This window comes from Streptomyces sp. NPDC034111, from assembly GCF_055575375.1.
On sequence record NZ_JBVIST010000018.1, the window covers coordinates 1 to 55,793 of the forward strand.

Here is a 55,793-nt window from a genome sequence, read left to right on the forward strand (position 1 = left end):
CCTCGTAGTGGGTCTACGTGGACGATCCCGACAACGCAGCGAGGCGCCGTGCCAGGCGTCGCGGGCCAGACGGGACTTTGCGGACACCCCCTAGGTCCTGACCCATCGGAAAGGCCCTAAAGCGGCCGGCGTACGGGCCGGCCGCCGCCGAAGAGCGGGGCGAGCACCAGTTCCGCCGCGCCGTCGGCGACCGCCCGTGCACCGCCGCGGGCGAGCGCCACCGACACCGCGGGCCGGGCCCCGGCCCGGCCGCTGCCGCGGGTGCGGGCCCGGTCGGCCAGCGCATGGGCCACACCGCTCAGGAACGCCTCGGGGTGGTCCAGCACGGTGCGCCCGCCGAGCAGCACCTGGTCGATGTCCAGCAGCTCCACGAGGTTGGCGGCGCCCACGCCCAGCGTCCGGGCCGCGCCCGGCAGATCGCCGCCGGCCACCGCCGCCAGACACAGCGCCTCTATGCAGCCGCGCTGACCACAGCCGCAGCGTGGACCGTCCAACTGGACGATCTGGTGGCCGAATTCCCCGGCGCCGGTGCGTGGCCCCCGGTAGAGGCCGCCGTCCAGCACGAGCCCGGCGCCGAGCCCGGTGCCCAGATGCAGATAGCCGAACGAGCCGGCGCCCGCGGGCCGTGCCTGCGCCAGGCCGAGCGCCGCGGCGTTGGTGTCCTTGTCGAGGACCACGGGCACGCCGAGCCGTCTCGCGAGCGCGTCCCGCAGCGGGAAGCCGTCCCACTGCGGGGCTCCGGTGACGCGGTGCAGCACCCCGGTGGTGTGGTCCAGCGGGCCCGGGCAGGCGACCCCGGCTCCCAGGACCGGCGGTCCCCCGGCGTCCGCGAGCAGCGCCGCGACCTCGCGTTCGACGGTGGTGAGCACCTGGTACGCGTCCGCCTCGAAGGCGAGCGGGGCGCGCCGGACGGCGACCGCACGGCCGGCCAGGTCGGCGAGCACGGCGATGAGCTCATCGCGGTCCAGGTGCAGCCCTATCGCATGACGGGCGCCCGGGACCAGCCGCAGGACGGTGGCCGGCTTACCGCCCGTCGAGGCCCGGCGGCCCGCCTCGGCGGCCAGCCCGTCGTCCCGCAGCCGTGCGGTGATCTTGCTGACGGCCTGCGGGGTCAGCCCCGTCTGCGCGGCGAGCTCCAGCCGGCTGACCCCCTCTTCCCCGGCCGTGCGCAGCAGCCCGAGCACCAGCGCGGCGTTATGGCCGCGCAGCGCGGGGAGGTTGGCGCCGGGACTGCCGGCGAAGCCGCCGAGGGAGGAGAGGTCGTTGCTGCTCACCCAGCCATTGTCGGCAGGGGCTTGCACTTTGGCAACAGCGTTGCTTAAGTGGACCCATGAGCGAGACGAGCGAGAACAGCCGGGCGGACCGGACGAGCGGCGACTCCAGCGGCGGCCCCGCCCCTGACGGCCCGCTCCGCGTCGGCCTGCTCGGCTACGGCCTGGCCGGCTCGGTCTTCCACGCCCCGCTGATCGCGGCCACCGACGGCCTGCTGCTCGACACCGTCTCCACCGCCCAACCCGAGCGGCAGGCGCAGGCTCGCGCCGAGCATCCGCAGGTCCGTACGGTCAGCACCGCGGAGGCGGTGCTCGACCGCGCCGCGGAGCTGGATCTGATCGTGCTGGCGACGCCCAACAAGACCCATGTACCGCTCGCCACCGCCGCTTTGGAGGCCGGCCTGCCGGTGGTCGTCGACAAGCCGCTGGCCGCGACCGCCGCCGAGGCCGAGAAGCTGGCCGCGCTCGCCGCGGACCGCGGGCTGCTGCTCTCCGTCTTCCAGAACCGCCGCTGGGACAACGACTTCCGCACGGTCCGCAAGCTCATCGAGGACGGCGCACTCGGCGAGGTGCAGCGCTTCGAGTCCCGCTTCGAGCGCTGGCGGCCGCAGCCCAAGGGCGGCTGGCGCGAGTCCGGTGACCCGCTGGAGGTCGGCGGGCTGCTCTACGACCTCGGCAGCCACCTCGTCGATCAGGCGCTGTCCCTCTTCGGCCCGGCCGCCTCCGTCTACGCCGAGTCCGACATCCGCCGCCCCGGCGCCGAGGCCGACGACGACACCTTTATCGCCCTCACGCACACCAACGGCGTCCGCTCACATCTGTGGGTGAGCGCCACCGCCCCCATGCTGGGACCGCGCTTCCGGGTACTGGGCAACAAGGCAGGCTATGTGAAGCACGGCCTGGACCCACAGGAGGCCGCCCTGCGCGAGGGCCGCCGCCCGGGCGACGAGGGCACGGAGTGGGGCGTCGAACCGAAGTCCTGCTGGGGCCGGCTGGGCGCCGGCGCCTCCCCCCGGGCCGGCGGCGGCGAGCCCGTGCCGACCCTGCCGGGCGACTACGCCGCGTACTACGCCGCGATCGCACGGGCCCTGCACGAGGGCGGCGCTCCCCCGGTAACGGCCGCCGAGGCGGCGGCGGCCCTGCGGGTGCTGGAGGCCGCGAAGACTTCGGCGGCGGAGGGTCGGTCCGTGGCGCTTGCCTAACGTTCCGCTGCGCTTGGCTGGCCTCCCACGTTTTCGGCTTTCCCGCCGTGTGGGTTTGTCGCCGTTGCTCCCCCACTGCCTGAAGGGCGTGGGAGGTACCCCCACGCGGCGGGCGGTGCCGCTGCGCGGGGCTGTCGGGTGCGGTGACGGACCTCCGGGGCCTTGTTGGTGGACTGCTTCGCTTTACGTCCACCAACAAGGCCCCTCCGGCCCGTCCCCTCCCGTTGAGGGGAGAGAAAAGGCCGGTGGGGGTGCCCGTAAGTGGGCCGGTGCACGCTATGGGGACCCAGTAACCGGCCACCGGACACGCAACGCCCGCCCCCACTCAGGTTCTCCCACCCACCACGGGAGGGGCCGCGCCGCAGGACGAAGTCCGGAGGAGCGGCACCGCACCCGACAAACCCACGCCCGCCGCCAGGCGCAACGGCGAGAAACCACCACGGCGGGAAAGCCAAGTACGTGGGGGTCAAGCCAAGCGCAGCGCCTGGCGCTGGCGCCCCAGCCCGTCGATCTCCAGCTCAACCACATCCCCGGCCCGCAGATACGGTTTGGGTTCCGGCCGGCCCATGGCGACGCCGGCCGGGGTGCCGGTGTTGATGACGTCGCCCGGGTAGAGGGTCATGAACTGGCTTACGTAGCGGACCACTTCGGCGACCGGGAAGATCTGCTCGGCGGTGGTGCCGTTCTGCTTGAGCTCGCCGTTGACCCACAGCCGTATGCCGAGGGACTGCGGGTCGGGGACCTCGTCGGCGGTCACCAGCCAGGGGCCCAGTGGGTTGAAGGTCTCGCAGTTCTTGCCCTTGTCCCACTGGCCGCCGCGTTCTGTCTGGAAGGCACGCTCGGAGACGTCGTGCGCCACCGCGTAGCCGGCCACCGCCGCCAGCGCCTGCGCATCGGTCTCCAGGTAGCGGGCGGTCCGGCCGATGACGACGGCGAGTTCCACCTCCCAGTCGGTCTTCACACTGCCCCGCGGCACCAGCACGGGGTCCTCGGGGCCGACGACGGTGTCCGGCGCCTTCATGAAGATGATCGGCTCGTCGGGGGTTGCGACCCCGGTCTCCCGGGCGTGGTCGTGGTAGTTCAGCCCGATACACACGATCTTTCCGATCCGGGCCACCGGCGGTCCGGTGCGCAGTCCGGCGGCGTCGAGCCGGGGCAGCTCACCGGACGCGGCGGCGGCGCGGAGTCCGGCCAGCTTCCCGTCGTCCGCCAGCAGCGCTCCGTCGATGTCCGGTACCAGGCCCGACAGGTCGCGCAGCACGCCCGACTCGTCGAGCAGCGCCGGGCGTTCGGCCCCCACCGTTCCGACACGCAGCAGCTTCATCGGTTCAACTCCCGTGGTCGAAGGGTCGGCCCGGAAGAGGTCTTCCGGGCCGGCCGATGGGGGACGGCCATCGAGCGATTTGGCTGATCCTCCAAGAAGGGGGTCCAGTCTGCAAGACCCCGTTCACAGGCTGGACCGTTACCGCGAGGTAGGAGCGGTCTCTTCGACGACGGGACCGGTGGCGGTCGCGCGAGGCGGCCTCTCGCCGGCCCGTGCGTTGTCCTGCGCGGTTGTCTGCGCGGTGGCCTGCGCGGTGGCCCTGGACCGGGCCGCCCGCTGCCGGGCCGCGCGGCTCTTCGGCGCGCGCCGCTGCGGGGTGCGCTGCCGCGGTGCGGAGCCGCCGGCCGTACCGTCGGCCGGGACGGTCGCCGAGGCCGTGCCGGGAGCCGATGCGTTCCCGGGGACGGGCTTCTTCCCGGCTGCCTGCTGCTTCCCGGACGCTGATTCCGTGCCGGCCGCCGGCTTCTTCTTGTCCCGCTGCAACAGCGCCCGTTCGCACGCCGTCCACGTCGTCGTCGTCACCATGTACAGCCCGGCGGCCAGCGGCACCACGGCCACCGTGATCAGCGTGGCGAAGGACAGCAGCGGCAGCACCTTGCCCATGGAGGCCATCCCGGGCAGCGCGGTGGCGCCCGCGGCCGGCGCCGGAGCCTTGGCCGTCGCGGCCCTGGCACGCCGGTAGTTCCAGGTCGCGACCGCCGCGATCAGTACGAACAGCGCGAGGTAGACCCGGCCCTGGGGGCCGAACACCCCGCCGTCGGCGAGCGCCTGGCTCCAGTGACCGCCGAGCGGCGCGCCGAGCAGCGTGTGGTCCAGCAGGCCGCCGCCCCCGGTGGAGAAGAGGTGGTACATCAGGAAGAAGACAGGCAGTTGGAGGAGCGTCGGCAGACAGCCCGCCAGCGGAGAGGAGCCGGTCTTCGCATAGAGATCGGCCACCGCCTTCTGGAGCCGCTCGGGGTTGCCCTTGTGTTTGCGCTGCAGCGCGGCGAGTTGCGGAGCGAGCGCGGTGCGGGCCTTCTCGCCCCGGGCCGCGGCGCGGGCGAGGGGGTGCAGCGCGGCGCGTACCGCGAGGGTGCACAGGACGATGGCGGCAGCCATGGCCGCGGTGCCGAAGAGCGGTTCGATCGCGTCGGCGCCGTGCGCCAGCGCATCGCCGAGGAATCCGAAAATGGACATGAGTGGGTGAGCCCTCCACGGGTCTCGTCGTGCCGGAACGGGAATTCGGCGTGACGAGCCGCGCGGACGCGGCGGAGAAACGGCAGTGAGCTGCCCGGGCGTCTACGCGGCCGTCGGGAGGGAACGGCCAGGTGCCCGGGGTCGCGGCCGCCCGGCCGCGTCGGGGTCGCGCTGTGGCAGGAATGCCGTACGCCGCTCGCGGTCGCGGATCGCCGTACGGATCCGGCCCGGTGGGACGGGCGGCGCAGCGGCGGCGACCAGGAAGGCACTGCACAGCAGCAGCACCGCGGCCGTGGTCGCGGCGGCGGTCAGAGCCGTGGTCAGCCCGCTCTGGGCGAGCAGCAGCCCGGCGAGGAGGAAGAAGAGTGCGGAGGTGTAGAGGCGCCATGCGTCGACGAGGCGATACATCCAGCGCCCTCCTCACGTACGGCCCGGTCCCAAGACTTGTCGTCTTCCGCTCAAGAGTAGCCATAGATCTGGGCAGCCGGGGGACCGGCCGGTAACTTGCCCTCCCTGCCGTCGGGACGGCGGGACCAGGGGGGATCAAAAAGGGGGAACACCTAGGAGGTGCTGTGCGCGACATCAGCGTTCCGGCCGTGGCGGCTCCACTGCGGACCGGCGGTCTCGCCGACTCCGTCTTCGACACCGCCGCTCACCAGCCGGACTTCGCTCAGCTCGCCCGCCGCGACGACCGGGCCGCCGGCGAATGGCAGGAGGTGTCCGCGAAGGAATTCCGCGACGAGGTCATGGCCCTGGCCAGGGGGCTGCTGGCCGACGGGGTACGGCCCGGCGCCCGGGTCGCGCTGATGTCCCGTACGCGCTACGAGTGGACGCTGTTCAGCTATGCGCTGTGGGCGATCGGCGGGCAGCTCGTACCGGTCTATCCGACCGCGTCGGCCGAGCAGCTGCGCGCCCTGCTCAACGGGGCGAAGATCACCGCGATCGTCGTGGAGAACGAGGCCCACGCCATGACCGTGGCGGAGGCCTGCGACGCGCACACCCGGCTGCGCCGGCTGTGGCAGCTGGACCTGGACTGCATACAGCGGCTGATGGAAGAGGGCACCCGGATACCCGAGGCGGATGTGCACCGGCTGCGGCATGCGGTGACCCCGGACGCCCCCGCCGCGATCGTCTACACCTCGGGCACCGTCGGGCGTCCGCGCGGCTGTGTGATCACCCATGCCAATCTCGCCGCCGAATGCGACACCCTCTACGCGGGCTGGGGCGGGCTGCTGGCCGCGCCCGGCGAACGCCCCTCGCTGCTGGCCTTTCTGCCGTTCGCGCACATCTACGGGCTGATGGTGCAGGTGGCGTGTCTGCGCGGTGGGGTGAAGCTGGCGCATCAGCCCGACGCGTCCTCGGACCGGCTGCTGCCGGCGCTCGCCTCGTTCCGCCCGACGTTCCTGTTCGCGGTGCCGTACGTCTTCGAGAAGATCTGCGCCCGGGCCCGGATGGCCGCCGAACAGGCGGGGCGGCGGCGGCAGTTCGATGCCGCGATGACGGTCGCGGTGCGCTACGCGGAGGCGCTGGCCGAGGAGGAGGCGGGCACCGGGCGCGGCCCCGACCCCTTCCTGCGGGCCCGCCATGCGCTCTACGACCGGCTGGTGTACTCCCGCATCCGGGAGCTGCTGGGCGGCCGGGTGCGCACCGCGGTCTCCGGCGGCTCGCCGCTCTTCCGGGAGCTGGGGCTGCTCTTCGCCGGCATGGGCCTCACCATCTACGACGGTTACGGGATGACCGAGACCAGCGGCGCGATCACCGCACAGCCGCCCGGCAAGGTGCGCTTCGGGACGGTGGGCCTCCCACTGCCGGGCTGCGCGATCCATCTGGCGCTGGACGGCGAGGTGTGGGTACGCGGTCCGGTGGTCTTCGCCGGCTACCTCGATGCCGAGGACGGTGCTGACAACGCCCGGGGCCGCGGGCTCTACGACGGCTGGCTGCCGACCGGTGACCTCGGGCACCTGGACGAGCAGGGCTATCTGGTCATCACCGGCCGCAAGAAGGACGTCATCATCACCAGCAGCGGCAAGAGCGTCGCCCCTCAGGTGTTGGAGGCGCGGCTGTGCGCCCACCCGCTGATCTCGCAGTGCGTGGTCGTCGGTGACAACCGGCCGTATGTGACCGCGCTGATCACCCTGGATCCGGAGGCCCTGGAGCAGTGGCGGCAACTGCGCGGTGAACCGGCCGAGGCCGGCGAGGGGCCGACGCCGGAGGAGCAGTTGCAGGCGGAGGTGCGGCGGGCGGTGGCGCGGGCGAACGCAACGGTGTCCCGGGCCGAGTCGATCCGCGCGTTCCGGGTGCTGCCGGGCGAGTTCAGCCAGGCGTCCGGGCTGCTGACGCCGTCACGGAAGCTGCGCAGAGCGGTCATCGTGCGGGCGTACGCGGCGGAGATCGACGCCCTGTACGCGCAGGGCGAGCGTGAGGCGCCCGACACCCGGAGCGAGCGCCGCCGGTGGGCGGCGGCCGGGCTGTACGCACGCTGAGCGGCGTCCGCACGCCGTACGCACGACAGCCGGACAGCGGACAGGCATGCTCGGCGCACGGGCAGCCGGCAGCAGACTCCTACGCAGGCGCAACCGACGGCGGACGGCGGACAGCCTCGTGTGAGCGCCGGGCAGCCGACAGCGCTCAGGGCACGGCGCACCCGTCGTACCCGCCCGCACCGGGCCCGCCCGCGGCACCGTAGCAGTGTCGCGGCGGGCCCGGCCGTTATTTGTCCAGGGGTGAGAACCCGCGTCCGAAGGCCCGGTACGACGCCTAGCGTCCGGAGGCATTCCAGTAGGGACGAACCGGGAGGCCGTGTGCGGTCGATCCTCAGCAACTCCGCAGCATCCGGGCGGACCATCGCCACCGGACTGGTCGTCGCCGCGCTCGTTGCCACGCTCGCGGCACTGCTGCTGCCCGTACAGCTCTTCGGTGAGACCGCATCCGCGGCGACCAACACCGTCTCGTACGAAGACGACGGCGGCGGCACGGTGGACACCCGCTACGGACCGCTGACCGCGATGGACCGGGACTTCGTACGCAAGGTCAGACTGGCCGGGCTGTGGGAGATGCCGGCGGGCCGGCAGGCCCAGGCGCGCGGCAAGACCGCCGAGGTGCGTACCGCGGGAGACCATCTCGTGGCCGGGCACGCCGAGCTGGACCGGCGGTCGGTGGAGGCCGGACGGGCCCTGGGCATCGGCCTGTCCAACCAGCCCACCCCCGAACAGCAGGGCTGGCTCGGGCAGTTGAACTCCGCCTCGGACGCCGAGTACCCCCGCCTCTTCGCCGAGCTGCTGCGCCGGGCGCACGGCAAGGTCTTCGGGCTCGTGGCGATGGTCCGCGACCAGACCCGTAACTCGATGGTGCGCGCCCTGGCGAACAAGGCCAACGACACGGTGCTGGACCACATCACCGTTCTGGAGAAGACCGGCCAGGTCGACTTCAACACGCTGCACAGCAGCTGAGCCGGCGGGCGGACGCGGAGCACCGCGCCGGCGACCGGCACCCCCCACCCCTCACCTCTCTCATCGAAGCGAAGTGATCTCATGAGGCAACGGCAACGCCAGCAAGGCCATAAACGCTCGCGCTTGACCAACAGAATGCTGATCGGCGCGACCGCGCTCCTGCTGGGCGGCGGAGGTCTGGCGGCGGTGGCCACCACGGCCCTGGCCGGCAACAACTCAGACCCCACGCCGTCCGACGGCCACCAGCACACCGTCATGGCCAACACCATCTCGTGCCCCGATGTCGGTGAACGGCTGCGGCAGGTGCCGCGCGGTGCGCAGCTCACGGTCTCCAAGGGCCTCGCCACGCTCGACCGCCAGGTGCACGACGCGTACCACACGATGATGGGCGGCAGCGGCAGCAGCACCGTCCTGGTCAAGCTCAAGCGGCAGCGCTCCCACACCATCAGCGTCATGGTCTCCGCCATCGCCAAGCAGACCAAACGGCCCGACTACCTGACGAAGATGAGCGGCTGCACCACCAAGCCCGTCAACGAGGGCGCCGGGACCGGTGGTTTCGACTCCACGAAGTCCACGACGGACGGCTGGTACCAGGGCCAGACCCCGCAACAGGACCAGCAGCAGAACCAGCAGCAGGATCAACAGCAGGACCAGCAACAGGACCAGCTGCCCGGGCAGGACCAGAACGGCGGCCAGCAGGGCCAGGCCGGTGGTCCCTCGCCGGACGACTTCGTCGACATCAACAACGTCCAGCCGAACGCGGACGCGCCGCCGTTCGCCGCTCCCAGGGGCGGCAACGCCACGACCGGCACCTTCACCACCGAGTGCGGCCGCAACGAGGAAGGCCACTTCAACCCCGACAACGTCATCGTCACCCCGGGCGTCAGCAACGGCGCCCACCACACCCACGACTACGTCGGCAACAAGACCACCGACGGCAACTCCACCAACGAGTCGCTGGCCGCGTCCGACACCACCTGCAACAACGGCGATCAGTCCACGTACTACTGGCCGGTGCTGCGCAAGCTGGACGGCAACGCGGAGCAGAAGCCGGGCGCCGCACAGGACGCCAACGTCGGCTCGGTGCTGACCCCGGCCACCGTAACCCTCACCTACCGCGGCAGCCAGGCCGGCCAGGTTGAGGCCATGCCGCGCTTCCTGCGCATCATCACCGGCGATGCCAAGGCGTTCACCAACGGCACGAAGAACGCCAACGCCTCCTGGAGCTGCACCGGCTTCGAGGACCGCCAGCTGAAGGACAAGTACCCGATCTGCCCGAACGGTTCGCAGGTCGTGCGCACCTTCGCCTTCCAGAACTGCTGGGACGGCCGGGACATCGACAGCGGCAACCACCGTGATCACGTGGCCTTCTCCGACCAGAACGGCAACTGCCCCAACAACTTCCGGCCCATCCCGCAGCTGGTCGAGCGGGTCACCTACGACGTACCGCAGGGCGCCAGCTTCGCGGTCGACAGCTTCCCCGAGCAGCTCCACAAGCCGGTCACCGACCACGGCGACTTCATCAATGTGATGTCCGACGACCTGATGAGGAAGGCGGTCGACTGCATCAACAACGGACAGGAGTGCAGGTGACGGCTCCCTAGCCCCAGCCCCACTCCCATGACGACTGCGACGCCGGCGCCCCTGCGCCGGCGTCGTGCTGTCCGGCCCCGGCCACCAGATCTCGACAGAAGCAAGATCTCGCCACCGAGGACCCACCCCCGCTCCCCTCCCTCCCGCCCAACGACCGCCGACCCGGACCCCATGGGTCACACTGCGCCACACCATGACCACAATGAGCAACATCGCACCCATCCTGATCCACAAAAACTGCTCACCGACCGACACGGATCACCGGCGGTGCGTCAGCGTCCGCTCAGCGGGTTGCTCAGACCGAATAACGATTCAGTCACCACGGCCGATAATTGCCCGACTGTGAGGCATTTTGGCAGGTTTGCGCGGTGACCTGCGCCACGCTGGCTGAAATTCGCCCGTGGTACACCTTCACGACCACCTGACGGACGTCACCCATGTCCGCATAGGGGGCGCTTGAGCCGGCTGATCGCCGGCATGCAACTCCATCAGCATCCGGGGGGATCGAAACCCGATCCGTCGCCAAGCGAGGCGCGGATCGGCATGGAGCGGAAAGGCGCACCACACCATGACCTCAACGCAGGTCGGCACGAACCACGGCGACAGCAATGGGGCCTCAGGAGCCACACCGGAAGAGGGCTACGAGCGGGGTCTCGGCAGCCGTCAAGTCCAGATGATCGCCATCGGCGGCGCCATCGGCGTCGGCCTCTTCCTGGGCGCGGGCGCGAACATCGCGAAGGCCGGGCCCAGCCTCATCCTCATGTACGCCCTCGCCGGCGTGATCGTCTTCTTCATCATGCGAGCGCTCGGCGAGCTGCTCCTGTACCGCCCCGTGTCGGGTTCGTTCGCGGAGTACGCCCGCGAGTTCCTCGGCCCGTTCTTCGGGTTCGTAACGGGCTGGACGTACTGGCTCATGTGGGTCGTCACCGGCATGGCCGAGCTGACGGCCGCCGCGATCTATGTGAACTTCTGGTTCCCGCAGATACCCCAATGGGTCACCGCGCTGGTCTTCCTGGTCGTGCTGTACGTGGCGAACCTGATCTCGGTGAAGATCTTCGGTGAGATCGAGTTCTGGTTCTCGATGGTCAAGGTCACCGCGCTCGTCGGCATGATCGTGATCGGTCTCGGTGTCGTCACCCTCGGCTTCAGCCAGGCGGGAGACACCGCCGCGGTCGCCAACATCTGGGCCCACGACGGGATCTTCCCCAAGGGCGTCGGCTCCAGCCTCATGACCCTCCAGGGCGTCATGTTCGCCTACCTCGCCGTCGAGCTCGTCGGTGTCACCGCGGGTGAGTCCGAGAACCCGGAGAAGACCCTGCCCAAGGCCATCAACACGCTGCCGTGGCGCATCATCGTCTTCTACGTCGGTGCGCTGAGCGTGATCCTGATGGTCGTCAAGTGGACGGAGTTCGAGCCCGGCGTCAGCCCGTTCGTGGCCGCCTTCGCGAAGATCGGCATCCCGGCCGGTGCGGCGATCGTCAACTTCGTCGTCCTGACCGCCGCGCTGTCGTCCTGCAACTCGGGTATGTACTCCACCGGGCGCATGCTCCGCGACCTCGCCGCCAACAGCGAGGCCCCGAAGGCGCTCGGCAAGCTGAGCTCCACCAAGACCCCGGCCATCGGCATCACCCTCTCCGCCGCCCTGATGGGCATCGGCGTGGTCCTCAACTACGTCGTGCCGGAGAAGGCATTCGGCTACGTCACCTCGGTGGCCACCGCGGCCGGTATCTGGACCTGGCTGATGATCCTCGTCAGCCACATCCTCTACCGCCGCGCGGTCGTCGCGGGCCGCCTGCCCGCCTCGTCCTTCCCGGCGCCCGGCGGCACGGTGTGCAGCTGGATCTCGGTGGCGTTCCTGCTCCTGGTGACCGGGCTGATCGCCCTCGACCCGGACAGCCGCGTATCGCTGTACGTGGGTGCCGGCTGGGCCGCGTGCCTGGCGATCGGCTGGGCCGTCCTCAAGGCCCGCAACCCGCACATCGCGGCGAAGGTGACCTCCGAGGACAAGCAGCTGGAGACCGCCGGCCAGCCCCGCGGCTGACCGCAACGGACCCCCGCGGTCCCACCGGACGGCCCTTGCCGCCGTCACTTCCCTACGGGGCGCCCAGGTGTCAGACACCTGGGCGCCTCGTCGTCTTTCGTTCCGCCCTCGTCTGCTTCGGCCTCGTCAGCCGTGAGAAGCCCCGGATACGCCAGACCTTGCCCATGCCCTGTCGTCGGCCGTAGATGACGGATGTGAGCTGTTCCGGGCCCACGGGCTCCCGTACGAGTGGAAGGCGGTCAAGGAATGGGCGAGTTCCCTTGTTGCCCCGCGGCGGCCCGCGTCGCCGCCGAAGCAGCCTGCGGTGCGCCGGTCGAGTGGAAGGAGATCACCGACCGGCGTGGGGCGGCGGTGTGGAAGGTGACCGGACCGCGCGGGGCGGTCGCCGTCAAGGCCGGCAGCGGCGAGGGCGCGGCCGTCACCCGGCGCGAGGGGGCGGTCCTCGAAGCGATGGGCCGGCCTGACTATCTGCTGGCTGCCGGCGAGGACGCGAACGCTGTATGGCTGGTGACCCGTTGGTTCACGGGCCCCTCGACGTGGCAGGCCTTCGCCTCCGTCAGAGGTGGCGCCGGAGCCGAAAGAGGCACCGCAGTAGCGGCGGCCGTGGAGCTGTGCCGAGCCGTGGCCGAGCTGCACGCCTCCGGCTGGGTCCACTCCGACCTCCAGCCGTCCCACGGCATCCACACCGACCATGGCGTACGGCTCATCGACTGCTCGTGGTCCTGGCGTGCAGGTACGGAGCCGCCCAGCGCATTCCGCGGCGGCCTCACGCACCTCGTTGCGCCGGAGCTGGCCGCGGCCGTCAACGCCGGCATCCCTCCGGCCACGCCCACCACGACAGCGGACGTGTACGCACTCGCCGGAAGCCTCTGGACCTGCATCACCGGCCGCTGGCCCCTGGACTACGCAGCGGCGGGCATCGATCCGCGGCAGCTCACGCCCCCTGAGATCCGTGCCTGGATCGCCGGTCGCGCTGTCCCCCTCGACACGGCCGCTCCCTGGCCGGAGTTGCAGGACGTCCTGCGCGCGGGTCTCCAGGACGCGCCGGACGCGCGACCCACAGCGACCGAACTTGCCACATCGATTGCGCAGTTGGCCAGGTGAGAGAGCGAGCTGTGCGAACTCGAAAGCCCACAACCCCGCAGCACGACGGCCCCGGTCCGGGATCTCCCGGGCTCGGGGCCGCCGTGTGCCGATGGCCGGTGGCTGACATTGGGGTGGCGAACGTCAGAGCAGCCGGCGCATCGATTCGGTTGGCGCGTCGTTTCGGGCGGCCGTGGTCAGCAGCCTGCTCGTGGGCAGCAGGACTGACCCTGGCTCATAGGCCGTTGACCCGGGCCTCCCGTGCCACCCCCAGCGGCCGGATCGATGACGCCACGGCGCGCGCCCGGCGGCCGGCCCTGGCGCGGTAGGAGCGGACGTGGGCCATGAGGCGGCGGCTGCGGAGGGCCATTTCCAGTTCGAAGCGGGCACGGGGGTCGCGGAGGACGGGGCCGAAGAGTTTCTCTATCTGGCGTAGGCGGTAGCGCACCGTCTGCGGATGGACATGCAGGAGTTTGGCGGCTTCGGGGGCGCCGCCGCCCTCCAGCCAGGCGAGCAGGGTCACTTCCAGACGTTCGCTCTGGCGGGGGGTCAGCTCTTCCAGCGGGCCGAGCCAACGGGACGTCAGGGCGTCGGCGAGGGACTCGTCCTGGAGGAGAAGCAGGGCGGACAGATGGTCGTCGACGAAGGCCGGGCGCGACTCGGGGCCGACCCGGCCCGGGGCCAGCGTGAGCAGGTAGCGGGCCCAGCGGAGGGAGGAGGCGGTGTCCGTTGCGGGGACGACGTGGCCGACGGCTGCGGGTCGGCCCTTGAGGGCGGCCTCCAGGCGGGCCCGGGTCTGGGTGGCCGGGTCGGGCACGAAGAGGCAGGTGTAGCCGTCGACGGTGCCGATGAGGGCGTGGCCCAGGGCTGCGGCGAGTTGGGGTGCCTCGGCGGGGGTGGCGAGGACGACGGCCTGGAGCGTGTCGGGGATCGGCCAGCCGGCCGCGCGGGCCAGATCGTCCAACCCGCCGTCCGGTGCCTCGCGTTGGCCGGCGAGCACCTCGAACAGGTCCTGCCGGGCCCGTGCGACGGGCATCGGTGTGACGACGGACGACACGGCCGGACGTTTACTTTCCGACTCTTTTTGGTAACCCAGTACTGTCAGCAGGGCCTGTTCCAGTGCCCATTCTGCCTCTTCTACGGGGGTATCACCGAGAAGCGCAGCCAATGCGGGAAATCCGCGTTGCAACTCCGCTACCACCTTCTCGGCGAGGGACGGGAGTTCATTTCTCACTACCCGGGTCCACTCGCCTCGGGGACGCGACCAGATGCGGTTCAGGAGATCACACATCGCTAACCTCGATCCTGGCGGGGATGCGGCTTGGACAGGGGATCGGCGCCCCCGTGCACCTGAGTCGGCATCATCCGGAGTCCTCCCGCGCGATCGCGACGCCGGTGCAGGAATTTGTCACAGCGCGATAAAGCTTACGAAAGCTTGAACGCGTTCGTAGATGCTTTTGCACATCCGGATTACGGCCCTGCGTATCCACCCGGTTACGGAATGTTCAGTGTTACCGGGGGTCACCCGCACAAAAGCCCCGGGCAAATAACGCCGCCGGGAAATTTCACCGAAATTCGCATCCCGCACCCGTGCTCCGACACCGGAGGTCCGATGTCCGCACCACGTTTGCAGAGCCGCCAGAGTCGCCGCGCGGCGCACCGCGCCCGGCCCTCGCCGCTCCTGCCGCGGCCCCGCCGCCCGCCGAACGAACCCGGGTCGCCGGGCCGCGGAGCGGCCGGCGGCTTCACCGGAACTGCCGTACTGCGCCCGGCACTTCCGGCCGCACTGCTGCTCTTCATCGCCGTCACCCTGCACTCCGGCGCGATGGACACCCTGATGCGCTTTCTGGACTACGGCGCCGGGGTGCTCGCACTGGTCTCGCTGTCGGTGACCGTGCTGTGGGGCCTGGCCGCCACCGACCGGATGGTGCTGCACTCGGGCCACCGGCTGCTCGCCCAGGCCGTGCACCGCGGAACCGGCGTCGCCGGACTCGGCTTTCTGGGCCTGCACATCTGGGTGAAGGTCGCCGAGGGCCATGCCACGACGGTGTCCATGGCGGTGCCGTTCACCGACGGCGCGCGTCCCGTGCTCATCGGCCTGGGCACGCTGGCCGCCTATGTGTTCATCGCCGTCGCGGTGACCGGCGCGGTGCGCGGTGCCTTCACCGGCACCACCGGCGCCCGCTGGTGGCGGGCGCTGCACATGAGCGCGTATCTCGCCTGGGGCTTCGCCCTGGTCCACGGCCTGAAGTCGGGCCGCGCCGCGGCCGGTTGGGCCATCGCCGGATACGCCGTATGCCTTGCCGCGGTCGCCGTACGGCTGGCGCTGCGGCTGCGCGACGCACGCAGGAACTCAGGAGAACTCCCATGACCGCCCCCGCCCCCACCCAACTGCTGCCGGCCCTGTCCGTGCCGGAGCCGGTACCGACGCTGGCGTCCTACGGGCCGCCGAGACTGCTGGCCGGGCTCGACGAGGTGCCGCGCATGGACCGGGTGGCCCATCTGGCCCGGCACGGCAGCCTGCCCAAGCTCTCGCTCCAGGAGCTGGTGGCGCTCGCCGAGGACACCGATCTGCGCGGCCGCGGCGGCGCCGGGTTCCCCTTCGCACGGAAGCTGACCGCCGTCCGGGACGGGATGAAGCGGTCCGACGGCAAGGGCGCGGTGGTCGTCAACGGCAGTGAGGGTGAGCCCAGTTGCCTCAAGGACACCGCGCTGCTGCTGCATGCGCCGCATCTGGTGCTGGACGGCGCGCTGCTGGCCGCCGAGGCGCTCGGTGCACAGGAGGTCGCCCTCGGGGTGACCCGTAAGGACGTCGAGGACTCGGTGCGGCGCGCCATCGGTGAACGCGGCCCGGTCCGGCCGGCCTTACGGGTCACCCTGCTCACCGAACGGTTCGTCACCGGCGAGGGCACCGCGATGACGAACGGGCTGGGCGGCGGCCCCGGGCTGCCGTCGGGCCGTAAGGTCCGCTCCAGCGAGCGCGGGCTGAACGGGGTGCCGACACTGCTGTCGAACACCGAGACCTACGCCCAACTCGCCGTCGCCGCCCGGCTCGGCGCGCTCGGCTACCGGAACGCGGGGCTGCCCACGGAGCCCGGCACCCTGCTGCTGACCGTCGGCGGCAGCCGGGTCGTGGAAGTCCCCTACGGGGTGCAGCTCACCCGGGTGCTGGCCCTGTGCGGGTCCGATCCGGGGCTGGGCGTGCTCCTCGGCGGCTACCACGGCACGTTCATCTCCCCGGCCGACGCCCAGCACGCGACCCTCTCCCGGGACGACCTGGCGACGTACGGGGCGGTGCTCGGCGCCGGGGCGGTACTGCCGATGCCGTACGACACCTGTCCGGCGGGGGAGACGGTACGGGTCGCGCAGTGGATGGCCGCCGAGTCGGCCGGCCAGTGCGGTCCCTGCGTGCTGGGGCTGCCCGCCCTCGCCGATGAACTCGCCCGCGCCGTACGGGGCGGCGGCGCGGGCGCCCTGGACGCCGTGCGGGCCCGGATGCGGGCCGTGGAGAAGCGCGGCGCATGCAGCCACCCGGACGGCACCGCGCGCTTTGTCGCCTCGGCCCTCGCCGCCTTCCCCGAGGAGTTCGAGCGCCATGCGCAGGGGTTCGGGTGCGGCCGCCCGGTGACCGGAGCGCTGCCGGTCACCGGGCACCAGCCGCCACCGCCCACCGACCCCGCTCCCACGGCGGCGCCCGCTCCGCCGCAGGAGCGGCTGCTGGTCGACTGGACGCTGTGCCGCGGCCACGGCCTGTGCGCGGATGTGGTGCCGGGCATCGTCAAACTCGGCCCGGACGGCTACCCGGAGCGGGCCAGCATGCCGCTGCCGGCCCGGATGCGGCGCCGCGCGCAGCTCGCGGTGCGCCGCTGCCCGGCGCTGGCGCTGCGGGTGCAGGGCGGCAACTGACCGGTGCCGCACGGCTTTTGGCCGCCGGAGAAAAATTTCCGCGCGCCCTGAACGCCCGGCCCCCCGTACGCCGTATCCCCGGGCGACGGCACACCGACCGGCACAGCGACGGCAGCCCGGCCGACAACCGACAGGCACACAACGGCACCACCCATCGACATCGCCCACTGACACTGCCCATCGACATTGGAGACACCATGATCACTCGACGTCGTGCGGGACTCGCGGCCGCGGCGGTCGCGACCCTGGCGCTCACCGCCGCCTGCGGCAACAGCGCCACCCAGGGAGCCGGCACCCCGACCACCGACACCGTCCAGCCGGCCGGCCAGGGCACCAGTGACTACGGCTACGGCTCCTCCGGCTCCGGCCAGGGCGACGGCGGCCAGGCCGGTGGCGACAGCGGCAAGTCCGCACAGACCGGCCCGCGGGCCGGGACGCTGGCGCTGCATCAGGACGCCAAGCTCGGGCCCATCGTCGCCGACTCCAAGGGCATGACCCTCTACCGCTTCGACAAGGACACCGCCAAGCCCCCCAAGTCCAACTGCTCGGGCTCCTGCGCCACCGCCTGGCCGCCGGTGCCGGCCGACGGCGCCTCGGCCCCCGCGGGCATCCCCAAGAGCGCACTGGGCTCGGTCACCCGCGCCGACGGCACCGAGCAGCTGACCATCGGTGGCTGGCCCGCCTACCGCTACGCCAAGGACACCAAGGCCGGGGACACCAAGGGCCAGGGCGTCGGCGGCACATGGGCCGCGCTGACCGCCGAGGGCAAGAAGGCGACCGCCCAGGAGCCGGCCGACGTCTCGGTGGCCAACCAGCCCGAGCTCGGTGAGATCCTCGTCGACGGCAACGGTATGACCCTCTACCGCTTCAACAAGGACAGCGCCTGGCCGATGAAGTTCGGCTGCAACGACGCCTGCCTGGACACCTGGAAGCCCGCCAAGCCCGCCGACCGCTCGAAGCTGAAGGGCATCCCCGCCAAGCTCATCTCCACCGTCACCCGCCCCGACGGCCTGCGTCAGCTCGCCGTCGACTGCTGGCCGGTCTACACCTTCACCGGCGACAAGCAGCCCGGTGACATCAACGGCCAGGGCAAGATGGGCCTGTGGTTCGCGGTCTCCAAGGACGGCAAGAAGATCACGTCGACGCCGACGGGCTGACCGGCGCTTCCGCCGCCGGGGCCTCCCCCCGGGGGAACTCGTCGTCCAGCGCCAGCACTTCGGCGTCCGGCCGCTCGTCCGCCTCCCGCGGCCCGAGCCAGGTGACCGCCAGCGCCACCGCCACATTCACGGCCAGCGCGACGAGCCCCGCGTTCATCCCCCACAGCGGGTCGTGTCCCCCGAAGACCAGGACACAGACCAGAGCGAAGCCCGCCACGAGGCCGCTCACCGCGGCGCACCACGTCAGCCGCCGCCACACCAGCCCCAGCAGCAGCATCGGCACCAGCTGCGCCATGCCCTCGTACGAAATCAAGGACAGCCGCACGAGGGTGTCGGGAACGGTGTAGGTCAGCAGCAGCGCCACCGTCCCGGCCACCACCACGACCAGTTGCGACCACAACTTCTGACGGCCGGCCAGCCGCGGGATCGCGCCCAGTACGCTCCTCCCCCACATCGTGCCGATGACCAGCATGAACACGGCCATCGGCACGATGGAGGAGAGGGCGGCGGCCGCCCCGATCACGGCCACGGCCCAGGCCGGGAGGGAGTCCACCACCAGCTTGAACAGCGCGAGATTGGAGTCCGCGCCGGTCAGCCCCGGCACCACGAACAGCGCCGCCAGGCCCAGCAGCATCGGCACGAACAACAGCACGTTGTAGAACGGGAGGTACAGGGCGTTGCGGCGCAGCACCTCGGCGTTGCGGGCCCCGAGGTAGCCCGCCACGGTCGTCGGAAAGATCACCACCGTGAGGGAGTTGACGACGGTGGTGGTGACGAACCAGACCTGGCCCAGACCGCCCGAGGCATGTCCGGGGAAAGTCAGCCACTGCGACTTCTCGGCGACGAGCCGGTGCAGGAAGGGCCCGTAACCATCGAAGTAGTGCAGCGGCACGTAGATGACGAGGAAGCCGAGGGTGGCGATGACGAGGAGGTCCTTGAGGACGGAGACCCAGGCGCTGCCGCGCAGTCCGCTGATGACGACGAAGGCGGTGGTGACCGCGAAGGCTATGAAGTAGGCCCAGTTCAGGCTGATCGCGCCGTAGGAGACGGTGGAGACGACGACGCCCATACCGGTGATCTGCAACTGGATGTACGGCAGCAGACAGACGGTGGCGAGCAGCGCGACGGCAGCGCCCAGCCAGGGCCGGCGGTAGCGGTGGGCGACGATGTCGGTGATGCCCACCAGGCCGTGCCGGCGGGCGTAGGCCCACAGCATCGGCCCGACGACGTACCCGAGCGCACAGCCGCAGGACATATAGGCCAGCACATAGAGCACCGGGGCGCCGAAGTTGTAGCCCCAGCCGGCCGCGCCGAGGTAGCTGAAGCTCGTATAGCTCTCGCCGGCCATCAGCACCCAGATGAAGACGGTGCCCAGACTCCGGCCGCCCACCGACCACTCGGTGAGGCCTCTGGCGCCTCCCCTCCCCCGCACCGCGAGCAGGCCGAGGACGACGGTGAGCACCATGAAGCCGCCGAAGATCGCGGTGGCGACGGTGGCGTTCACGACCGCTCCCCCGGCAGGTCCCCCGCCAGGCCACGCCTGCGGTCGGCGCGGCGCGCCAGCCACACCGACAGCGGGGTGGCCAGCGTCGCCACCAGCATCCAGAAGACCAGGAAGGGCAGGCCCAGCACGGTCGGGGTCACCCGGTTCACCAGCGGCAGCACCGCCAGGAACAGCACATACGGCAGCAGCAGCCACAGCAGCGCGGGGCGCTTTCGGGAGCCCGGGGACCGGCCCCCGGGAGACTGAATTCGCACGTGGCGAGAGCCTAGACGAACCATGCCGGGGAGGGGCCCGGTCTCACCTCGCCTGCGTCGACCGCAGCACGCCCCAGACCACCAGCCGGTAGGTGGAGGTGTATTCAGGCGTACACGTCGTCAGCGTCAGATAGGCGGCGGGCGCGGTGAACCGGTAGGAGGGGTGCACGCTGCTGTAGGGGACGGCGGCGAGGACGGTGCCGTCCCCCGGGGTGGTCCGCGGCAGGGTGCGGCGGACGACGTAGGTGTAGCGGGCCCCGGCGGTGTCGATGAGGACGGTGTCGCCGGGGCGCAGCCGGTCGAGGTGGCGGAACCGGCTCGCCGTGGGTGTTGCGGTGCCCGGCCAGTGCCGCATTGCCGGCCTCACCGGGCTGTGCGCTGCGCGGATAGTGCCCGACATAGCCCTTGTTGAGGACCGCGGCCCGGCCGGTGCCCTCGGCGACGGGGGCGATGACGCCGAGGCGGGGGATGCGGAGGACGGCATAGGCCAGATCCGGCGCGGGCGGGGCGGCCGTACGCCCTCCCGGCCGGCGGGGACCGCCGTTGCCCCGGCCCGTACCGTCCTCGGGCGCCGGGGACACGACGGAGGACGGCGACGGCGCGCCCTCGCTGTCCTCCCCGCTCTCCGTGTTCTCCGGGTTCTCCCCGTGCTCCCCGTGCTGCCACTGCCGCTCCAGCTGCGCCACTTCGTCCCGGGCCGCGTACTGCGCCTGACGGTTCGTCCACCACAACTGGTGGACGACGAGCAGCAGCAGAACCGCGCCGAGCGTCACGGCCAGCTCCGCGCCCGTCCACAGCGCCCGCGCGGCGGCGGAGCGACGGGTGTGCCGCCGCCCCTGTACGACCACCGGTATCCGCTTCCGCACGGGCCGCACCGTAGGCGCCGGGGGCGGCAACCACCAGAGGCAGTGCGGGATCAGCCGCCCAGGACGTGCGAAACGGTGTAGATGGCCAGCCCGGCCAGCGCGCCGACGACCGTGCCGTTGATACGGATGAACTGGAGGTCACGGCCGATGTGCGCCTCGATCTTCTTCGAGGTGTGCTCGGCGTCCCAGCCGGCGACGGTCTCGGTGATCAGGGCGGTGATCTCGCTCTGGTACGTCGTCACCACATAGACGGCCGCGCCCTCCAGCCAGCCGTCCACCTTGCCCTGCAACCGCTCCTCGGCGGACAGCCGCCGGCCCAGGGACAGCAGCGCCGCCCGCACCCGCAGCCGCAGTTCGCTGCGCTCGTCCTCGGCGGCGGCGACGATCATCGCGCGGACCGCACCCCAGGCCGAGGCGATCAGATCCTGCACCTCGGCGCGGCCCAGCACCTCCGACTTCAGCCGCTCGACCCTGGCCCGGGTGTCCGGGTCGGACTGGAGATCTGCCGCGAAGTCCTTCAGGAAGCGGTCGACGGCGCCGCGCGCCGGATGCTCGGGCATGTCCCGCATCTCGGTGACGAAGCGCAGCAGCTCCTTGTAGACCCGGTCGCCCACCTTGCGGTCGACGAACCGCGGGGTCCATCCGGGGGCGCCGCCGGAGACCGCCGCCATCACGGAGTCGCCGTGCTCGACCAGCCAGTCGTGGGCACGGTGGACGACCAGGTCCACCACCCGCCGGTGGCCGCCCTCGGCGACGACCTTCGCCAGCAGCGTGCCGAGACCGGGCGCGATCTCCTGGGCGTCCGCGCGGCGGGTGATCGCCTCACCGACCACCGCCTGCACATCGGAGTCGCGCAGTACGGTCAGCGCGCCGCGCAGCGCGGTGGACGCCTCGGCGGTGACCCGGTCGGCGTTCTTCGGCTCGGCGAGCCAGCCGCCGAGCCGCCGGCCGATGCCCACCGAACGCAGCCGGCGCCGTACGACCTCGCCGGACAGGAAGTTCTCCCCGACGAAATCGCCCAGGCTCTGCCCCAGTTGGTCCTTCTTCGTCGGAATGATCGCGGTGTGCGGGATCGGCAGCCCCATCGGCCGCTTGAACAGCGCGGTGACCGCGAACCAGTCGGCCAGCGCACCGACCATCCCGGCCTCCGCCGCCGCCGCGACGAACCCCGTCCAGCCGCCCGCCCCGGCATGACCGGCCCAGGTCGCCAGCGCGTAGACCAGCGCGACGGCCAGCAGCAGGCCGGTGGCCAGCGTCTTCATCCGGCGTACCCCGCGCCTGCGCTCCTCGTCGGTCACGCCGTACGCGAAGCCGCCGCCCGGCGCGGCCATCCCCACCATCGGGGTCATTCCGCCCTTCGGCACCATGTCCGCTCTTGTGCGTTCCATCCGCTCCACCGCTCCCACCGTGCCCCCGTCAGCCGTACGGACGAATCCGCGCCGCACGTCCGGCCACCGGTCCGGCCGTAGTCCCACTGTGACCTACTCCCGGAACGAACCACGAGTTCCCCGCGTACCGGCCATGGCGGGATCGAGCGGGGCGCCGGGCGGCGCTCCCGAGGTCCGTGGGATCATGAGGGACCGATCGGACCGCAACGGTGCCGCTGATCATCCGCTGCCCTTTGCCCGCCCGGAGCGTGCAGCTCCGCCTTCCTCAGGAGACGCCCCCCGCATGAAGAAAAGTGTGGGTTTCGCGCTGCTCGCCGGCCTGGCGGCAGTGGTGGTGCTGATCTCGACCGCCATATTCGTCGGCTTCGGCGGCGAGGACGCCGGTCCGGGCAGCTCCCCGCACAAGCAGCGCGACCCGGCGGCGCCCGCGGTCTCCGGGCAGTGGGTCGGCACCTGGTCGGCGGCCGCGGCGGCGGCCGAACCCGGAACCCTCCAGGGGTATGCCGGGATGTCGATCCGCAACGTCGTACACACCAGCGTCGGTGGCTCCGGGGCCCGGATCCAGCTCTCCAACCTCTACGGCACCCGCCCGCTGGTGGTCAGCCATGCCTCGGTGGCGCTGGCCGCGGCGCCCAGCAACCCCACCGCGGCCGAAGGGACGATGCGCCGGCTGAGCTTCGGCGGGCGGCCCGCGGTGACCATCCCGGCGGGCGGCGCGGTCACCAGCGACCCGGCCCGGCTCACGGTCCCCGACGACGCGGACCTCCTGGTCACCACGTACTCCCCCTCCCCGTCGGGCCCGGCCACCTACCACCCGTACGCCCGGCAGACCTCCTACCTGGCGCGCGGCGACCGCACCGAGGACGCCACGGGCGCCGCCTACACCGAGCAGAGCCCGTACTGGCGCTATCTGACCGGCGTGGACGTCTGGAGCACCCGGGCGCGCGGCACGGTCGTCGCGATCGGCGACTCGATCACCGACGGCATCACCTCCACCGCCGGCGCCAACCACCGCTGGACGGACTTCCTCGCGGCACGGCTGCGCAACGAGCCCGGCGCGCCCCGCTACGGCGTCCTCAACCAGGGCATCAGCGGCAACCGCCTGCTGGTCAACGGCAGCCGGTTCTCCCCCAACAACGGCCCCAGCGTCCTGTCCCGCCTGGACCGCGACGCCCTCTCCCGTACGGGCGTGAAGGCGGTCGTCGTCGAGATCGGCCTCAACGACCTCTTCAAGACGCCGCGCCAGCTCGACCCGGAGAAGATCGTCGCGGGCATGCGGCAGATCGTCCGCGAGGCCCACGCCCGCGGTCTGCGCGTCACCGGCTCCACGCTGACGCCGTTCGGCGGACACCGCGGCTACTCCACGCTGCTGAATTCGGTCCGCGAACGGGTCAACCGCATCATCCGCTCCGGCACCGTCTACGACGAGGTCGTCGACTTCGACATGGCCCTCCGCGACCCCGCCGCCCCGGTCCGGCTGCGCCCCGTCTACGACTCCGGTGACCACCTCCACCCCAGCGACGAGGGCTACCGCGCCATGGCCAACGCGCTCAACCTCGACCACCTCAGGCAGTCGGCACCGGCGTCGCTGTAGAGCGCGGCGTCCGGTGCACTGCTCCACGCAGGTGGTTACGTGAAGTGAGCCCCGCTGCGGGCGCGTTCCGCCCCGGGTGACCGGACCGGCCCTGATATTCGAGGGCCATGGTGGAGAAACAGCAGCAGCGGGGTGACCGATCGGCCGGGTCCTGGCTCGCCGTACGTCTGCGCGACGTGCGGTGGGTGACGACGGCGCTGGCGGTTCTGGTGACGGTCGTGGGGTCGCTGCTGTCGGTTCCGTTGCTCGTACTGTCCTCTCCCGAGCCGTCCGAGGAGTACACCGAGTCGACTTCGGTGAGTGGACTGAATCCCTTCGAGCCGAGCAAACCCTCACCGCCCCGCGACAGCCCGACACCCACTCCGACGCCCAGCCCCTCGCTTGCCGTCGGTCCGATCAACATCGCCGTGGATCTGGGGCAGAAGGGCGGCCCCCCGGACTGGATCACCGCGCTGGGTGCGGTGATGACCCCGGCCGTCGCCGGGGCCACCTTTCTGCTCGGGAAGCGCCGAGGGGAGGCCGGCGGGACGACGGAGTCCGGGGAACCGCCTGCCGGGAAACCGGCCGGCTAGCGGAGATGCCGCTCCGCCGTCCCCTCAGCCCAGTTCCTTGCGCTGGTCGCGCTGTTCCTCCCTCAGGGCGCGGCGCTCCGCCTCGGGGAGTTTGCGTTCGACGCTGACGCCGCCCATCAGGGCCAGGCCCTTGACGATCACGCGCGGGGCGCCGGGCTCGCCGGGGGTGCCGTCCTCGCGGGAGTCGAAGCCGCCCATGATGCCCAGGCCGCGGACGTCGACCTCGACGCCCGGCGGGACCACGATGCTCACCCCGCCCATGAGCGCCCAGCAGGTGACCGTGATCTCGGGCCCGGCGAAGTTCGCCTCGCGCAGGTCGATCTCGCCGCCGCCCATGACGCCGACGGCCGTGAAGCGCCGCCCGATGGTCCACCGGCCCTTGCGCTGGAAGCCGCCCATGATGCCGACGCCTACCGAGGAGCCCGCCACACCGCTGACGATCCGCTCGGACCAGGCCGCCACCGCGCCGCTGTCCTTGCGCAGCGACAGCCGCGAGGACGCCGCCGGCGCCGTCGCGGCCGTCGGCAGATCGGCGGTCAGTGGCTCCAACTCCCCGTACGTACGCGCCTTGTAGGCCGCTTCGAGGCGCTCCTCGAACTCCTCCATCACCAGCCGCCCCTCCGCGAGGGCGTCCCGCAGGACCTCCGCGACCCGCTCACGGTCGGCGTCGGAGGCCCGCAATTCAGGGAGGTCTTCAGTCATGCGGACAGACTAAAGGGCTTTCTCGCCGCCCGGCCCGGCTGTACCCGGCCGGCCTCCGCCCGCGTACAGCCGGGCGATCACGCCCTCGATGTCCGGCTCGCGTACCGACAGGTCCACCAGCGGATAGCGTTCGGCGACCGCGGTGACCAGCGGTGCCGCGCTCTGCGCCGCCGGGAAGGCCAGCCACTGGCGGGGGCCTTCGACCTTGACCGTACGGGCGCCGGGGATCCCCTCGATGGGCGGGAGTTCGCGTTCCAGGTCCACCACCAGCGTCCGCTCACCGTCGCCGGCCGCCCGCAGGCCGGCGAGGCCGCCGTCGTAGACCATGTGCCCGTGGTCGATGACCATCACCCGGCGGCACAGCTGCTCGATGTCGGTCAGGTCGTGGGTGGTCAGCAGGACCGTGGTGCCGCGCTCGGCGTTCACCTCGCTCAGGAACTGCCGGACCTTCGCCTTGCTGATGACGTCGAGCCCGATGGTCGGCTCGTCGAGGTAGAGCACCTCGGGGTCGTGCAGCAGCGCCGCCGCGATATCGCCGCGCATCCGCTGCCCGAGGGAGAGCTGGCGTACGGGTACGGCCATCAGCGGGGCCAGGTCCAGCAGTTCCACGCAGCGGTCGAGGTTGGTGCGGTAGACGGCGTCGGGGACCCGGTACATCCGGCGCACCAGCTCGTAGGAGTCCCGCAGCGGCAGGTCCCACCACAGCGTGGTGCGCTGGCCGAAGACCACCCCGATCCGGCGGGCGAGCCGGGTCCGCTCCCGTGCGGGGTCGGCCCCGGCGACCCGCAGCCGGCCGCCGCTGGGCGTGAGGATGCCGGTGAGCATCTTGATGGTGGTGGACTTCCCGGCGCCGTTCGGGCCGATGTAGCCGACCATCTCGCCGCGCGGCACCTGGAAGGTGAGGCCGTCCACGGCCCGCACCTCCTGGCGGATCCGCCGCAGCCGGCCCGCCTTGCGCCGTACCGAGAAGACCTTCTCGACGCCGTCCACCTCGATCAGCGGCTCCGCCCCGGTCAGTGGCTCCGCCCCGGTCCAAGGCTCCCTCCCGGTCCGGGGTTCCACCTCGGTCCGCTGCGCCGTCCCGCTCCGCGGCTCCGTCGCGGCACCGTCACCGTTCACCATGCGCTTCCCCTTCCACCTTCCACCCTCCACCCGCCTCGATCGATGCCCCGTCAGCTGCCCGTGCTCCGGTACGCCCGCAGTCCCAGGCGCCAGGCCAGCGCGGCCCCGGCACACATCAGCGCGGCCACCGCGGGCCCCAGGAAGTCCGCCCACCCCGGCAGCCCCAGCGGATCCTCGCGGCCCAACAGGCGCAGTGCGGGCATCCAGTTGACGAAGGCGAGCGGGACGAGGAAGGTCACCCCGCGCACCAGGTCCCTGGCGAACACCGTCGGCGGGTACTGGAGCAGCGCATTGCCGCCGTACGTGAAGGAGTTCTGCACCTCGGCCGCGTCCTGCGCCCAGAACTGGAAGGCGGCGCCGAGGGCGAACACCGCCGCGAAGATGGCCGTACCGCACAGCACCATCAGCGGCACCATCAGCACCCGGCCCGGCGTCCAGTCCACGTCGAGCCGGGGCAGCGACCAGCCCAGGACCAGCAGCGCCTGGGTGATCCGGCCCAGCCGGCGCAGCGCGAAACGGTCCGCGGCAACCTGCGCGAAGACCGGTACGGGGCGCAGCAGCAGGGTGTCGAGGGTGCCGTCGCGGACCCGCCGGCCCAGCCGCTCCATGCTGCCCAGCAGCAGATCCGCCAGGCCCAGCGCGGTCCCCGACGTGGCGTAGAGAAAGGCCACTTCGGGCAGCGAGAAGCCGCCGAGGGCGTCGATCTGCGAGAACATCAGCATGATCGTGACGAAGTCCAGCAGGCAGGCGGCGAAGTTGCCGGCCGTCAGCATCACGAACGACGCCCGGTAGGCGAGCGTGGAACGCACCCACATCCGGACGATCAGCCCGTACGCAAACAGCCCCACGGCCAGCCGGCTTTCACCGGTCCCGGCCCTGGAGTACGCCTTCCCTCTAACCACCCTGCACCACCACCTTGCGGGTCGCCGCCGACTGCACCAGCCGGCCCAGCGCCAGCAGCGCCGCGCCCCACGCCGCCTGGAACACCAGCCCGCGCACCAGCGCACCCCCGCCGCGCACCCCCACCAGCACATCGGCCGGCACCTGGAGGATCGCCGCCCACGGCAGCAGCTGGGCGATCTCCCCGAAACCGCCGGGGAAGGCCCGCAGCGGCAGCAGCATCCCCGAGAAGAACAGACAGGCCAGGCCGGTGACCAGGGCCAGCCCCGAGCCGTCCAGCAGCCAGAACGAGGCCAGCGCGACCAGATACCGCAGGGCGAAGCTCACCACCACCCCGAGCAGCACCGACAGCAGGAACCAGCCCCAGGTCAGCGGATCGCCGGGCAGCGCCAGCGGGAAGCACAGCGCGCCCACCGCCATCGGCGCCACCCCTCGGCCGATCAGTTGCAGCACCGCCCGCCCCAGATCCGCGGAGAGCCACCACACCTGGAGATCCGCGGGCCGGTAGAGGTCGACCGCGATATCGCCGGTGCGGATCCGCTCCTGGAGCTCGTCGATGCCCCCGCCGACCATCAGCGACGAGGCCGCCAACAGCGCCTGCGTGGTCCAGACGAACGTCAGCGCCTGCGCCTGGTCGTAGCCGCCCAGATGCGGCCGCGCGTCCCACAGGGCGCGATAGGTGTAGGCGACGATGAAACCGAAGACGGTGTTGGTGAACACGCCCGCCACCGTGGCCACTCGATAGGTGGCGTACCGCCGGAAGCTGCCGGCCGCCACCGCCACGTACCACACACGCTCACCCGGCCTGTTCCCGTCCGACGGCAAAGCACCGGAGCCTAAGTCGCGGAGGCCGCGGGCACCATCGATTTATCACCGCTTCGGGTGAGCCATGGGCGCCATTCAGCCGGTCGGGCCGCGGTCCTGGGTGCGCGCCACCCCGTCCGACCGGGGCGGATGATGCGAAAGTTACCCAACGGGCGACAGTAGCTTTTCCCGGCGTACGGCGCGAACCCCCCAACACGACACCAATCCCCCGCCGTGGTACAACCTTCGGCGGCGGCCGAGGAGTCCATACAGACATGAGCGGACCACGCACAGGCTGGCGCCGGGCCCTCCCCAGCTGGCGCACGGTGCTCGGCACCGTGCTGCTGTTTCTGCTGCTCGTCATCGGCGCACTGATCGCCGGCTACCTCCTCGTGGACATCCCGCCGGCCAACAGCGCCGCCAGGGCCCAGAGCAACGTCTACCTCTACTCCGACGGGTCCGAGCTGGCCCGCGACGGCGAGGTCAACCGGCAGAACGTGCGGCTCAGCCAGATCCCCAAGGACGTCCAGCAGGCCGTACTCGCCGCCGAGGACCGCGACTTCTACTCGGAGTCCGCGGTCGACCCCGCCGCGATGCTGCGGGCCGCCTGGAACACCGTCACCGGCAAGGGCAAGCAGTCCGGCTCCACCATCACCCAGCAGTACGTGAAGAACTACTACCTCGGCCAGGAACAGACCCTCACCCGCAAGGCCAAGGAGTTCTTCATCGCCATCAAACTGGACCGCGAGGTGAGCAAGGACAACATCCTGCTCGGCTACCTCAACTCCAGCTACTACGGCCGCAACGCCTACGGCATCCAGGCCGCCGCCCAGGCCTACTACGGCTGCGACTCCGAGCAGCTGACCACCGCTCAGGGCGCCTACCTCGCCGCCCTCCTCAACGCCCCCAGCGCCTACGACCTCACCGCACACCCCGGGAACCGGCCGCGGGTACTGGCCCGTTGGAACTACGTACTGGACGGCATGGTCAAGCAGAAGTGGCTCAGCCCCGGCGAGCGGGCCGCCATGCAGTTCCCCGCCCCCAGGCCCGCCAGGACCTCCCCCGGCCTCACCGGCCAGCGCGGCTACCTCGTCGAGGCCGTCAAGGACTACCTCACCGACCACAAGGTCCTCGACGAGAACACCCTGCGGACCGGCGGCTACCGCATCACCACAACGATCAGCAAGCGACGCCAGAAAGCCTTCGTCACCGCGGTCAACACCCGCCTGATGGACCGGCTCGACGACTCCCGCACCGTCGACGGCTACGTCCGGGCCGGCGGCGCCTCCATCGACCCCGGAAGCGGCCGGGTGGTCGCCCTCTACGGCGGCATCGACTACGCCCGGCAGTACGTCAACGGCGCCACCCGCAGCGACTACCAGGTCGGCTCCACCTTCAAGCCGATCGTCTTCGCCGCCGCCGTGACGCACCACTCCACCACCCAGGACGGCACCCCGATCACCCCCAACACCCTCTACGACGGCACCAACAAGCGGATGACGGTCAGCCACGGCCACGCCACCGGCTTCGCGCCCGCCAACGAGGACGACCGCTCCTACGGGCCGATCACCGTCACCGAGGCCACCGACAAGTCCGTCAACGCCGTCTACGCCCAGATGGGCATCGACGTCGGCCCCGACAAGGTCAAGGAAACCGCCGTCGACCTGGGCATCCCCGCCGGCACCCCCAGCCTCGCCGCCTCCCGGGGCGCGGTCTCCCTGGGCACCGCCACCCCCAGCGTCCTGGACATGACGCAGGTCTACGCCACCCTCGCCCAGCACGGCACCCGGCGCCCGTACACCCTCGTCGACAAGGTCACCAAGAGCGACGAGGAGATCGAGCTGCCCGAGCGCGAACGCACCCGCGCCGTCCCGCGCGAGGCCGCCGACACCACCACCGCGATCCTGCGCAGCGTCGTCGACGGCGGGACCGGCACCGCCGCCCAGGGCGCCGGACGGCCCGCCGCGGGCAAGACCGGCACCGCCGAGCGGGACAAGGCCGCATGGTTCGCGGGCTACACGCCCGATCTCGCCACCGTCGTCGCCGTACTGGGCCAGAACCCGGAGAGCGCCGCACAGGAGCCGCTGTACGGCGCGGCGGGCCTGTCGCGGGTCAACGGCGGCGACTTCCCCGCCGAGATCTGGGCCGACTACACCGCGGCGGCGCTGCGCGGCCACCCGGTCCGCGACTTCGATCTGCAACTGGCCGACGGCGCCGACGCCTCACCCTCCGTGGAGCCCTCCGACAGCGAGTCGGCCTCCCCCAGCGCCTCGGACTCCGCCTCCCCCGGCGCCTCCGGCTCCCCCACCCGCCCCGCGCCGACCACCGGAGCCCCGACCCCGCCCGCCACCGAGCCGCCCACCCCCACCTTCCCGCCCCGGACCCCGCCCACCACCGAGCCCACGGACGACTTCCCGACCGTGGGCCCGGGCGGCGACGACCTGGAACGGCGCTTGCGGTCACGCTGGTGGACGGCCATGGCCGGGGGCTAGATGTACGCGGCGCCGGGCCGGCGTCCTCAGTGCCCCGACGTCGCCTTGAGGCCGACCACCGCCACCAGCAGCAGACCGACGAAGAAGATCCGGGCGGCCGTGGCCGGCTCGCCGAGCACCAGCATCCCCACCACCGCCGCACCCGCCGCCCCTATGCCCACCCACACCCCGTAGGCGGTACCGACGGGCAGGCTCCGGGCCGCGTACGAGAGCAGCAGCATGCTGGCGACGATGCCCGCACCAGTGAACACGCTGGGCCACAGCCGGGTGAAGCCGTCGGTGAACTTCAGCCCCACCGACCAGCCGACCTCCAGCAGACCGGCGACCACGAGCAGGATCCACGCCATGACAGCACCTCCAGGCACGAGCTCGAACGCGAGCTCACGAACTTCCACAGGGGTGCGTCGTCTTGTCCTGACCCGGTACGGCGCGTCTCGTCGGGTGCTTCCCGAGGCTAGCAAAGGGCAGCAAAACGGGCGGTGACACCCGTCACCGCCCGCTACAGACCCAGAGATCTAGAGATACAGCCCCGTCGCGTCCTCCGCGCCCTCCAGCCGCTCCGCGGCCACCGCATGCAGATCGCGCTCACGCATCAGCACATACGCCACACCACGCACCTCGACCTCGGCCCGGTCCTCCGGGTCGTACAGCACCCGGTCCCCCACCTCGACGGTCCGCACGTTCTGCCCGACCGCGACCACCTCGGCCCAGGCCAGGCGCCGGCCGACGGCCGCGGTCGCGGGGATGACGATGCCACCGGACGAGCGCCGCTCGCCCTCGGGAATGTCCGTCCGTACCAGCACACGGTCGTGCAGCATCCGGATCGGCAGCTTGTCGTGGGTGTCCTTGGTGTTATTCGGGCTCACGGCACGACCGTACCTGCCCCGCGGGACCCGGCACGCACCACGGGCCCGGTCGGGCGCCGCGGCAGGCGGCAAACGGGCGGTCGGCGCCGGTCAGCGGCGCCGCCGGGTGCGCAGCGTCAGCAGACCGACCACGGCCACACCGATCATGGCCACCGGAATGATCCGCTCCAGCCGCGGTGTACCGTCCTCCGCCACCAACTGCCCCCGGACGTCCGAGACCGCACGGTTGGCGGCCACATACGCCCGCCCCGCCGTACGGTCCACGGCAGCCGCCGCCGTCGCCTTCACCTCGCCCATGATCGTCTTCGGGTGCAGCCGCACCCCGATCTCGTCGAGCGTGACGGCGAGCTCCTGCCGCCTGCGGGCGATGTCCGCCTCGATCTGCGCCGGGGTCCTGGCCTCCGCCACCGCGCTGCCTCCGTCGTCTCGCGCCATTCGTGACGACAGTCTGTCAGCTCACACCCCCACGTGCCCCACAGCACCCCCGTTTCGCGGCACCAACGTGCCCCCGGACCCCGTCCGGCGGCCGTCCGGCCGATGCCGAGGACGTACGGACCCACGTAATGTCGGGGGCGTACGGATCCACGTAGAGGAGAGTCATGAGCGCGCGACTGCAGCCCGGCGAGACCGCCCCCGCCTTCACCCTGTCCGACGCGGACGGCAAGCAGGTCTCGCTCGCCGACCACAAGGGCCGCAAGGTCATCGTCTACTTCTACCCCGCCGCCCTGACCCCCGGCTGCACCAAGCAGGCCTGCGACTTCACCGACAACCTCGACTTCCTGGCCGGCCACGGCTACGACGTCATCGGCATCTCCCCCGACAAGCCGGAGAAGCTCGCCAAGTTCCGCGAGAAGGAAGACCTCAAGGTCACCCTCCTCGGCGACCCCGACAAGACGGTCCTGGAGGCCTACGGCGCCTTCGGCGAGAAGAAGCTCTACGGCAAGACCGTCACCGGCGTCATCCGCTCCACCGTCATCGTCGACGAGGACGGCAAGGTCGAGCGCGCCCTCTACAACGTCAAGGCCACCGGCCACGTCGCCAAGATCATCAAGGACCTGGGGCTGTAGCCGCGAGACCGGGCAGCGCCCGGTCCGGCAGCTCCAGCACCGCTTCGGCGCCGCCCCCCTCGGCGGCGCCGAAGTCCAGCCGCGCCCCCAGCACCTCCGCCTGGCCCGCCGCGATCGTCAGCCCCAGACCGTGCCCGGTACCCCGCTCCGGCGCCGCCGTACGGAACCGCCGCGGACCCTCCGCGCACAACTCCGCCGGATACCCCGGCCCGTGATCGCGCACCACGATCCGCGACCCGGCCACCACCACCTCGATCGGCGGCTTACCGTGCTTGGCCGCGTTCGCCAGCAGATTCACCAGCACCCGCTCCACCCGGCGCCGGTCCGTCTCCACGATCCGCGGCTCCCCCTCGACGGAGACGGACACCTCGTCCACCCCACGCTGCCGCGCCGCCCGCTGCACGATCCCGCGCACCAGCGACGGCAGCTCACACGCGTCCAGATCCGCCCGCTCCACACCCGCGTCCAGCCGCGACACCTCCAGCAGATCCTCCACGAGCCGGCGCATCGCCTGCGCCCGGTCCCGCACCATCTCCACCGCCCGCGGCTGCGGCAACAGCTCCGCCGCCGCCACCAGCCCGGCCACCGGCGTCCGCAGCTCATGCGCCACATCGGCGGTGAACTCGCGCTCCGCCTCCACCCGCGCCGCCAGCGACGTCGCCATGTGATGCACACTGCGGCCCAACTCGGCCACCTCGTCCCGGCCGTTGCTCGCCAGCGCATCCGCGTCCGGCGGCGCACCCGCCGCGATCCGCCGCGCCGCCGCCGCACTCAGCCGCAGCCGCCGCGACAGCCGCTGCGCCACGAACCACGACACCACCGCCATCAGCGCCACCGTGCCGCACCCGGCGATCACCAGCGCCCGGTCCAGCGCCCCCTGCGTCGGATCATCGTCCGGATACGGCGCCGACACCGACAACGACCGCGTCGGAGCGCTCCCGTCACCTTCACCGACCCCGGTCGCCGCCCACACCCGCGGATCGTCACCGCCGCTGACATACGTCCCCGAGCGGTTCTTGAACACCGCCTCGCGCAACGGCAACGGCAACGCCGCATCGTCCAGCTGCGCACCCAGCGCCAGCGTGCCGTCCCGCTCGTAGATCTGGAGCGCCGCACTCAACCGGTCGTCCTGGTACGCCCGGGCCGAACGGTCCCGCTCCGAACTCGCTATGTGGTGCACGGAAAACCCGAGCACCACCACGGCCAGCGCCGTCACACAGGAAATGGCCAGGGCGATCCGGCCTCGAATGCCCATCACGCGAGGTTGTACATCTCCGTCGTGTCCCCGAGCGGCGTCGAGCCCTCGTACGTCACCTCGAGCCCGGTGAACGCCAGCCCACCGTCGACGGGCTTCGGCCCGTAGAGCCGGAAGGTCGCCGGGAACCCGGAATCCGTCCCGACCCCCGCCGTGGTCTTCTCCACCTGCACCACACCCACCCCCAGCGCATCCCGCGCACCATACTTCTTCCAGGTGATCGCGGTCGCCACCATCCCCGCATCGGCGCAGGTCAGCGTAATCACCTGAGGCTTGACCTCCGGCGCACCGATCCCGCAGTCCCGCACCCCCGGCAGACCCCCCGACTGCTTGGCGCCGGTCTTCACGCCCTGCACCGCCGAGGTCTTGGGCGCCGCATCCACCGCCGACGCGCGGTCCGACGACTGGCTGAACCACACCCCGCCGGCCGCCAGCACCGTCACCACGACGAAGGCCACCAGCGCGGTACGGCCCCGAACCCAGCGGGACCATTCGCGGTCGGTCATCACGATCTCCTCCCGGGGACCACACCCCGTACCCCCCAGCAAACACGAATGCCACGCCCGGCCCTGACACTCTCCCGCCCCTGCCACACAGGCTGATTGCCCGAGTACTGCGGTGACCGCGCGGCTGTGTACCAGTCCTGTAACAAGCCCTGCGCCACCCCTGGCGGGTCGCCCCCCGCCATGGTCCGTACGGCGCACCCGGAAATGACGTACCCCGCGATATTCGGCCAGATTGGTTTGGTTCGCGCTCGACCGCGCAGGCGTACCTGTCGTATCCCACCGCGCAGCACGCGCCGACCGACCGAGAGGACCGCCCAGTGCCGAACGGCAGCACCGAAGCCGACCTCGCACCTGACCAGGACCGCGAAGCGCTCAAGCGCCACCGGGCGCTCTTCCGTGCCGTCGCCCGGCGCAAGAACCCACGACTCCGCCGCACCGACATCACCGTCACCGACGAACGCGTCGTCAAACGCGCCGTGAAGGCCGCGGCCCTCGGCAACGCCATGGAATGGTTCGACTTCGGGATCTACAGCTATCTCGCGGTCACCATCGGCAACGTCTTCTTCCCCGGCGGCAGCGACACCACCAGCCTGCTCTCCTCCTTCGCCACCTTCGCCGTCGCCTTCCTCGTACGCCCCCTCGGCGGCGCCTACTTCGGCCCCCTCGGCGACCGCGTCGGCCGCAAGAAGGTCCTCGCCCTCACCATGATCCTGATGGCGCTGGGCACCTTCTGCATCGGCCTGATCCCCTCCTACGCCGCCATCGGCTTCTGGTCCCCCGTCCTCCTCATCGCCTTCCGCCTCGTCCAGGGCTTCTCCACCGGCGGCGAATACGGCGGCGCCTCGACCTTCATCGCCGAATACGCCCCCGACAAGAAGCGCGGATTCTTCGGCAGCTTCCTCGAACTGGGCACCCTCATCGGCTACACGGGCGCCGCCGGCATCGTCCTGCTCCTCAACACGGCCCTCGGCGACACCACCATGGAGGCCTGGGGCTGGCGCCTCCCCTTCCTCATCGCAGGACCCCTCGGCCTCGTCGGCCTCTACCTGCGGATCAAGCTCGACGAGACCCCCGCCTTCCAGAAGTTCGAGGCCGCCCACACCCACAGCGCCACCGGCTCCGTCGTCGAGTCCGAAGCAGAGTTCTCCCACCTCTCCGAGAACGCCCCGAAGAAGAAACTGAGCGAGATCTTCGCCCAGCAGTGGCCCACCCTCATCCTCTGCATCGCCCTGGTCGGCGCCTACAACATCACCGACTACATGCTGCTGTCGTACATGCCGACATACCTGACGGACACCCTCCACTACGAGGAGTCCCACGGCCTGCTGATCCTCCTCGGCACCATGTTCGTGCTCATGTGCCTCCTCAGCACCGTCGGCAGACTCAACGACCGCTACGGCCGCAAGCCCCTGCTGATGACCGGCATGCTCGGCTTCTTCCTCCTCGCGATCCCCGCCTTCCTCCTCGTCAAACAGGGCTCCCTGCCCGCCGTCTGCACCGGCATGGCCCTCCTCGGCCTCTCCCTGGTCTGCCTCCTGGGCACCATGTCCGCCGCCCTCCCCGCCCTCTTCCCCACCAACGTCCGCTACGGCTCCCTCTCCATCGGCTACAACCTCGCCGTCTCCCTCTTCGGCGGCACCACCCCCCTGGTGATCACCGCCCTCATGGGCGCCTTCCACAAGGACGTCATGGTCCCCGCCTACTACACGATGGGCGCCGCCCTCGTCGGCGTCCTCGCCGTCGCCTGCATGAAGGAAACCGCCCAACAGCCCCTGGAAGGCTCCCCACCCTCCGTGGCCACCAAGGAAGAAGCGGTAGAACTCATCACCGCCCAAACCCAGGAACCCCGCTTCTGAGCCACGCCCCGACCGACCTCGCCCCGCACCGCGTAACCGCCCCCACGTTCGATCGTTGTTCCGTTCGAGAGAGTGCCGGGGCCGTCCCGGTGCTGGGGGAGGCGAGCATGCCGGTGAGTCCGTACACGCGGGAGCGACTGGTGGCCGCGGCGTCGTCGTCGCGGACGCTGTCGGAGGCGTTGGTGAAGCTGGGGGTGGAGCCGAAGGGGGCGAGGCGGAACTACCTCCGGGAGCGGATGAAGAGGCTTGGGGTGGACACGTCGCACTTCGAGCGAGAGGGGACCAAATGGACGAAGGAGATCCTTGAACCGGTGGTCGCCGTATCAACGAGCGTGAACGAAGTCGTACGCCGACTCGGGCTCGACTGCGTAGGTGGCCACCAGACCAACATCGCGCGGCGCATCAGGACTTACGGGATCGACACCTCGCACTTTCGGCTGCCTACCCAGCGAGGCAAGCCCTGGCGTCGCCTGACACCTGAGGCTCTGCTGGTCGAGCAGCCGGCCGCGCAGGCCCGGCGCATCCCGAGCGACCGCCTCAAGCGGGCAATGGTGGCTTTGGGCATCCCTGAACGATGTGCACGCTGCGGGACGGATGCGGCCTGGCGAGGACATCCGCTGCCGCTCGAGGTCGACCACATCGACGGCAACTGGCGAGACAATCGCATCGACAACCTGCGGTTACTCTGCCCCAACTGCCACTCGACGACGGACACTTACCGCGGGCGAGGCAAGGGACGCACCAGGGGTGGCGTCGCATGAGGCGCGGTGTGCAGTACACCCGCGAGCGGTTGAGCGAAGCTGCCGCGCAGTGTTCCGACATCGACGAGGTCATCGCGTTCCTGGGCACCCAGCCGCACGGCGAGCTCCGGCGCTATCTGTTCGGGCGCTTCGAGCACTTCGGGATCGACGTCTCCCACATTCCACGTCACAGGCGGACGAACAGGGCACCCGCCAAGCCGGCCGCCGAGGAGCTACGCCGCGCGGTACAGGAGGCGACATCCATCGCCGGCGCTCTCCGCGCGCTCGGGAAGGAACCGTACAGCAGGCGCTTGCGCGCTCTGTTCCGGACATGGGTGGCTCAGGACGGTCTCGACATCTCCCATTTCCTGGGGCAGGCGCATCAGCGTGGCAAGCCGGGCGTAGTTCCTGCCAAGCGCCCCGAGGACATCTTGGTCGTGCACGACGGGAAGTGCCGGACGCGAACCCGTCTGCTCCGTCGAGCACTCCGCGAAGTCGGCGTACCCGAGGAGTGCGCCGTGTGCGGTGTCGGTCCTGAATGGCTCGGGAAGCCCATGACCCTTGAGGTCGACCACATCAATGGGGACTGGCACAACGACCGACGCGACAACCTCCGGTTGCTGTGCCCCAACTGTCATGCGATCACAGCTACTTGGTGTCGCGGCGGCCGCCGGCCCAGACGCGACCGCAAGGACCGCCGGCCCATACCCGACCGTACGATCGCCGGGCCGGTACGATGACTGGTGGCTGGCGGCCGTGGCGGAATTGGCCTACGCGCAGCACTTAGGATGCTGTGGGAGAAATCCCTTGAGGGTTCGAATCCCTCCGGCCGCACAGGCTTACGGCCTGCGAATCGAAGATTACGGTTCGCAGGCCGTTTCTGTGCGCGCGGGCCGGCTCAGCCCAGCAACTCCCGCAGCACCGGCGCCAGCGCCCGGAACGCCTTGCCGCGGTGGCTGATGGCGTTCTTCTCGGCGGGGGTGAGTTCGGCGCAGGTGCGGGTGTCGCCGAGGGGCTGGAGGATCGGGTCGTAGCCGAAGCCGCCGGTGCCGGTGGGGGTGTGGCGGAGGGTGCCTTCGAGGGTGCCTTCGACGACGCGTTGGGTGCCGTCGGGGAGGGCGAGGGCGGCGGCGCAGGTGAAATGGGCGGTGCGGTGGGCGTCGGCGATGTCGGCGAGCTGGGCCAGGAGGAGGGTGAGGTTGGCCTGGTCGTTGCCGTGGGTGCCGGCCCAGCGGGCGGAGAAGATGCCGGGTGCGCCGCCGAGGACGTCGACACAGAGGCCGGAGTCGTCGGCGACGGCGGGGTGGCCGGTGGCCTTGGCGAGGGCGTGGGCCTTGAGGAGGGCGTTCTCCGCGAAGGTGACGCCGGTTTCCTTGACGTCGGGGACGTCGGGGTAGGCGTCGGCCCCGACGAGGTCGATGTCGAGGCCGGCCGCTTCGAGGATGGCGCGGAGTTCGCTGATCTTGCCGGCGTTGCGGGTGGCGAGGATGAGGCGGCGGGGGGTTGCGTGGCGTCCGCCGGTTTGTGGCTGCATGGGAGGTGATTATCCCGGGTGGGCCGGCTACCCGGGTGTGCAGATCTTGGTCATCTCGCCGGCCCCGTCGACGATCGGCTGGATGTCGGGGGCCTTGTTGTTCTTGATGGCCTTGCGGGCGTCCTTGAGGCCGTTGTTGGTCTTGTCGATGGCCTTGGACAGTTCGGGGTCGCTGGCCTCGCTGCTGAGCTTCTTGAGGTTGCTGTCGATGTTGTCGAGGGCTTCCTCGGTCTTCTCCGGGTCGATGAGGGCGTTGTCCGCGGCCTGCTGGAGTTTGTCGACGGCGTTGACGACGGAGGTGGCGGTCTTGGCGCAGTCCATGGCCTTCTGGACCGCTCCGCAGCCGGAGAGCAGGGGTATGGCGAGGGTGGCGACGGCTAACGCGGCGAGTGCGGGGGCGGCGGGGCGGCGCGTGAGGCGGGTGCGGGGGGCCATGGGGGCGTTCCTTCCGTTGGGTCATGCGTGGGCAAAGGAAGAAACGCGGTGTGGGGGTGTTTTGGTTGCCCGGAGGGCGGGATCACGGGCGGGGTTCGGACAGGGGTGAGCGGAGGCCGGTCCGGTGGCGGTGCGGGTGGGTGCTGTCCGGACGGGCGGTCAGAGGAGGCCGGTCTGGGTGAGCAGCATGGCGAGGAGGACGACGAGGGTCCAGCCGGCGAGGTGTTCCAGGAGGGTGGAGGGGTCCTGGGGCCCGCCGGTGCGGGCGCGGGTGCGGGGTGCGGTGGCGGCGGTGGTCGTGGGCATGGGTCCACGGTGCGCGGGTGGGGGCTGGGTTTTCCAGGGGTGGCCGCGCTCTGAGAAAAGGGTCACAGGGGGAGGCGGGGGGCGGGCTCGGTGTGGTGTCCCGTTTCCCCGGCTCTCCCCCTGTGGTGGTGCGGGTGTTCAGAGGGTGCGGGCGAGTGCGGCTCGCTGGGCCTCGTCGAGTTCGGCGCAGCCGGCGACGGCGAGGTCGAGGAGGGCGTTGAGTTCGTCGCGGGCGAAGGGTTCGGCTTCGGCGGTGCCCTGGACCTCGACGAAGCGGCCGTCGCCGGTGCAGACGACGTTCATGTCGGTTTCGGCGCGGACGTCTTCCTCGTAGCAGAGGTCGAGGAGGGGGGTGCCGTCGACGATGCCGACGCTGATGGCGGAGACGGTGCCGGTGAGGGGCTGGCGGCCGTGGCGGATGAGCTTTTTGGTCTTGGCCCAGGTGATGGCGTCGGCGAGGGCGACGTAGGCGCCGGTGATGGCGGCGGTGCGGGTGCCGCCGTCGGCCTGGAGGACGTCGCAGTCGAGGACGATGGTGTTCTCGCCGAGGGCCTTGTAGTCGATGACGGCGCGCAGTGAGCGGCCGATGAGGCGGCTGATTTCGTGGGTGCGGCCGCCGATCTTGCCGCGTACGGATTCGCGGTCGCCGCGGGTGTTGGTGGAGCGGGGCAGCATCGAGTATTCGGCGGTGACCCAGCCTTCGCCGGTGCCCTTGCGCCAGCGCGGTACGCCTTCGGTGACGGAGGCGGTGCAGAAGACTTTGGTGTCGCCGAAGGAGATGAGGACGGAGCCTTCGGCGTGCTTGCTCCAGCCGCGTTCGATGGTGACCGGGCGGAGCTGTTCGGGGGTGCGGCCGTCGATGCGAGACATGGCGTAGACCCTATCGCCGAACGGCGAGGGCCCCGCTCCGGGCGGTGGATCGTCCGGGGCGGGGCCTTCGCGGGGTGAGCGGTGAGCGGCCGGTGGCCGGCTCGTCGGGCTCAGTTGCTCACATCATGTCTTCGATCTCGGCGGCGATGGGGTCGGCGTCGGTGCCGATGACGACCTGGATCGCGGTGCCCATCTTGACGACGCCGTGGGCGCCGGCGGCCTTGAGGGCGGCCTCGTCGACCAGGGAGGCGTCCGCGACTTCGGTGCGGAGGCGGGTGATGCAGCCCTCGACCTCTTCGATGTTGTCGAGTCCGCCGAGCCCGGCGACGATCTTCTCAGCCTTGCTGGCCATGTCCACTCCTGCTTGTCTCGGCCGCCGGCGGTTGAGCCGGGCGGTTTTCACACCGTAACCCACGTTCAGCCCAACTATGTGGGCGTTTGTCCGCTGCCTGGCGAAGGATGGCGATCACCAGGAGCGCGATCACCGCGGTGCGCAGCGGACGGCCGGAAAGGGCGCCCGGTGCGCACCAAGTGGTCTACACCACCAGTATGCGGCACGCATCGGGTCGGCTGTCGACGGGCCGACTGCCGGGAGGACGCAGATGAGTTCGGACGCAGCGGCGGCACCGAGGAAGAGCTGGGCGTCGGATCTCTTCCAGCGGTTGCAGAAGATGGGGCGCAGTCTCCAGCTGCCGATTGCCGTCCTGCCCGCTGCGGGGATTCTCAACCGTCTCGGCCAGCCGGATGTGTTCGGCAAGGACGGGCTGGGCTGGGATGCGGTGGCCAAGGTGTTCGCGGCGGCGGGCGGGGCGCTGCTGGATTCGGGGCTGGGGCTGCCGCTGCTGTTCTGCATCGGTGTGGCGATCGGGATGGCGAAGAAGGCGGACGGTTCGACGGCGCTGGCCGCGGTGGCCGGATTTCTGGTCTATTTCTCGGTGCTGCACGCGTTCCCGGAGGGCTGCGGCCCGGGGCAGACGTTTACCCAGGCGGGGCTGTGGGGCGGGGTCTGTGTGGACAGGGCGGCGACGGCGACGCCGGCGTTGTTCCAGAATCCCGGGGTTTTCGGCGGCATCGTGATGGGTTTTCTCTCCGCCTGGCTCTGGCAGCGTTTTCACCGGGTGAAGCTGGTGGACTGGCTGGGGTTCTTCAACGGCCGCCGGCTCGTGCCGATCATCATGGCGTTCGTCGGGCTGGCCTTCGCGGTGGTGTGTCTGTTCGTGTGGCAGCCGATCGGTGATGCGCTGACGAGTTTCAGTGAGTGGCTGTCGGGGCTGGGTGCGTGGGGTTCGGGGATTTTCGGGGTGGCGAACCGTGCGCTGCTGGTGGTGGGGCTGCATCAGTTCCTGAACGTGTTCGTCTGGTTCCAGTTCGGCAGTTTCACGAAGCCGGACGGCACGGTCGTCCATGGCGACATCACCCGGTTCTTCGCGGGCGATCCGCATGCCGGTCAGTTCACCACCGGGTTCTTCCCGATCATGATGTTTGCGCTGCCGGCCGCGGCGCTGGCGATTGCGCACTGTGCCCGGCCGCATCGCCGCAAGGAGATCGCGGGCATGATGCTGTCGGTCGGCCTGACCTCGTTCGTGACCGGCGTGACCGAGCCCATCGAGTATTCGTTCCTGTTCGTCGCGCCGCTGCTGTACGTCCTGCATGCGCTGCTGACGGGTGTGTCGATGACGGTGAGCTGGGCGCTGGGGGTGCACGACAGCTTCAGCTTCTCGGCGGGTCTGATCGACTACGTCATCAACTGGGGCCTGGCGACGAAGCCCTGGCTGATCATTCCCATCGGTCTGTGTTTCGCGGCGGTCTACTACGCGGTCTTCCGTTTCGCCATCACGAAATTCAATCTCCAGACGCCCGGACGTGAGCCGGATGAGGTGGGGGATGCGATGGAGCGGGAGAACGTGAAGTAGTCCGGCGGATACGCGGGGCCTCGGAAAGGCCCTCCTGAAGGGCTCCCGCGGCCCCCTCTCACCGGCCCCCACCTGGCCTTTTGTGCCGCGCACGACGGCCTGCGCGTCCTGCGCCCCGGGGGCCGGTCGCCATGTGGTCCACACCACTTGGAAGAATGGATTCCTTTATGCCAGGACTACATGCTAAGAATGGTCTAAACCACTAGTGGTGTAGACCAAGGTGTAGACCAACCAGCGGGCCGTCCCCCCTTCCGAGCGCCCGCCTCACCAGGAGGAATCCGATGAGTTCGGCTACCGCCACAAAGGCGGCACCCGCGAAAAAGCGGGGCTCCGGCCTTTTCCAGGGCCTGCAGAAGATCGGCCGCAGCCTCCAGCTGCCGATCGCCGTACTGCCCGCCGCGGGCATCCTCAACCGCCTCGGCCAGCCGGACGTCTTCGGTGAGAAGGGCCTGGGCTGGGTCGACGTCAGCAAGGTCTTCGCCGCGGCCGGCGGCGCGGTCTTCGACAATCTGCCGCTGCTGTTCTGCATAGGCGTCGCCATCGGCTTCGCGAAGAAGTCCGACGGCTCGACGGCGCTCGCCGCGCTGGTCGGTTTCCTGGTCTACAGCAATGTCCTCAAGGCCTTCCCGGTCACCGAGGGCCACATCGAGGACGGCAAGTGGGTCGAGCCGGTCCTCAACAACCCCGGCGTCCTCGGCGGCATCATCATGGGCCTGCTCTCCGCGGTCCTGTGGCAGCGCTACCACCGCAAGAAGCTGGTCGACTGGCTGGGCTTCTTCAACGGCCGCCGGCTGGTCCCGATCATCATGGCGTTCGTCGGCACCGCCGTCGGCGTGCTCTTCCTGCTCATCTGGGAGCCTGTCGGCGAAGCCATCTCCAGCTTCGGCGAGTGGATGACCGGCCTGGGCGCCGTCGGATCCGGCCTGTTCGGCCTGATCAACCGCGCGCTGCTGCCCATCGGTATGCACCAGTTCGTCAACACCGTCTCGTGGTTCCAGCTCGGTGACTTCACCGACGCCGCGGGCAAGGTCGCGCACGGCGACATCGGCCGCTTCTTCGCCGGCGACCCCTCCGCCGGACAGTTCATGTCCGGCTTCTTCCCGATCATGATGTTCGGCCTGCCGGCCGCCGCGCTGGCCATCGCGCACGCCGCCCGCCCCGAGCGCCGCAAGGCCGTCCTGGGCATGATGATCTCGCTCGCGCTGACCTCGTTCGTCTGCGGAATCACCGAGCCGATCGAGTTCTCGTTCATGTTCATCGCGCCGGTGCTCTACGCGATCCACGCGGTGCTGACCGCCGTCTCGATGGCCCTGACCTGGGCGCTCGGCGTGCACGACGGCTTCACCTTCTCGGCCGGCTTCATCGACTACGCGCTGAACTGGAACCTCGCCACCAAGCCCTGGATGATCATCCCGATCGGTCTGGCCTTCGCGGCGGTCTACTACACGCTGTTCCGCTTCGCGATCTCCAAGTTCAACCTCACCACCCCGGGCCGGGAGCCCGAGGAGGAGATCGAGGACCTCACCAAGGCCTGACCGCCCGGCCCCTGACAGCCACAGGGCCCCGGAACCGCTCACCGGTTCCGGGGCCCTGTGCCGTCCGTGCGGCGGCCGGCTCAGATCTCGTAGACCGCGCCCGCCTTGGCGACCTCGACCGGGCCGTCGTAGACCTTCTGCGCGTCGCGGATGTTGATGTCCGGGTCGGTCCACGGCGGGATGTGGGTCAGCACCAGACGGCCGACACCGGCCCGGCGGGCCTGCTCACCGGCCTCCCGGCCATTGAGGTGGAGGTCCGGGATGTCCTCCTTGCCGTAGGTGAAGGACGCCTCGCACAGGAAGAAGTCGGTACCGGCCGCCAGGGTGTGCAGCGCCTCGCAGGGGCCGGTGTCGCCGGAGTACGTCAGCGAGCTGCCGTTGTGCTCGATCCGGAAGCCGAAGGCCTCGACGGGGTGGCTGACCCGCTCCGTACGGATGGTGAACGGCCCGATGGTGAAGGTGCCCGGCTCCAGCGTGCGGAAGTCGAAGACCTCGCTCATCGCGCCGTCGTGCGGCAGGTCGGCGTGCGCGACGGTCAGCCGGCGCTCGGTGCCGGCCGGCCCGTAGACCGGCATCGGTGCGCAGCGGCCGCCGTCCGGGCGGTAGTAGCGCACCACGAAGTAGCCGCACAGGTCGATGCAGTGGTCGGCGTGCAGATGCGACAGGAGTACGGCATCGAGGTCATAGAGGCCGGAGTGACGCTGTAGCTCACCGAGGGCGCCATTGCCCATGTCGAGGAGCAGCCTGAAGCCGTCGGCCTCGAGGAGGTAGCTCGAGCAGGCCGATTCCACGGAGGGGAACGACCCCGAGCAACCGACGACAGTGAGCTTCATACGGGCGTGAACCTCCGTGGGCGGGGACGGCGGGCCGGGGGATCTCCCCTGCTCGAACCCGGCTGAGAGCTTGGGGAAGGCTCCATGCGGGCTTCCCGGCGGGGCCTTGCCGGGTCGGTACCGGGTCCTTGGCGTCTGTGCGGTGCCCACGAGCGTAAGACGCAAAAGGGCGTGTGGCTCCTCCGGCGGGGCGAGCTGTGGGCGGAATCACCAGTCCGGGCTGACGCCCCGTACGACCGTACGACGCGGGGGCCACCGTCCTTTATTCCGACGCACCCACGCCGTCGTGGCTGACTTCGATCGCCCCGGAAATGCACTGCGGGGGTGCCCCAGCAGTCGCTGCGACACCCCCGGGCCCATCGGGTCCACCCGCCGACCGGCGGCTACGCCCAGAGCTGGCCCTGAAGGGTGGCGATGGCGGCCTCCGTCGACTCGGCGGTGTAGACGCCGGTGGAGAGGTACTTCCAGCCACCGTCCGCGACGATGAAGACGATGTCGGCGCTCTGCCCCGCCTTGACCGCCTTCTTGCCCACGCCGATCGCGGCGTGCAGCGCCGCGCCGGTGGAGATGCCCGCGAAGATGCCTTCCTCGGCGAGGAGTTCGCGGGTGCGGCGGACCGCGTCCTCGGAGCCGACCGAGAAGCGGGTGGTGAGCACGGACTCGTCGTAGAGCTCGGGGATGAAGCCCTCGTCGAGGTTGCGCAGGCCGTAGACCACGTCGTCGTAGCGCGGTTCGGCGGCGACGATCTGCACGCCGGGGACCTGCTCGCGCAGATAGCGGCCGACGCCCATCAGGGTGCCGGTGGTGCCCAGACCGGCCACGAAGTGGGTGACGGACGGGAGGTCGGCGAGGATCTCGGGGCCAGTGGTGGCGTAGTGCGCACCGGCGTTGTCGGGGTTCCCGTACTGGTAGAGCATCACCCAGTCGGGGTGCTCGGCGGCGTACTCCTTGGCGACCCGTACGGCGGTGTTGGAGCCGCCGGCCGCGGGCGAGGAGATGATCTCCGCGCCCCACATGGCCAGCAGCTCACGCCGCTCGGACGAGGTGTTCTCCGGCATGACGCACACCATGCGGTAGCCCTTGAGCTTGGCCGCCATGGCGAGCGAGATGCCGGTGTTGCCGCTGGTCGGCTCGAGGATCGTGCAGCCGGGGGTGAGCCGGCCGTCCTTCTCGGCCTGTTCGATCATGTGCAGCGCGGGACGGTCCTTGACCGAGCCCGTGGGGTTACGGTCCTCCAGCTTCGCCCAGATGCGGACGTCGTCGGAGGGCGAGAGGCGCGGGAGGCGGACGAGGGGGGTGTTCCCGACCGCCGCCAGCGGGGAGTCGTAACGCACGTCTCAGGCCATTCCGCCGGCGACGGCCGGGAGGATCGTGACGCTGTCGCCGTCGGCCAGCTTGGTGGAGATGCCTTCCAGGAAGCGGACGTCCTCGTCGTTGAGGTAGACGTTCACGAAGCGGCGCAGCTGGTCGCCGTCGACGAGGCGCTCGCGGATGCCGGTGTGCCGGCTGTCCAGGTCGGTGAAGAGGTCGGCGAGGGTGTCTCCGCTGCCCTCGACGGCCTTCTGGCCGTCGGTGTACGTGCGCAGGATGGTCGGGATTCGGACCTCGATGGCCATGGGGAGTGCTCCTGTCGGAGGTGAGTGCGGTGGCGGGGCTGATGCGTCCCGGGGCACGGCGCTACGGCGTGCCGGGCGGGCGTCGGGTGACGCGGAGGGTGCGGGCGCCGGCGGCCTGCGGCGCGCGCCTGGGCGGGCCGGTCAGGCGGCGGCGCAGCGCGGACAGATGGCGCTGGAAAGGCGGCACAGATCCACGTGCAGCCGTGCGGCTCCGCAGCCGAACGCGCCCAGCAGGGCAGATGCGGAGCGACGCGTGGCGAGCGGAGCGAGCAGCAGCATGCCCGGTCCCTTCTGGCTCTCGCTCACGTCGTGGTCAACCATGCGGTCATCGTAGCGATTCCCGGTCCGGGTATTGGAACCTCGTCCCATCATGCGGACGCCCGGTGTACGACAGGTGGGACGCGATCTTCGGAGGCCTTCCAGGAGCGGGCCAGAAGGGCTTCGGAAGTGCGCCGGAAGTGCCTCAGGAGACTCAGGAGTACTCCGCGACGACCTCGACGTCCTCCTCGGTGACCTGGCCGTCGACGATCCGGAAGGAGCGGAACTGGAAGGGGCCGGCGTCGTCGGTGTCGGCGGTGGAGACCAGGACGTAGTGGGCGCCGGGCTCGTTCGCGTAGGAGATGTCGGTGCGCGAGGGGTAGGCCTCGGTCGCGGTGTGCGAGTGGTAGATGATCACCGGCTCCTCGTCCCGGTCGTCCATCTCGCGGTAGAGCTTGAGCAGGTCCTGGGAGTCGAATTCGTAGAACGTGGGCGAGCGGGCGGCGTTGAGCATCGGGATGAACCGCTCGGGGCGGCCGCTGCCGGCCGGGCCCGCGACCATGCCGCAGGCCTCGTCGGGGTGGTCCTGGCGGGAGTGCTCGACGATCTGGTCGTAGAGGGCCTTGGTGAGGGTCAGCATGGCGCCAAGGATAAGAGGGGGTGCGCGAAGCGCTCGGTTGAGGGTTGGTGGCGGGCGACGGGTGGGCAGACAGCGCGGGCCCGTCCGTACCGAAAGGTGGTACGGACGGGCCCGCATGCTGGACAGCGTGGGTGGCTCAGTCCTGCTTCGTCAGGACCTTCGCCGCATCCCGCCGCTTGATGCACAGGTAGCCCACGCCCAGGATGAGCGCCCACACGGGCGCCGCGTAGAGCGAGATCCGGGCATCCTTGTCGACGCCCATCATCACGATCACCATGCCGATGAAGGCCAGCGCGAAGATCGAGGTGTACGGGGCGCCGGGGGCCTTGAACTCGGACTGCGGCAGCTCACCGCGGTTGGCCTTGGCCCGGTAGCGCAGCTGCGAGGCGAGGATGACGATCCAGGCCCACATACCGGAGATGGTGGCGAAGGAGACGACGTAGTTGAACGCCTCGCCGGGCCACTGGTAGTTGATGTAGACGCCGAACAGCATCATCGCGACCGAGACGCCGGTGCCCCAGGTGGGCAGGCCGTTCTTGCTGAGCTTGGTGAAGAACTTCGGGCCCTGGCCGTTGAGCGCGAGGTCGCGCAGCATCCGGCCGGTGGAGTACATACCGGAGTTGGCCGAGGAGAGCGCGGCGGTCAGCACGACGAAGTTGACGATGCCCGCGCCGGCCGGCAGGCCGATCTTCTGGAAGGCGGCGACGAAGGGGCTCACACCCGGCTCGAAGACCGTCCAGCTGACGACGGACAGGATGATGATGAGCGCGCCGATGTAGAAGAGGCCGATCCGCCACGGCACGGTGTTGATCGCCTGGGGCAGGACCTTCTTCGGGTTGTTCGCCTCGCCCGCGGTGACGCCGACCAGCTCGACGGCGAGGAAGGCGAACATCACGATCTGGAGCGTCATCAGCGTGCCGCCGATGCCCTTGGGGAAGAAACCGCCGTGGGACCACAGGTTGGTGAAGGAGGCGGTGTCACCGGCGTCGGAGAAGCCGAAGGTGATCACGCCGAGGCCGATCAGGATCATGCCGATGATCGCGGTGACCTTGACCATCGAGAACCAGAATTCCAGCTCACCGAAGATCTTCACGGAGATCAGGTTGATACCGAAGAGCGCACACGTGAAGACGAGTGCCGAGGCCCATTGCGGTATGTCCTTGTTCCAGTACTGGACATAGGTGGCCGCCGCCGTCACTTCGGTGATACCGGTGACGACCCAGAAGAGCCAGTACGTCCAGCCGGTCACAAAGCCGATGAACGGGCCGAGGAATTCCCTGCCGTACTCCGAGAAGGAGCCGGAAACGGGCCGGTACATGAGCAGTTCGCCCAGGGCCCGCATGATGAAGAAGATGACCAGACCGACGATGGCGTAGGCCAGGATGATGCTCGGCCCGGCCATGGAGATGGCCTTCCCCGCCCCGAGGAACAGGCCGGTACCGATGGCGCCACCAATGGCGATCATCTGGATCTGGCGGTTTCCCAGACCCCGCTGGTAGCCCTCTTCGGGGGCGGTTCCAGCGGCCTCGTTGCCGTCGTGCTGCTTGTCGACCTGCACAGAGGTCATGTGTGGTGCGCCTTTCTCCATACCGACCCGGTCTGTCCGGATCGGGTCCCGATCCCCCCGGATGGAGTCCTGCACGCCGACGGTCGGCCGGCTAAGCGCTCCCGCAGCGACAGGGGTGGTGTCACTCACGGCAGATCTTGAACATTTAACACGGGCCGTTCCTTGATCGCCTAGGAATGATGTAGGTCACACCCTCAGGAAATCAGGACAAAGGCCTCAAAGATCAGCACAATGCATGGGTTGGTGTGACGCGATCGTTATCCGGATTTGAGCGTCCGCTGAGCGAACGCCGGCTGAACATTCCATGCCGTCAATCCGGACAGATCGCCCGGACATATCCGGATTCAGCCCATCAGGCACTCGACAAGGGTCTCCTGGAGCCCGCCGAGCCAGAGGTAGGCCATCACCATCGGCTTGCGCGGATCGCTGTCCGGCAGCCGCAGCAGTTCACCGCCGTCGTCCTCGTCGGTGACCTCCAGACGGGTGCCGATGGCCAGCCTGAGGTCGTTGAGGGCACCCAGCCACTGGCGGCACTCGTCGGGGTTCAGCCGCAGTACGGCGTCCCCGCCGGCCGGCGAGAGGGTATCCAGCGCACGGATCAGCGCGAGCGCGTCCTCACGCTTACGGGAACGCAGATCGTTCTCGGTGTAGCGGCGGAACTCCGCGGAGGCGGCCCGCACGTCGTCGTCGGGGACGAGGTCGGGACCGCCGTAGGCGTCGGGGAAGAGACGGGCCAGGACCGGATCGGCGGGCGGCTCGCTGGGGCCGTCGTTGAAGACCGACGCCAGCAGATCGTCCCCCTCCTTCCCGCCGGCCTCCTCGCCCGGCCCCATCAGCTCCATCAGCTGGACGGCGAGGCTGCGCAGGATGGAGATCTCGACCTCGTCGAGCGGTACCGCGGCGCCGCCGTCGGGCAGCGGCTCGAAGTGGCCGGTCATCGGCGGTCCTGCTGGAGGGTCGCCCAGAGGCCGTAGCCGTGCATGGCCTGCACGTCCCGCTCCATTTCCTCGCGGCTGCCGCTGGATACCACCGCGCGGCCCTTGTGATGGACGTCGAGCATCAGCTGGTGCGCCTTGTCCTTGGAGTAACCGAAGTACGTCTGGAAGACATAGGAGACGTAGCTCATCAGGTTGACGGGGTCGTTGTGGACGATCGTGACCCACGGGACGTCGGGTTCAGGGACCTCGAAGGGTGCCTCGCTCGACTCGGGACGCTCGATCTCGACCGGGACACTGAGCGTGCAGCGGTACGGCCGGAGCGTGATGGTGGGTGACGGATGGGCGCTCACACGCCCCATGCTGCCACCCGGGGGCGGCAGGTGCACAAATGCCCCTCGCGCAGGCCGCGTCGGCGCGCCGCGCACTCCGCCCGCGAGGGGGTCCCTGGCCCCGTGGACCACTATCGTCAAAGTGACGAGTATCGGGGGTAGCATCTTCCTCATGAACACAGCAGACCTGGGGCTGCCGGTGGCCGTGCCGTCGACTGCGCTCTTCACCGACCAGTACGAACTCACCATGCTTCAGGCCGCGTTGCGGTCCGGCACCGCGGACCGGCGCTCGGTCTTCGAGGTCTTCACCCGCCGGCTGCCCGAGGGCCGCCGCTACGGCGTGGTGGCCGGCACCGGCCGGGTGCTGGACGCGGTGGAGAACTTCCGCTTCGACGAGACGATCCTCGGCTTCCTGCGTGAACGCGGCATCCTCGACGGGTCGACGCTCGACTGGCTGGCCGACTACCGCTTCCGCGGCGACATCTGGGGCTACCCCGAGGGCGAGGTCTACTTCCCCGGTTCACCCGTCATGCGGGTCGAGGGCACCTTCGCCGAGGCGGTCCTGCTGGAGACGGTGATCCTCTCGATCCTCAACCACGACTCGGCGGTGGCCGCGGCCGCCTCCCGGATGGCGGTGGCGGCGGGCGAGCGCCCCCTGATGGAGATGGGCGCCCGCCGCACCCACGAACTCTCGGCGGTCGCCGCGGCCCGCGCCGCGTACGTCGGCGGCTTCCACTCCACCTCCGACCTGGCCGCCGGCTTCCGCTACAACATCCCCACCGTCGGCACCAGCGCGCACGCCTTCACCCTGCTGCACGACAGCGAACGCGACGCCTTCACCGCCCAGGTCGACACCCTCGGCAGCGGTACGACCCTGCTCGTGGACACCTTCGACGTCACCGAAGCGGTGCGCGCCGCGGTCGAGGTGGCCGGGCCGGGCCTGGGTGCCGTACGGATCGACTCCGGCGATCTGCTGCTGATCGCCCACCGGGTGCGCCAGCAGCTCGACGAGCTGGGCGCCACCAAGACCAAGATCGTGGTGACCAGCGATCTCGACGAGTACGCCATCGCCTCACTGGCCGCCGCGCCGGTGGACGCGTACGGGGTCGGCACCCAGCTGGTGACCGGCAGCGGGCACCCCACCTGCTCGATGGTCTACAAGCTGGTCGCCCGGGCCGACAGCGACGGGCCGGGCGCGCCGCTACACCCGGTCGCGAAGAAGTCGATGGGCGCCAAGACCTCGACCGGCGGCCGCAAGTGGGCCGCCCGCCGGCTCGACGAGCACGGCGTCGCGGAGGCCGAGGTCGTCGGCACCGGTCCGGTCCCGGCGGAGCTGGACGACCAGCAGCTCCAGGTGCCGCTGGTGAGCGCCGGCATGATCGTGGCCCGGGAGCCGCTGGACGCCGCACGGGAGAGGCACATCGCCGCGCGCGCCGGCCTGCCACTGTCGGCGACCCAGCTCTCGCGCGGGGAGCCGGTACTGGCGACCGAGTACGTCTGAGGCCTGCGGCGGCGGGGCGCGGGGGCGGGCGGGGCGGTTACGCCGGGCGGAGCGGGCTGTGGGGTTCGGCGGGGCGGCTGCGGGCCCGCTTCCGGGGCGCCGTCCGAGCCTCCCCGGGGTGCCTCGGGCCGCGTTCCTCATGTTTCGGCAACGATTACGGAGAGTGATAAGTTCCTTGAGGTTATCACTCTCCGCAGTCTCTGTGGAGAGAGTGGAGAGAGCGGTGGAGCACTCCCGCGGCGCTCCGCCAGTGGCTACCCTCGGTCACACCAGTACTCGTCAGACCAGCAATCGTCGGATCAGCACTCGCCACGCCAGCACTTGCCAGACCAGCACTCGTCGGACCAGCAGTCGTCGGACCACCGTTCCGCGCCCCTCTCCCGTTCCCAGCCGGAAGGCACGCACCATGCACCGGGCATTGATCGTCGTTGATGTGCAGAACGACTTCTGTGAGGGCGGCAGCCTCGCGGTGGCGGGGGGTGCGGATGTCGCCGCGGCCATCACCGATCTGATCGGGCAGGCGGCCGGCGGGGGCTACCGCTATGTCGTGGCCACCCGGGACCACCATGTCGACCCGGGTGAGCACTTCTCCGCCACGCCGGACTACCGGGACTCCTGGCCGGCGCACTGTGTGGCCGGCACGGAGGGCAGCAGCTTCCACCCCAATTTCGCCCCCGCGCTCGCCTCCGGCGCGATCGACGCGGTCTTCTCCAAGGGCGCCTACACCGCCGCGTACAGCGGTTTCGAGGGTACGGACGAGAACGGCACCCCGCTCGCGGAGTGGCTGCGCGAGCACGGCGTCACCGAGGTCGATGTGGTCGGCATCGCCACCGACCACTGCGTACGGGCCACCGCGCTCGATGCCCTCGCCGAGGGGCTGCGCACCCACGTCCTGCTGGACCTGACGGCCGGGGTGGCCGCCGGCAGCACCGAGCGGGCGCTCGAGGAGCTGCGGGCGGCCGGGGCCGAGCTGACCGGCAAGCCGGTGCTTGCCAGCGGCTGACGGGCGCGTCAGGCGGCGCGTTCGCCGCCGGTGACCGGCCCGTCGGTCAGGGCCGGGCGGACCGGCTCGTCCACGGGTACCGGGCCGACCGGATGGACGGGACGTGGCCGCCACAGCGCCCGTATGGGGTGCCAGGACTCCGTGTCGTCGTCGGGGGTCTCGCGCCAGACCAGGCCGTCCGGGTGGTGGAGGACGGCGGTGATCTCGTCCGGGGTGGGCGGCTCACTGTTGCCGCGGAGGTAGACGGAGCGCAGGCCGAGGTTGCGCAGCCTGGTCAGGGCGCGCTGGCGGTTGACGGCGTGCACCAGGATCCGGACCCGGCAGCCGCAGTCGTACGGGCCGGACCGCGGGCCGTGGGGCGGTCTGGGTAGCGAGAGGGCGACCACCACGCTTCCGCCAGGAAGCCTGATGAAGCCGCCACGGGTCATGGTCATTTCTCCCCCGTGAGACTTGGCGTCAACAAGGAACTGCAAGACGCATCTAAACGCCAATCGGCCGCCGCCCGCTAGTGGGCAACGACCGATCGGCGTTTGACCTGCGATCTTTATCTTTTACTTACCGGCGGGGCCGACCTTGATCGTCACCGTGGAGCCGTCCCGGGCCTCCTTGGTGATCTTGATCCGGGTGTTGGTGTCAGGAACGATCACAGCGCCGGTCGGGTTGGTCTTGTCGTAGTAGACGCCGTGCCGGTCGTCGAAGAGCGTCACGCCCTTCTTCGACGTGATCGTCACCGGCTTGCCGTCCCGGTGGAGCGTGAGGGCGTCGGTCCGGAAGCGGGTGAAGGTCGAGTCGTAGGACTGGAAGCGGTTGCGCATCAGCTTGCCGTCGGCCCAGTGCTCGGCCTTGGGGTGCGCGTCGACCGGGAGGATCTGCCCGTGGCCCGGGTGCAGGCCGACGTTGTTGTCCGGCTGCGAGGTGTCCCACAGCCAGATCAGCACGCCGTTCTGGTACGGGAAGTGCTCCACCCACTGCGGCTTGGCGGTGGTCCAGCCGAAGTTGTACGGGCCGACCTTGAGGGTCTTGTCGTACGACACGTACTGGCGGTTCTCGGCGATGTAGTACTGCGGGTAGTCCTTGGTGAAGGACGCACCGATGCGCGAGAAGCCCTTGCTGGTCCAGCCGTTGTCGTCGCCCTCGGCGTTGTCGCTGAACAGCGGCTTGCCGTCGGCGGTCACGCTGACGGTGTCGGCCGCGAAGCCCTTGCCGTTGGTGCCGCCGTCGGTCTGGTAGCGGAAGCGCAGGTCGATCTTCTTGCCCGCGTAGGCGTCCAGCGGGTAGGCGAGGTCCTGGTAGGCGGCGACGGTGCCGGTCAGGGCCGGCTTGTCGCTGCCGTCGCGCGGGATGGCCTTGCCGTTCGCGGTGCCGTCCAGGGCCGTCCAGTTGGCGCCGCCGTCGGTGGAGACCTCGGCGTAGAGGTAGTCGTAGTCCTTCTCGATGTCCCACCAGCCCTTGAGCGCCAGCGACGCCTTGGCCTTACCGGTGAGGTCCACCGGCCGGGACAGGGTGTTCTTCAGGTCGTCGCCCCTGCCGCCCCACCACTGCTTGGAGCCTTCCGCGGGCTGGACGATGTCGGTCTTGACCGCCTTGGCGGGCAGTTCGACGACCACCGCCTGCTTGTTCTTGGTGTTGTACTCGGCGACGCCCAGCTTGTGGGTCGACTTCTTCGCGGCCTTCGCCTTGCCGTAGTTGAGCCAGCCCAGCTGGAGCTTGTCCCAGGCGCTCATGTCGCCGGGCAGGTCACCGATGGTGTCCTTGCCCCTGCCGAGCCAGGATCCGCCCGACATCAGCGACCAGAAGTCCACCGAGGATTCGCCGGTGCCGGAGGTGTCGTACTCGTCCGGCAGCCCCAGGTCGTGGCCGTACTCGTGGGCGAAGACGCCGAGTCCGCCGTTCTCCGGCTGCATGGTGTAGTCGCCGATCCAGATGCCGGTGTCACCGATCTGGGTGCCGCCGGCCTTGTTGCTGCCGGGGCCGGTCTTGCCGGCGTCGGTGCCGTACGCGTACCAGCGGTGCGCCCAGAGGGCGTCGGTCTTCTGGACGCCGCCGCCCGCGGACTCGTCCTCACCGGCGTGCACGATCTGGAAGTGGTCGATGTAGCCGTCGGGCTCGTTGAAGTTGCCGTCGCCGTCGTGGTCGTAGCGGTCCCACAGGTCGTACTTGGCGAGGTCGGCCTTGATCTGGGCGTCGGTGCGGCCCTTGGCCTTCTGGTCCTTGGCCCACTGGTTGACGCCGTCGCGGATCAGGTCCCAGACGTTGTTGCAGTTGTGCTGGCCGCAGTAGTTGGAGCCGTAGCGGGCCTCGTTCGCGTCGACCTTGACCCAGTCGGAGACCTCGCCGGCGACCGAGTAGCGGCCGGAGGACTGCTTCTCGTAGTACTTGGCGAGCGACTGCTTCTTCTTGTCGTGCGAGAAGTAGAGGTCCTGGAAGTGCTGCCGGTTGAAGTCCTTCTGCCAGGCCGTGCTGTTGTCCTTGGCACGGTCCGGCTCGGCTATCTGGTTGTGCGCCGGGCCCGGCTCGCCCCCGTACTTCTTCACCGGCGGCTTGGGCCCGTCGCCGTCCGGGTCGAACATCGTGGTGTTGTCGACCTTGTCGCCGAAGTCCACGAGGATGGTGAAGATCTTGTCGGTCTTCTGCCGGGCCAGCTCGACGTACTTGCTCTTGCCGAGCTTGACGACCTTCGAGCCCCCCCGCTCGGTCGCCACTGCGTCGCCGGCGATGACCTGCTGGAGCGCTTCCTTGCGCTCGGCCGCCTGCCGGTCGCTGAACGGCCCCTTGAGGTCGTGGTCCACGGTCCGCTCAGGCGCCGGGTCCTGGCGCTTGGCTACCGGGGACGGTCCCTGGGGGTCGGCGGTCGCCACCCCTGAAGACAAAGCGGCCGCCCCGATCGCGGCGATCGCCGTGGCCAGGGCGGCCGGTCTGAACACGCGTCTGTGGTCTCTCACTTGGCGCTTCTCCCCTTCGAACGCGGTCACTGTTCGAGGGCATTCGACCGGAAGTACGGGGGAAAAGACAGATCTTGACTTGGCCACGTCAGCGAAGTACGTTGCTCGGTCCGCGGTTTGCAGCTGTCGGACGTGGGTAAGGAGGGGCTTTCGGCCACCGGCAGGGACCGGGCGTATATGCCCGCCGGGCATGCGCCCCCGCCTCGAACAGGCATGACGGCAGCGCGCGTTCGAACGCGCAACGAGGTTGTGCGCCCCCGTGCCTCCACCCCGTGGGTTAGGTCACGCTTACCCGGCATTCCGCCCGGGCACTAAGGACCGTAGGCTCGTGTGATGGCGCGCCCTTGACCACCCCCCTGCCGACCCCCCGAGGACGGATTCCGCCATGCCTCGTCCGACTGCCACCCAGCTCGCCTACGGTTCGGCCACCGTCTTTCTCTCCACCCTCGCGATGCTGCTGCTCTCGCAGACGCAGACCGGGATCGGGGTCGCGGTCATCGCCCTCGCCGGACTCGGACTCGGCCTGCTGGTCGCCATGACGGCCCCGATGCCGGGGGTCTCACGAGCGGTCCGCCGGCAAGCGGCGGGGGGCAGGTCGCCGGTCGTCCCTGCGGAGTTGAGGGCCGTGCCGTCGCCGGCGGCCACGCGCTCACCGGCCTCGCCGTACGACGGCATACCGCACCACCGCCTCACCGGGCGGGCCGCTGCCGCCGAGGCCCGGATCGGCGAGCACTCACGCTGAGGGGGACGCCCCCACAGGTCCCAGTTCCGTGGACACCACCACGGTCTTCGCCGCCTTGTCGTGCAGACACTGCTGATACGGCTTGTCCCAGGTGCACCACAGGACGTTGACCAGCCAGAAGATGGGGCCGCAGCACGGCAC

Annotated in this window: 54 protein-coding genes, 1 tRNA gene, 1 pseudogene and 1 riboswitch (1 of these 57 running past the window's edge); of the genes and pseudogenes, 22 read left to right on the forward strand and 34 right to left on the reverse strand. The window is 70.5% G+C overall.

Annotated features, from left to right (window positions below):
• Window positions 1-116: 116 nt before the first annotated feature.
• Window positions 117-1,274 (reverse strand): ROK family transcriptional regulator, encoded by a 1,158-nt coding sequence (locus tag ACZ55A_RS29515; RefSeq protein ID WP_468846292.1) that lies wholly within the window; start codon window positions 1,272-1,274, stop codon window positions 117-119.
• A gap of 56 nt (window positions 1,275-1,330) precedes the next feature.
• Here ACZ55A_RS29515 and ACZ55A_RS29520 point away from each other — a divergent pair, with 56 nt between their 5' ends.
• On the forward strand, window positions 1,331-2,473 hold the full coding sequence (locus tag ACZ55A_RS29520; protein ID WP_468846295.1) for a Gfo/Idh/MocA family oxidoreductase: 1,143 nt from the start codon (window positions 1,331-1,333) through the stop codon (window positions 2,471-2,473).
• Window positions 2,474-2,939: 466 nt separating this feature from the next.
• Here ACZ55A_RS29520 and ACZ55A_RS29525 read toward each other — a convergent pair whose 3' ends face one another.
• The 3 genes from ACZ55A_RS29525 to ACZ55A_RS29535 form a co-directional block, all read right to left on the reverse strand.
• On the reverse strand, window positions 2,940-3,797 hold the full coding sequence (locus ACZ55A_RS29525; protein WP_468846297.1) for a fumarylacetoacetate hydrolase family protein: 858 nt from the start codon (window positions 3,795-3,797) through the stop codon (window positions 2,940-2,942).
• A gap of 138 nt (window positions 3,798-3,935) precedes the next feature.
• Window positions 3,936-4,973 (reverse strand): YidC/Oxa1 family membrane protein insertase, encoded by a 1,038-nt coding sequence (locus ACZ55A_RS29530; protein ID WP_468846300.1) that lies wholly within the window; start codon window positions 4,971-4,973, stop codon window positions 3,936-3,938.
• 102 nt (window positions 4,974-5,075) lie between these two features.
• Window positions 5,076-5,381, reverse strand: coding sequence for a DUF6412 domain-containing protein (locus tag ACZ55A_RS29535; protein WP_468846303.1), 306 nt, complete (start codon window positions 5,379-5,381; stop codon window positions 5,076-5,078).
• A gap of 164 nt (window positions 5,382-5,545) precedes the next feature.
• Here ACZ55A_RS29535 and ACZ55A_RS29540 point away from each other — a divergent pair, with 164 nt between their 5' ends.
• The 5 genes from ACZ55A_RS29540 to ACZ55A_RS29560 all read left to right on the forward strand — a co-directional run bounded on the left by ACZ55A_RS29540 (window position 5,546) and on the right by ACZ55A_RS29560 (window position 13,160).
• Window positions 5,546-7,456 carry an AMP-dependent synthetase/ligase gene (locus ACZ55A_RS29540; protein WP_468846306.1) on the forward strand — a complete coding sequence of 637 codons (1,911 nt, stop codon included), beginning with the start codon at window positions 5,546-5,548 and terminating at the stop codon, window positions 7,454-7,456.
• Between the two features lie 318 nt (window positions 7,457-7,774).
• A complete protein-coding gene (locus ACZ55A_RS29545; protein WP_468846308.1) occupies window positions 7,775-8,422 on the forward strand; it encodes a DUF4142 domain-containing protein in 648 nt (215 codons plus the stop codon).
• A 135-nt stretch (window positions 8,423-8,557) separates the two neighbouring features.
• Window positions 8,558-10,015: a DUF1996 domain-containing protein gene (locus ACZ55A_RS29550; protein WP_468846627.1), complete on the forward strand. Its 1,458-nt coding sequence runs from the start codon at window positions 8,558-8,560 to the stop codon at window positions 10,013-10,015.
• Between the two features lie 568 nt (window positions 10,016-10,583).
• Window positions 10,584-12,056, forward strand: a complete 1,473-nt coding sequence (locus ACZ55A_RS29555; protein WP_468846311.1) for an amino acid permease — start codon at window positions 10,584-10,586, stop codon at window positions 12,054-12,056.
• Between the two features lie 246 nt (window positions 12,057-12,302).
• On the forward strand, window positions 12,303-13,160 hold the full coding sequence (locus ACZ55A_RS29560) for a serine/threonine-protein kinase (RefSeq protein WP_468846314.1): 858 nt from the start codon (window positions 12,303-12,305) through the stop codon (window positions 13,158-13,160).
• Window positions 13,161-13,374: 214 nt separating this feature from the next.
• On the opposite strand, the gene ACZ55A_RS29565 is transcribed toward ACZ55A_RS29560, so the two are convergent.
• On the reverse strand, window positions 13,375-14,196 hold the full coding sequence (locus ACZ55A_RS29565; protein ID WP_468846317.1) for a PucR family transcriptional regulator: 822 nt from the start codon (window positions 14,194-14,196) through the stop codon (window positions 13,375-13,377).
• A 555-nt stretch (window positions 14,197-14,751) separates the two neighbouring features.
• On the opposite strand from ACZ55A_RS29565, the gene ACZ55A_RS29570 reads away from it, so the two are divergent.
• The 3 genes from ACZ55A_RS29570 (at window position 14,752) to ACZ55A_RS29580 (ending at window position 18,202) form a co-directional block, all read left to right on the forward strand.
• On the forward strand, window positions 14,752-15,510 hold the full coding sequence (locus ACZ55A_RS29570) for a hypothetical protein (protein WP_468846320.1): 759 nt from the start codon (window positions 14,752-14,754) through the stop codon (window positions 15,508-15,510).
• Entirely contained in the window at window positions 15,507-17,045 is a 1,539-nt protein-coding gene (locus tag ACZ55A_RS29575; protein ID WP_468846323.1) for an NADH-ubiquinone oxidoreductase-F iron-sulfur binding region domain-containing protein, read from the forward strand. The genes ACZ55A_RS29570 and ACZ55A_RS29575 overlap by 4 nt, the downstream gene beginning before the upstream one ends.
• A 197-nt stretch (window positions 17,046-17,242) precedes the next feature.
• On the forward strand, window positions 17,243-18,202 hold the full coding sequence (locus ACZ55A_RS29580) for an SCO0930 family lipoprotein (protein ID WP_468846325.1): 960 nt from the start codon (window positions 17,243-17,245) through the stop codon (window positions 18,200-18,202).
• Here the strand turns inward: ACZ55A_RS29580 and ACZ55A_RS29585 are convergent.
• The 4 genes and pseudogenes from ACZ55A_RS29585 to ACZ55A_RS29600 form a co-directional block, all read right to left on the reverse strand.
• A complete protein-coding gene (locus tag ACZ55A_RS29585) occupies window positions 18,180-19,706 on the reverse strand; it encodes a sodium:solute symporter family protein (protein ID WP_468846328.1) in 1,527 nt (508 codons plus the stop codon). The two genes, ACZ55A_RS29580 and ACZ55A_RS29585, sit on opposite strands and share 23 nt — an antisense overlap.
• Window positions 19,703-19,960, reverse strand: coding sequence for a DUF3311 domain-containing protein (locus tag ACZ55A_RS29590; protein ID WP_468846331.1), 258 nt, complete (start codon window positions 19,958-19,960; stop codon window positions 19,703-19,705). Before ACZ55A_RS29590 ends, ACZ55A_RS29585 begins: the two co-directional genes overlap by 4 nt.
• Before the next feature lie 43 nt (window positions 19,961-20,003).
• Window positions 20,004-20,733, reverse strand: a pseudogene (locus ACZ55A_RS29595) (class E sortase).
• Between the two features lie 143 nt (window positions 20,734-20,876).
• Window positions 20,877-22,175 carry a DUF445 domain-containing protein gene (locus ACZ55A_RS29600; protein WP_468846630.1) on the reverse strand — a complete coding sequence of 433 codons (1,299 nt, stop codon included), beginning with the start codon at window positions 22,173-22,175 and terminating at the stop codon, window positions 20,877-20,879.
• A gap of 322 nt (window positions 22,176-22,497) precedes the next feature.
• Here ACZ55A_RS29600 and ACZ55A_RS29605 point away from each other — a divergent pair, with 322 nt between their 5' ends.
• Window positions 22,498-23,808 carry an SGNH/GDSL hydrolase family protein gene (locus ACZ55A_RS29605; RefSeq protein ID WP_468846334.1) on the forward strand — a complete coding sequence of 437 codons (1,311 nt, stop codon included), beginning with the start codon at window positions 22,498-22,500 and terminating at the stop codon, window positions 23,806-23,808.
• Between the two features lie 107 nt (window positions 23,809-23,915).
• Complete coding sequence (locus tag ACZ55A_RS29610; protein WP_468846337.1) at window positions 23,916-24,380, forward strand: hypothetical protein; 465 nt, start codon at window positions 23,916-23,918, stop codon at window positions 24,378-24,380.
• A gap of 24 nt (window positions 24,381-24,404) precedes the next feature.
• On the opposite strand, the gene ACZ55A_RS29615 is transcribed toward ACZ55A_RS29610, so the two are convergent.
• The 4 genes from ACZ55A_RS29615 to ACZ55A_RS29630 form a co-directional block, all read right to left on the reverse strand.
• Entirely contained in the window at window positions 24,405-25,082 is a 678-nt protein-coding gene (locus tag ACZ55A_RS29615) for a DUF1707 SHOCT-like domain-containing protein (RefSeq protein WP_468846339.1), read from the reverse strand.
• A 9-nt stretch (window positions 25,083-25,091) separates the two neighbouring features.
• Window positions 25,092-26,204, reverse strand: a complete 1,113-nt coding sequence (locus ACZ55A_RS29620) for an ABC transporter ATP-binding protein (RefSeq protein WP_468846342.1) — start codon at window positions 26,202-26,204, stop codon at window positions 25,092-25,094.
• Between the two features lie 50 nt (window positions 26,205-26,254).
• Window positions 26,255-27,019: an ABC transporter permease gene (locus tag ACZ55A_RS29625; protein ID WP_468846633.1), complete on the reverse strand. Its 765-nt coding sequence runs from the start codon at window positions 27,017-27,019 to the stop codon at window positions 26,255-26,257.
• A gap of 79 nt (window positions 27,020-27,098) precedes the next feature.
• Window positions 27,099-27,896 (reverse strand): ABC transporter permease, encoded by a 798-nt coding sequence (locus ACZ55A_RS29630; protein ID WP_468846344.1) that lies wholly within the window; start codon window positions 27,894-27,896, stop codon window positions 27,099-27,101.
• A gap of 236 nt (window positions 27,897-28,132) precedes the next feature.
• On the opposite strand from ACZ55A_RS29630, the gene ACZ55A_RS29635 reads away from it, so the two are divergent.
• Entirely contained in the window at window positions 28,133-30,400 is a 2,268-nt protein-coding gene (locus ACZ55A_RS29635) for a transglycosylase domain-containing protein (protein ID WP_468846636.1), read from the forward strand.
• 26 nt (window positions 30,401-30,426) lie between these two features.
• Here ACZ55A_RS29635 and ACZ55A_RS29640 read toward each other — a convergent pair whose 3' ends face one another.
• The 3 genes from ACZ55A_RS29640 to ACZ55A_RS29650 all read right to left on the reverse strand — a co-directional run bounded on the left by ACZ55A_RS29640 (window position 30,427) and on the right by ACZ55A_RS29650 (window position 31,674).
• A complete protein-coding gene (locus ACZ55A_RS29640) occupies window positions 30,427-30,747 on the reverse strand; it encodes a DMT family transporter (protein ID WP_468846347.1) in 321 nt (106 codons plus the stop codon).
• Window positions 30,748-30,798: 51 nt separating this feature from the next.
• A riboswitch (guanidine-III (ykkC-III) riboswitch) is annotated at window positions 30,799-30,859 on the reverse strand.
• 56 nt (window positions 30,860-30,915) lie between these two features.
• Window positions 30,916-31,218 (reverse strand): GroES family chaperonin, encoded by a 303-nt coding sequence (locus tag ACZ55A_RS29645; protein WP_048828920.1) that lies wholly within the window; start codon window positions 31,216-31,218, stop codon window positions 30,916-30,918.
• Between the two features lie 138 nt (window positions 31,219-31,356).
• Complete coding sequence (locus ACZ55A_RS29650) at window positions 31,357-31,674, reverse strand: DUF3618 domain-containing protein (RefSeq protein WP_468846638.1); 318 nt, start codon at window positions 31,672-31,674, stop codon at window positions 31,357-31,359.
• Window positions 31,675-31,865: 191 nt separating this feature from the next.
• Here ACZ55A_RS29650 and bcp point away from each other — a divergent pair, with 191 nt between their 5' ends.
• Complete coding sequence (gene bcp / locus ACZ55A_RS29655) at window positions 31,866-32,333, forward strand: thioredoxin-dependent thiol peroxidase (protein ID WP_468846349.1); 468 nt, start codon at window positions 31,866-31,868, stop codon at window positions 32,331-32,333.
• Here the strand turns inward: bcp and ACZ55A_RS29660 are convergent.
• Both ACZ55A_RS29660 and ACZ55A_RS29665 read right to left on the reverse strand, forming a co-directional pair.
• Complete coding sequence (locus ACZ55A_RS29660) at window positions 32,314-33,588, reverse strand: sensor histidine kinase (protein WP_468846351.1); 1,275 nt, start codon at window positions 33,586-33,588, stop codon at window positions 32,314-32,316. The two genes, bcp and ACZ55A_RS29660, sit on opposite strands and share 20 nt — an antisense overlap.
• The gene (locus ACZ55A_RS29665) at window positions 33,588-34,094 is read right to left on the reverse strand and encodes a hypothetical protein (protein WP_468846354.1); all 507 of its coding nucleotides are present in this window, start codon (window positions 34,092-34,094) and stop codon (window positions 33,588-33,590) included. The genes ACZ55A_RS29660 and ACZ55A_RS29665 overlap by 1 nt, the downstream gene beginning before the upstream one ends.
• Window positions 34,095-34,411: 317 nt before the next feature.
• Between ACZ55A_RS29665 and ACZ55A_RS29670 the strand changes: the two genes are divergently transcribed.
• The 4 genes from ACZ55A_RS29670 (at window position 34,412) to ACZ55A_RS29685 (ending at window position 37,524) form a co-directional block, all read left to right on the forward strand.
• Window positions 34,412-35,950, forward strand: coding sequence for an MFS transporter (locus ACZ55A_RS29670; protein ID WP_468846356.1), 1,539 nt, complete (start codon window positions 34,412-34,414; stop codon window positions 35,948-35,950).
• A 107-nt stretch (window positions 35,951-36,057) separates the two neighbouring features.
• Window positions 36,058-36,711, forward strand: a complete 654-nt coding sequence (locus tag ACZ55A_RS29675) for an HNH endonuclease (protein ID WP_468846359.1) — start codon at window positions 36,058-36,060, stop codon at window positions 36,709-36,711.
• A gap of 8 nt (window positions 36,712-36,719) precedes the next feature.
• Entirely contained in the window at window positions 36,720-37,430 is a 711-nt protein-coding gene (locus tag ACZ55A_RS29680; protein WP_468846362.1) for an HNH endonuclease signature motif containing protein, read from the forward strand.
• 10 nt (window positions 37,431-37,440) lie between these two features.
• Window positions 37,441-37,524, forward strand: a tRNA-Leu gene (locus tag ACZ55A_RS29685).
• Window positions 37,525-37,588: 64 nt separating this feature from the next.
• On the opposite strand, the gene rdgB is transcribed toward ACZ55A_RS29685, so the two are convergent.
• From rdgB to ACZ55A_RS29710, 5 genes are all read right to left on the reverse strand, one after another.
• Window positions 37,589-38,224, reverse strand: a complete 636-nt coding sequence (rdgB, locus tag ACZ55A_RS29690; RefSeq protein WP_468846365.1) for an RdgB/HAM1 family non-canonical purine NTP pyrophosphatase — start codon at window positions 38,222-38,224, stop codon at window positions 37,589-37,591.
• Window positions 38,225-38,251: 27 nt separating this feature from the next.
• Complete coding sequence (locus tag ACZ55A_RS29695; protein ID WP_468846367.1) at window positions 38,252-38,659, reverse strand: hypothetical protein; 408 nt, start codon at window positions 38,657-38,659, stop codon at window positions 38,252-38,254.
• Window positions 38,660-38,818: 159 nt separating this feature from the next.
• Window positions 38,819-38,965 (reverse strand): SCO1431 family membrane protein, encoded by a 147-nt coding sequence (locus ACZ55A_RS29700; protein WP_468846369.1) that lies wholly within the window; start codon window positions 38,963-38,965, stop codon window positions 38,819-38,821.
• 138 nt (window positions 38,966-39,103) lie between these two features.
• Window positions 39,104-39,835, reverse strand: coding sequence for a ribonuclease PH (rph, locus tag ACZ55A_RS29705; RefSeq protein WP_468846372.1), 732 nt, complete (start codon window positions 39,833-39,835; stop codon window positions 39,104-39,106).
• Between the two features lie 118 nt (window positions 39,836-39,953).
• A complete protein-coding gene (locus tag ACZ55A_RS29710; RefSeq protein ID WP_467603300.1) occupies window positions 39,954-40,187 on the reverse strand; it encodes a PTS sugar transporter subunit IIB in 234 nt (77 codons plus the stop codon).
• A 250-nt stretch (window positions 40,188-40,437) separates the two neighbouring features.
• Between ACZ55A_RS29710 and ACZ55A_RS29715 the strand changes: the two genes are divergently transcribed.
• Both ACZ55A_RS29715 and ACZ55A_RS29720 read left to right on the forward strand, forming a co-directional pair.
• Window positions 40,438-41,748, forward strand: a complete 1,311-nt coding sequence (locus ACZ55A_RS29715; protein WP_468846375.1) for a PTS transporter subunit EIIC — start codon at window positions 40,438-40,440, stop codon at window positions 41,746-41,748.
• Window positions 41,749-42,029: 281 nt separating this feature from the next.
• Window positions 42,030-43,283: a PTS transporter subunit EIIC gene (locus ACZ55A_RS29720; protein ID WP_468846377.1), complete on the forward strand. Its 1,254-nt coding sequence runs from the start codon at window positions 42,030-42,032 to the stop codon at window positions 43,281-43,283.
• Between the two features lie 80 nt (window positions 43,284-43,363).
• Here ACZ55A_RS29720 and ACZ55A_RS29725 read toward each other — a convergent pair whose 3' ends face one another.
• The 8 genes from ACZ55A_RS29725 to clpS form a co-directional block, all read right to left on the reverse strand.
• Complete coding sequence (locus tag ACZ55A_RS29725) at window positions 43,364-44,116, reverse strand: MBL fold metallo-hydrolase (RefSeq protein WP_468846379.1); 753 nt, start codon at window positions 44,114-44,116, stop codon at window positions 43,364-43,366.
• Window positions 44,117-44,499: 383 nt separating this feature from the next.
• Window positions 44,500-45,450, reverse strand: coding sequence for a PLP-dependent cysteine synthase family protein (locus tag ACZ55A_RS29730; RefSeq protein WP_468846381.1), 951 nt, complete (start codon window positions 45,448-45,450; stop codon window positions 44,500-44,502).
• A gap of 3 nt (window positions 45,451-45,453) precedes the next feature.
• On the reverse strand, window positions 45,454-45,732 hold the full coding sequence (locus tag ACZ55A_RS29735; RefSeq protein ID WP_468846384.1) for a MoaD/ThiS family protein: 279 nt from the start codon (window positions 45,730-45,732) through the stop codon (window positions 45,454-45,456).
• A gap of 141 nt (window positions 45,733-45,873) precedes the next feature.
• Complete coding sequence (locus ACZ55A_RS29740; RefSeq protein WP_468846386.1) at window positions 45,874-46,053, reverse strand: putative leader peptide; 180 nt, start codon at window positions 46,051-46,053, stop codon at window positions 45,874-45,876.
• A gap of 151 nt (window positions 46,054-46,204) precedes the next feature.
• On the reverse strand, window positions 46,205-46,630 hold the full coding sequence (locus tag ACZ55A_RS29745) for a M67 family metallopeptidase (RefSeq protein ID WP_468846388.1): 426 nt from the start codon (window positions 46,628-46,630) through the stop codon (window positions 46,205-46,207).
• A gap of 136 nt (window positions 46,631-46,766) precedes the next feature.
• Window positions 46,767-48,197, reverse strand: a complete 1,431-nt coding sequence (locus ACZ55A_RS29750) for an amino acid permease (RefSeq protein WP_468846391.1) — start codon at window positions 48,195-48,197, stop codon at window positions 46,767-46,769.
• 344 nt (window positions 48,198-48,541) lie between these two features.
• Window positions 48,542-49,135, reverse strand: coding sequence for a DUF2017 domain-containing protein (locus tag ACZ55A_RS29755; protein ID WP_468846394.1), 594 nt, complete (start codon window positions 49,133-49,135; stop codon window positions 48,542-48,544).
• Window positions 49,132-49,485, reverse strand: coding sequence for an ATP-dependent Clp protease adapter ClpS (clpS, locus tag ACZ55A_RS29760; RefSeq protein WP_468846397.1), 354 nt, complete (start codon window positions 49,483-49,485; stop codon window positions 49,132-49,134). Before clpS ends, ACZ55A_RS29755 begins: the two co-directional genes overlap by 4 nt.
• Window positions 49,486-49,636: 151 nt before the next feature.
• Here clpS and ACZ55A_RS29765 point away from each other — a divergent pair, with 151 nt between their 5' ends.
• Together ACZ55A_RS29765 and ACZ55A_RS29770 are read left to right on the forward strand one after the other, a co-directional pair.
• A complete protein-coding gene (locus ACZ55A_RS29765; protein WP_468846400.1) occupies window positions 49,637-50,965 on the forward strand; it encodes a nicotinate phosphoribosyltransferase in 1,329 nt (442 codons plus the stop codon).
• Window positions 50,966-51,371: 406 nt separating this feature from the next.
• Window positions 51,372-51,968 (forward strand): isochorismatase family protein, encoded by a 597-nt coding sequence (locus tag ACZ55A_RS29770; protein ID WP_468846403.1) that lies wholly within the window; start codon window positions 51,372-51,374, stop codon window positions 51,966-51,968.
• Window positions 51,969-51,976: 8 nt separating this feature from the next.
• On the opposite strand, the gene ACZ55A_RS29775 is transcribed toward ACZ55A_RS29770, so the two are convergent.
• A complete protein-coding gene (locus ACZ55A_RS29775) occupies window positions 51,977-52,396 on the reverse strand; it encodes a hypothetical protein (protein WP_468846640.1) in 420 nt (139 codons plus the stop codon).
• 123 nt (window positions 52,397-52,519) lie between these two features.
• Window positions 52,520-54,910, reverse strand: a complete 2,391-nt coding sequence (locus ACZ55A_RS29780; RefSeq protein ID WP_468846406.1) for an immune inhibitor A domain-containing protein — start codon at window positions 54,908-54,910, stop codon at window positions 52,520-52,522.
• A gap of 385 nt (window positions 54,911-55,295) precedes the next feature.
• Between ACZ55A_RS29780 and ACZ55A_RS29785 the strand changes: the two genes are divergently transcribed.
• Window positions 55,296-55,652, forward strand: coding sequence for a hypothetical protein (locus ACZ55A_RS29785; RefSeq protein WP_468846408.1), 357 nt, complete (start codon window positions 55,296-55,298; stop codon window positions 55,650-55,652).
• On the opposite strand, the gene ACZ55A_RS29790 is transcribed toward ACZ55A_RS29785, so the two are convergent.
• Window positions 55,644-55,793, reverse strand: the end of a protein-coding gene (locus ACZ55A_RS29790) for an RDD family protein (RefSeq protein WP_468846411.1). 588 nt of this gene lie beyond the right edge of the window; 150 of the gene's 738 nt are visible here — the last part of the coding sequence; its start codon lies off the right edge, out of view; the stop codon is at window positions 55,644-55,646. The two genes, ACZ55A_RS29785 and ACZ55A_RS29790, sit on opposite strands and share 9 nt — an antisense overlap.

Bases quoted from the DNA above. Each gene is read 5' to 3' on its own strand.
- ACZ55A_RS29520 (WP_468846295.1), top strand. From the start codon at position 1,331: ATGAGCGAGACGAGCGAGAACAGCCGGGCGGACCGGACGAGCGGCGAC.
- ACZ55A_RS29525 (WP_468846297.1), bottom strand. From the start codon at position 3,797: ATGAAGCTGCTGCGTGTCGGAACGGTGGGGGCCGAACGCCCGGCGCTG.
- ACZ55A_RS29530 (WP_468846300.1), bottom strand. From the start codon at position 4,973: ATGTCCATTTTCGGATTCCTCGGCGATGCGCTGGCGCACGGCGCCGAC.
- ACZ55A_RS29535 (WP_468846303.1), bottom strand. From the start codon at position 5,381: ATGTATCGCCTCGTCGACGCATGGCGCCTCTACACCTCCGCACTCTTC.
- ACZ55A_RS29550 (WP_468846627.1), top strand. From the start codon at position 8,558: ATGCTGATCGGCGCGACCGCGCTCCTGCTGGGCGGCGGAGGTCTGGCG.
- ACZ55A_RS29555 (WP_468846311.1), top strand. From the start codon at position 10,584: ATGACCTCAACGCAGGTCGGCACGAACCACGGCGACAGCAATGGGGCC.
- ACZ55A_RS29560 (WP_468846314.1), top strand. From the start codon at position 12,303: ATGGGCGAGTTCCCTTGTTGCCCCGCGGCGGCCCGCGTCGCCGCCGAA.
- ACZ55A_RS29570 (WP_468846320.1), top strand. From the start codon at position 14,752: ATGTCCGCACCACGTTTGCAGAGCCGCCAGAGTCGCCGCGCGGCGCAC.
- ACZ55A_RS29575 (WP_468846323.1), top strand. From the start codon at position 15,507: ATGACCGCCCCCGCCCCCACCCAACTGCTGCCGGCCCTGTCCGTGCCG.
- ACZ55A_RS29580 (WP_468846325.1), top strand. From the start codon at position 17,243: ATGATCACTCGACGTCGTGCGGGACTCGCGGCCGCGGCGGTCGCGACC.
- ACZ55A_RS29600 (WP_468846630.1), bottom strand. From the start codon at position 22,175: ATGACCCCGATGGTGGGGATGGCCGCGCCGGGCGGCGGCTTCGCGTAC.
- ACZ55A_RS29605 (WP_468846334.1), top strand. From the start codon at position 22,498: ATGAAGAAAAGTGTGGGTTTCGCGCTGCTCGCCGGCCTGGCGGCAGTG.
- ACZ55A_RS29610 (WP_468846337.1), top strand. From the start codon at position 23,916: ATGGTGGAGAAACAGCAGCAGCGGGGTGACCGATCGGCCGGGTCCTGG.
- ACZ55A_RS29615 (WP_468846339.1), bottom strand. From the start codon at position 25,082: ATGACTGAAGACCTCCCTGAATTGCGGGCCTCCGACGCCGACCGTGAG.
- ACZ55A_RS29620 (WP_468846342.1), bottom strand. From the start codon at position 26,204: ATGGTGAACGGTGACGGTGCCGCGACGGAGCCGCGGAGCGGGACGGCG.
- ACZ55A_RS29625 (WP_468846633.1), bottom strand. From the start codon at position 27,019: ATGTGGGTGCGTTCCACGCTCGCCTACCGGGCGTCGTTCGTGATGCTG.
- ACZ55A_RS29640 (WP_468846347.1), bottom strand. From the start codon at position 30,747: ATGGCGTGGATCCTGCTCGTGGTCGCCGGTCTGCTGGAGGTCGGCTGG.
- ACZ55A_RS29645 (WP_048828920.1), bottom strand. From the start codon at position 31,218: ATGCTGCACGACCGTGTGCTGGTACGGACGGACATTCCCGAGGGCGAG.
- bcp (WP_468846349.1), top strand. From the start codon at position 31,866: ATGAGCGCGCGACTGCAGCCCGGCGAGACCGCCCCCGCCTTCACCCTG.
- ACZ55A_RS29660 (WP_468846351.1), bottom strand. From the start codon at position 33,588: ATGGGCATTCGAGGCCGGATCGCCCTGGCCATTTCCTGTGTGACGGCG.
- ACZ55A_RS29665 (WP_468846354.1), bottom strand. From the start codon at position 34,094: ATGACCGACCGCGAATGGTCCCGCTGGGTTCGGGGCCGTACCGCGCTG.
- ACZ55A_RS29675 (WP_468846359.1), top strand. From the start codon at position 36,058: ATGCCGGTGAGTCCGTACACGCGGGAGCGACTGGTGGCCGCGGCGTCG.
- rdgB (WP_468846365.1), bottom strand. From the start codon at position 38,224: ATGCAGCCACAAACCGGCGGACGCCACGCAACCCCCCGCCGCCTCATC.
- ACZ55A_RS29695 (WP_468846367.1), bottom strand. From the start codon at position 38,659: ATGGCCCCCCGCACCCGCCTCACGCGCCGCCCCGCCGCCCCCGCACTC.
- ACZ55A_RS29700 (WP_468846369.1), bottom strand. From the start codon at position 38,965: ATGCCCACGACCACCGCCGCCACCGCACCCCGCACCCGCGCCCGCACC.
- rph (WP_468846372.1), bottom strand. From the start codon at position 39,835: ATGTCTCGCATCGACGGCCGCACCCCCGAACAGCTCCGCCCGGTCACC.
- ACZ55A_RS29710 (WP_467603300.1), bottom strand. From the start codon at position 40,187: ATGGCCAGCAAGGCTGAGAAGATCGTCGCCGGGCTCGGCGGACTCGAC.
- ACZ55A_RS29715 (WP_468846375.1), top strand. From the start codon at position 40,438: ATGAGTTCGGACGCAGCGGCGGCACCGAGGAAGAGCTGGGCGTCGGAT.
- ACZ55A_RS29720 (WP_468846377.1), top strand. From the start codon at position 42,030: ATGAGTTCGGCTACCGCCACAAAGGCGGCACCCGCGAAAAAGCGGGGC.
- ACZ55A_RS29725 (WP_468846379.1), bottom strand. From the start codon at position 44,116: ATGAAGCTCACTGTCGTCGGTTGCTCGGGGTCGTTCCCCTCCGTGGAA.
- ACZ55A_RS29735 (WP_468846384.1), bottom strand. From the start codon at position 45,732: ATGGCCATCGAGGTCCGAATCCCGACCATCCTGCGCACGTACACCGAC.
- ACZ55A_RS29740 (WP_468846386.1), bottom strand. From the start codon at position 46,053: ATGGTTGACCACGACGTGAGCGAGAGCCAGAAGGGACCGGGCATGCTG.
- ACZ55A_RS29745 (WP_468846388.1), bottom strand. From the start codon at position 46,630: ATGCTGACCCTCACCAAGGCCCTCTACGACCAGATCGTCGAGCACTCC.
- ACZ55A_RS29750 (WP_468846391.1), bottom strand. From the start codon at position 48,197: ATGACCTCTGTGCAGGTCGACAAGCAGCACGACGGCAACGAGGCCGCT.
- ACZ55A_RS29755 (WP_468846394.1), bottom strand. From the start codon at position 49,135: ATGACCGGCCACTTCGAGCCGCTGCCCGACGGCGGCGCCGCGGTACCG.
- ACZ55A_RS29765 (WP_468846400.1), top strand. From the start codon at position 49,637: ATGAACACAGCAGACCTGGGGCTGCCGGTGGCCGTGCCGTCGACTGCG.
- ACZ55A_RS29770 (WP_468846403.1), top strand. From the start codon at position 51,372: ATGCACCGGGCATTGATCGTCGTTGATGTGCAGAACGACTTCTGTGAG.
- ACZ55A_RS29775 (WP_468846640.1), bottom strand. From the start codon at position 52,396: ATGACCCGTGGCGGCTTCATCAGGCTTCCTGGCGGAAGCGTGGTGGTC.
- ACZ55A_RS29785 (WP_468846408.1), top strand. From the start codon at position 55,296: ATGCCTCGTCCGACTGCCACCCAGCTCGCCTACGGTTCGGCCACCGTC.